The organism is Streptomyces sp. NPDC037242 (assembly GCF_055604165.1).
Genome location: NZ_JBVJUY010000023.1, coordinates 93,101 through 136,758, shown reverse-complemented (window position 1 = coordinate 136,758; position 43,658 = coordinate 93,101). Strand labels below are relative to the sequence as shown.

Annotated in this window: 44 protein-coding genes and 5 pseudogenes; 24 read left to right on the top strand and 25 right to left on the bottom strand. The window is 67.9% G+C overall.

Annotated elements, in window-relative coordinates; genetic code table 11:
* Nucleotides 1-111 precede the first annotated feature (111 nt).
* Nucleotides 112-285, bottom strand: a complete 174-nt coding sequence (locus ACZ7GJ_RS25845; RefSeq protein WP_470755126.1) for a hypothetical protein — start codon at nt 283-285, stop codon at nt 112-114.
* A gap of 427 nt (nt 286-712) precedes the next feature.
* Between ACZ7GJ_RS25845 and ACZ7GJ_RS25840 the strand changes: the two genes are divergently transcribed.
* Together ACZ7GJ_RS25840 and ACZ7GJ_RS25835 are read left to right on the top strand one after the other, a co-directional pair.
* Nucleotides 713-2,158, top strand: coding sequence for a hypothetical protein (locus ACZ7GJ_RS25840; protein WP_470755125.1), 1,446 nt, complete (start codon nt 713-715; stop codon nt 2,156-2,158).
* A 142-nt stretch (nt 2,159-2,300) separates the two neighbouring features.
* Nucleotides 2,301-2,990, top strand: coding sequence for a response regulator (locus ACZ7GJ_RS25835; RefSeq protein WP_470755124.1), 690 nt, complete (start codon nt 2,301-2,303; stop codon nt 2,988-2,990).
* Nucleotides 2,991-3,293: 303 nt separating this feature from the next.
* Here the strand turns inward: ACZ7GJ_RS25835 and ACZ7GJ_RS25830 are convergent, their stop codons facing one another.
* From ACZ7GJ_RS25830 to ACZ7GJ_RS25815, 4 genes and pseudogenes are all read right to left on the bottom strand, one after another.
* Nucleotides 3,294-3,554, bottom strand: coding sequence for a hypothetical protein (locus tag ACZ7GJ_RS25830; protein WP_470755123.1), 261 nt, complete (start codon nt 3,552-3,554; stop codon nt 3,294-3,296).
* A complete protein-coding gene (locus ACZ7GJ_RS25825) occupies nt 3,551-4,060 on the bottom strand; it encodes a recombinase family protein (RefSeq protein WP_470755131.1) in 510 nt (169 codons plus the stop codon). Before ACZ7GJ_RS25825 ends, ACZ7GJ_RS25830 begins: the two co-directional genes overlap by 4 nt.
* A 13-nt stretch (nt 4,061-4,073) precedes the next feature.
* Nucleotides 4,074-4,960, bottom strand: a pseudogene (locus ACZ7GJ_RS25820) (IS630 family transposase); the annotation flags it as partial.
* Between the two features lie 69 nt (nt 4,961-5,029).
* On the bottom strand, nt 5,030-5,506 hold the full coding sequence (locus ACZ7GJ_RS25815) for a hypothetical protein (RefSeq protein WP_470755122.1): 477 nt from the start codon (nt 5,504-5,506) through the stop codon (nt 5,030-5,032).
* A 1,029-nt stretch (nt 5,507-6,535) separates the two neighbouring features.
* On the opposite strand from ACZ7GJ_RS25815, the gene ACZ7GJ_RS25810 reads away from it, so the two are divergent.
* Nucleotides 6,536-8,176: a hypothetical protein gene (locus tag ACZ7GJ_RS25810; protein WP_470755121.1), complete on the top strand. Its 1,641-nt coding sequence runs from the start codon at nt 6,536-6,538 to the stop codon at nt 8,174-8,176.
* Nucleotides 8,170-8,850 carry a response regulator transcription factor gene (locus tag ACZ7GJ_RS25805; protein WP_470755119.1) on the top strand — a complete coding sequence of 227 codons (681 nt, stop codon included), beginning with the start codon at nt 8,170-8,172 and terminating at the stop codon, nt 8,848-8,850. The genes ACZ7GJ_RS25810 and ACZ7GJ_RS25805 overlap by 7 nt, the downstream gene beginning before the upstream one ends.
* Here ACZ7GJ_RS25805 and ACZ7GJ_RS25800 read toward each other — a convergent pair.
* The 3 genes from ACZ7GJ_RS25800 to ACZ7GJ_RS25790 form a co-directional block, all read right to left on the bottom strand.
* The gene (locus ACZ7GJ_RS25800; RefSeq protein ID WP_470755117.1) at nt 8,775-9,362 is read right to left on the bottom strand and encodes a hypothetical protein; all 588 of its coding nucleotides are present in this window, start codon (nt 9,360-9,362) and stop codon (nt 8,775-8,777) included. The genes ACZ7GJ_RS25805 and ACZ7GJ_RS25800 overlap by 76 nt on opposite strands.
* Before the next feature lie 712 nt (nt 9,363-10,074).
* Complete coding sequence (locus ACZ7GJ_RS25795; protein WP_470755115.1) at nt 10,075-10,512, bottom strand: NUDIX hydrolase; 438 nt, start codon at nt 10,510-10,512, stop codon at nt 10,075-10,077.
* Entirely contained in the window at nt 10,475-10,828 is a 354-nt protein-coding gene (locus tag ACZ7GJ_RS25790) for an SDR family oxidoreductase (RefSeq protein WP_470755113.1), read from the bottom strand. Before ACZ7GJ_RS25790 ends, ACZ7GJ_RS25795 begins: the two co-directional genes overlap by 38 nt.
* Before the next feature lie 100 nt (nt 10,829-10,928).
* Between ACZ7GJ_RS25790 and ACZ7GJ_RS25785 the strand changes: the two genes are divergently transcribed.
* Nucleotides 10,929-11,153, top strand: coding sequence for a hypothetical protein (locus ACZ7GJ_RS25785; protein WP_470755111.1), 225 nt, complete (start codon nt 10,929-10,931; stop codon nt 11,151-11,153).
* 100 nt (nt 11,154-11,253) lie between these two features.
* Here the strand turns inward: ACZ7GJ_RS25785 and ACZ7GJ_RS25780 are convergent, their stop codons facing one another.
* Nucleotides 11,254-11,691 (bottom strand): hypothetical protein, encoded by a 438-nt coding sequence (locus ACZ7GJ_RS25780; RefSeq protein ID WP_470755108.1) that lies wholly within the window; start codon nt 11,689-11,691, stop codon nt 11,254-11,256.
* Between the two features lie 174 nt (nt 11,692-11,865).
* Here ACZ7GJ_RS25780 and ACZ7GJ_RS25775 point away from each other — a divergent pair.
* A pseudogene (locus ACZ7GJ_RS25775) lies at nt 11,866-12,072 on the top strand (hypothetical protein); the annotation flags it as partial.
* 5 nt (nt 12,073-12,077) lie between these two features.
* Here the strand turns inward: ACZ7GJ_RS25775 and ACZ7GJ_RS25770 are convergent.
* The 3 genes and pseudogenes from ACZ7GJ_RS25770 to ACZ7GJ_RS25760 all read right to left on the bottom strand — a co-directional run.
* A pseudogene (locus ACZ7GJ_RS25770) lies at nt 12,078-12,217 on the bottom strand (UDP-N-acetylglucosamine--N-acetylmuramyl-(pentapeptide) pyrophosphoryl-undecaprenol N-acetylglucosamine transferase); the annotation flags it as partial.
* 125 nt (nt 12,218-12,342) lie between these two features.
* Nucleotides 12,343-12,879, bottom strand: a complete 537-nt coding sequence (locus ACZ7GJ_RS25765) for a hypothetical protein (protein WP_470755106.1) — start codon at nt 12,877-12,879, stop codon at nt 12,343-12,345.
* A gap of 401 nt (nt 12,880-13,280) precedes the next feature.
* Nucleotides 13,281-13,412 (bottom strand): annotated as a pseudogene (locus ACZ7GJ_RS25760) (IS256 family transposase); the annotation flags it as partial.
* 571 nt (nt 13,413-13,983) lie between these two features.
* Between ACZ7GJ_RS25760 and ACZ7GJ_RS25755 the strand changes: the two are divergent.
* Complete coding sequence (locus tag ACZ7GJ_RS25755) at nt 13,984-14,298, top strand: hypothetical protein (RefSeq protein ID WP_470755103.1); 315 nt, start codon at nt 13,984-13,986, stop codon at nt 14,296-14,298.
* Between the two features lie 9 nt (nt 14,299-14,307).
* On the opposite strand, the gene ACZ7GJ_RS25750 is transcribed toward ACZ7GJ_RS25755, so the two are convergent.
* Nucleotides 14,308-14,796 carry a DUF6009 family protein gene (locus ACZ7GJ_RS25750; RefSeq protein ID WP_470755101.1) on the bottom strand — a complete coding sequence of 163 codons (489 nt, stop codon included), beginning with the start codon at nt 14,794-14,796 and terminating at the stop codon, nt 14,308-14,310.
* A 182-nt stretch (nt 14,797-14,978) separates the two neighbouring features.
* Between ACZ7GJ_RS25750 and ACZ7GJ_RS25745 the strand changes: the two genes are divergently transcribed.
* From ACZ7GJ_RS25745 to ACZ7GJ_RS25725, 5 genes are all read left to right on the top strand, one after another.
* The gene (locus ACZ7GJ_RS25745; protein ID WP_470755098.1) at nt 14,979-15,458 is read left to right on the top strand and encodes a hypothetical protein; all 480 of its coding nucleotides are present in this window, start codon (nt 14,979-14,981) and stop codon (nt 15,456-15,458) included.
* A 337-nt stretch (nt 15,459-15,795) separates the two neighbouring features.
* Nucleotides 15,796-16,029 carry a chaplin gene (locus tag ACZ7GJ_RS25740; RefSeq protein ID WP_470755096.1) on the top strand — a complete coding sequence of 78 codons (234 nt, stop codon included), beginning with the start codon at nt 15,796-15,798 and terminating at the stop codon, nt 16,027-16,029.
* A gap of 153 nt (nt 16,030-16,182) precedes the next feature.
* Nucleotides 16,183-16,350 (top strand): hypothetical protein, encoded by a 168-nt coding sequence (locus ACZ7GJ_RS25735; protein ID WP_470755093.1) that lies wholly within the window; start codon nt 16,183-16,185, stop codon nt 16,348-16,350.
* A 147-nt stretch (nt 16,351-16,497) separates the two neighbouring features.
* Nucleotides 16,498-16,731, top strand: a complete 234-nt coding sequence (locus tag ACZ7GJ_RS25730) for a chaplin (RefSeq protein ID WP_470755091.1) — start codon at nt 16,498-16,500, stop codon at nt 16,729-16,731.
* 50 nt (nt 16,732-16,781) lie between these two features.
* Nucleotides 16,782-17,102 (top strand): hypothetical protein, encoded by a 321-nt coding sequence (locus ACZ7GJ_RS25725; RefSeq protein ID WP_470755089.1) that lies wholly within the window; start codon nt 16,782-16,784, stop codon nt 17,100-17,102.
* 148 nt (nt 17,103-17,250) lie between these two features.
* On the opposite strand, the gene ACZ7GJ_RS25720 is transcribed toward ACZ7GJ_RS25725, so the two are convergent.
* The 4 genes from ACZ7GJ_RS25720 to ACZ7GJ_RS25705 all read right to left on the bottom strand — a co-directional run bounded on the left by ACZ7GJ_RS25720 (nt 17,251) and on the right by ACZ7GJ_RS25705 (nt 21,826).
* The gene (locus tag ACZ7GJ_RS25720) at nt 17,251-18,087 is read right to left on the bottom strand and encodes a ribosome-inactivating family protein (RefSeq protein ID WP_470755086.1); all 837 of its coding nucleotides are present in this window, start codon (nt 18,085-18,087) and stop codon (nt 17,251-17,253) included.
* Between the two features lie 687 nt (nt 18,088-18,774).
* Nucleotides 18,775-20,166: a hypothetical protein gene (locus ACZ7GJ_RS25715; RefSeq protein ID WP_470755083.1), complete on the bottom strand. Its 1,392-nt coding sequence runs from the start codon at nt 20,164-20,166 to the stop codon at nt 18,775-18,777.
* Nucleotides 20,167-20,201: 35 nt separating this feature from the next.
* Nucleotides 20,202-20,402, bottom strand: coding sequence for a hypothetical protein (locus ACZ7GJ_RS25710; RefSeq protein ID WP_470755081.1), 201 nt, complete (start codon nt 20,400-20,402; stop codon nt 20,202-20,204).
* 440 nt (nt 20,403-20,842) lie between these two features.
* Entirely contained in the window at nt 20,843-21,826 is a 984-nt protein-coding gene (locus ACZ7GJ_RS25705) for an RNA polymerase sigma factor (protein ID WP_470755079.1), read from the bottom strand.
* A gap of 501 nt (nt 21,827-22,327) precedes the next feature.
* Between ACZ7GJ_RS25705 and ACZ7GJ_RS25700 the strand changes: the two genes are divergently transcribed.
* The 10 genes from ACZ7GJ_RS25700 to ACZ7GJ_RS25655 all read left to right on the top strand — a co-directional run bounded on the left by ACZ7GJ_RS25700 (nt 22,328) and on the right by ACZ7GJ_RS25655 (nt 33,461).
* Nucleotides 22,328-22,846, top strand: coding sequence for an ATP-binding protein (locus ACZ7GJ_RS25700; protein ID WP_470755077.1), 519 nt, complete (start codon nt 22,328-22,330; stop codon nt 22,844-22,846).
* Between the two features lie 214 nt (nt 22,847-23,060).
* A complete protein-coding gene (locus ACZ7GJ_RS25695) occupies nt 23,061-23,762 on the top strand; it encodes a DUF4142 domain-containing protein (protein WP_470755075.1) in 702 nt (233 codons plus the stop codon).
* A 21-nt stretch (nt 23,763-23,783) separates the two neighbouring features.
* Nucleotides 23,784-24,944 (top strand): hypothetical protein, encoded by a 1,161-nt coding sequence (locus ACZ7GJ_RS25690; protein ID WP_470755073.1) that lies wholly within the window; start codon nt 23,784-23,786, stop codon nt 24,942-24,944.
* An 83-nt stretch (nt 24,945-25,027) separates the two neighbouring features.
* Nucleotides 25,028-26,146: a trypsin-like serine peptidase gene (locus ACZ7GJ_RS25685; protein ID WP_470755071.1), complete on the top strand. Its 1,119-nt coding sequence runs from the start codon at nt 25,028-25,030 to the stop codon at nt 26,144-26,146.
* 140 nt (nt 26,147-26,286) lie between these two features.
* Nucleotides 26,287-28,062, top strand: coding sequence for an asparagine synthase-related protein (locus tag ACZ7GJ_RS25680; protein WP_470755069.1), 1,776 nt, complete (start codon nt 26,287-26,289; stop codon nt 28,060-28,062).
* A 152-nt stretch (nt 28,063-28,214) separates the two neighbouring features.
* Nucleotides 28,215-29,606: a DUF1996 domain-containing protein gene (locus ACZ7GJ_RS25675; protein ID WP_470755068.1), complete on the top strand. Its 1,392-nt coding sequence runs from the start codon at nt 28,215-28,217 to the stop codon at nt 29,604-29,606.
* 69 nt (nt 29,607-29,675) lie between these two features.
* Complete coding sequence (locus ACZ7GJ_RS25670; RefSeq protein WP_470755066.1) at nt 29,676-30,710, top strand: SCO0930 family lipoprotein; 1,035 nt, start codon at nt 29,676-29,678, stop codon at nt 30,708-30,710.
* Nucleotides 30,711-30,771: 61 nt separating this feature from the next.
* The gene (locus ACZ7GJ_RS25665) at nt 30,772-31,128 is read left to right on the top strand and encodes a hypothetical protein (protein ID WP_470755064.1); all 357 of its coding nucleotides are present in this window, start codon (nt 30,772-30,774) and stop codon (nt 31,126-31,128) included.
* Nucleotides 31,129-31,278: 150 nt separating this feature from the next.
* Nucleotides 31,279-32,019, top strand: a complete 741-nt coding sequence (locus ACZ7GJ_RS25660; protein WP_470755062.1) for a hypothetical protein — start codon at nt 31,279-31,281, stop codon at nt 32,017-32,019.
* 116 nt (nt 32,020-32,135) lie between these two features.
* Nucleotides 32,136-33,461, top strand: coding sequence for an NADH-ubiquinone oxidoreductase-F iron-sulfur binding region domain-containing protein (locus ACZ7GJ_RS25655; protein WP_470755060.1), 1,326 nt, complete (start codon nt 32,136-32,138; stop codon nt 33,459-33,461).
* A 52-nt stretch (nt 33,462-33,513) separates the two neighbouring features.
* On the opposite strand, the gene ACZ7GJ_RS25650 is transcribed toward ACZ7GJ_RS25655, so the two are convergent.
* Together ACZ7GJ_RS25650 and ACZ7GJ_RS25645 are read right to left on the bottom strand one after the other, a co-directional pair.
* The gene (locus ACZ7GJ_RS25650; protein WP_470755058.1) at nt 33,514-34,809 is read right to left on the bottom strand and encodes a hypothetical protein; all 1,296 of its coding nucleotides are present in this window, start codon (nt 34,807-34,809) and stop codon (nt 33,514-33,516) included.
* 280 nt (nt 34,810-35,089) lie between these two features.
* On the bottom strand, nt 35,090-36,217 hold the full coding sequence (locus tag ACZ7GJ_RS25645; RefSeq protein WP_470755056.1) for a helix-turn-helix domain-containing protein: 1,128 nt from the start codon (nt 36,215-36,217) through the stop codon (nt 35,090-35,092).
* A gap of 477 nt (nt 36,218-36,694) precedes the next feature.
* Here ACZ7GJ_RS25645 and ACZ7GJ_RS25640 point away from each other — a divergent pair, with 477 nt between their 5' ends.
* Nucleotides 36,695-37,270, top strand: coding sequence for a ribosome-inactivating family protein (locus ACZ7GJ_RS25640; RefSeq protein ID WP_470755129.1), 576 nt, complete (start codon nt 36,695-36,697; stop codon nt 37,268-37,270).
* Nucleotides 37,271-37,454: 184 nt separating this feature from the next.
* Here the strand turns inward: ACZ7GJ_RS25640 and ACZ7GJ_RS25635 are convergent, their stop codons facing one another.
* Nucleotides 37,455-37,850: a contact-dependent growth inhibition system immunity protein gene (locus tag ACZ7GJ_RS25635; RefSeq protein ID WP_470755127.1), complete on the bottom strand. Its 396-nt coding sequence runs from the start codon at nt 37,848-37,850 to the stop codon at nt 37,455-37,457.
* A 231-nt stretch (nt 37,851-38,081) separates the two neighbouring features.
* Here ACZ7GJ_RS25635 and ACZ7GJ_RS25630 point away from each other — a divergent pair, with 231 nt between their 5' ends.
* Nucleotides 38,082-38,558, top strand: a complete 477-nt coding sequence (locus tag ACZ7GJ_RS25630; protein WP_470755054.1) for a DUF7919 family protein — start codon at nt 38,082-38,084, stop codon at nt 38,556-38,558.
* 685 nt (nt 38,559-39,243) lie between these two features.
* Here ACZ7GJ_RS25630 and ACZ7GJ_RS25625 read toward each other — a convergent pair.
* The 5 genes and pseudogenes from ACZ7GJ_RS25625 to ACZ7GJ_RS25605 all read right to left on the bottom strand — a co-directional run.
* Complete coding sequence (locus ACZ7GJ_RS25625) at nt 39,244-39,480, bottom strand: hypothetical protein (RefSeq protein WP_470755052.1); 237 nt, start codon at nt 39,478-39,480, stop codon at nt 39,244-39,246.
* A 302-nt stretch (nt 39,481-39,782) separates the two neighbouring features.
* Nucleotides 39,783-40,505, bottom strand: coding sequence for an HNH endonuclease family protein (locus ACZ7GJ_RS25620; RefSeq protein ID WP_470755050.1), 723 nt, complete (start codon nt 40,503-40,505; stop codon nt 39,783-39,785).
* Complete coding sequence (locus ACZ7GJ_RS25615) at nt 40,502-41,842, bottom strand: AAA family ATPase (RefSeq protein WP_470755048.1); 1,341 nt, start codon at nt 41,840-41,842, stop codon at nt 40,502-40,504. The genes ACZ7GJ_RS25620 and ACZ7GJ_RS25615 overlap by 4 nt, the downstream gene beginning before the upstream one ends.
* Nucleotides 41,843-42,185: 343 nt before the next feature.
* A pseudogene (locus ACZ7GJ_RS25610) lies at nt 42,186-42,877 on the bottom strand (IS3 family transposase); the annotation flags it as partial.
* A gap of 126 nt (nt 42,878-43,003) precedes the next feature.
* Nucleotides 43,004-43,658 (bottom strand): tetratricopeptide repeat protein (locus ACZ7GJ_RS25605; RefSeq protein WP_470755046.1); only part of this gene is annotated, 655 nt, incomplete at its 5' end.

Genomic DNA, 43,658 nt, shown 5'->3' with positions numbered 1-43,658 from the left:
TGTCGTCCCTGGTGTTGGTGGGGTGGCAGGAACCCTTCGGTGGTTTTTTTTTCCTCCCCCCCCCCCCCCCCCCCCCCCCCCCCCCCCCCCCGGGACACACTGCGGGAACGGTCAGTGCTTCTTGCACTCGCGGTTGTAGATGTCGGAGTAGTTCTTCGGCGTACCGCCGCAGGAGACGACGGCGCTCGTGAAGCTCAGGGTCTTGATGTACGCGCACTGCTTGGCGTCCAGGCCCTCACCGAACGTCTCCGCGGCCTCGTTCGTGTCGAGGGAGGGGAAGTTCATGGAGCGAAGCTGGGCAAGACTCATCGGGTGATCACTTTCCTTCTACGGTTGGCTGGGCACAGGCGTCTGGCCGGAGAGGGTGGGGACGCGACGGATACCACCCCGCGCGTGAGGCTTGGACGGCCCGCACACGAAGCGGAATTGGATATTCCATCGGGCTTCATATTCGGGGTCGCACCCGGCGGCGCAACACCCTCTGCCTGGGGGGTACCAGCTCGCCGGATGGAGGAGGCGGGCCCTCGCCCCCGGCGTGCCGCCGGACTGCCGCGGGTGCATCCTGGAACGACCAGGCCTTCCAGAGCGGATGAGCCGCGCGGCGGCTCAGGCGTGTTTGCGACGCACGACGCGACGGGGTCTGGCGAAGGCGGCGTCCGACGGCCTTCGGGACGGGCACGCAGTGGCGGCACAGACGTATGGGCAGCACCCCTTGGCACGCCTGCGGTCAGCGCTGGGGCTGTCGCACGGCGGTTACGCGCAGGCCGTCGCCGATACTCACGCGTCCCTGGGTTACGGGCCGATCCTGGCCCGGCGGGAGAAGGTGTCGCGCTGGGAGTCCGGCCGTGCCGTGCCCGCGCCCACCGCACAACTGGCCATGGCCCTGATACACGGTGTGGACCAGCACGACGTGACGCGGCTGGGATGGCCGCACTGGCTGTACCTGGCCACCGACGACGCGGCTCTCCTGGAGGGATCCTGGAGTCCGGCGACGGCTGTCCGTGCCGCCCACAGCGCGGCGGCGCTCACGCACCCGCCCAGAGCCCGCGGGGCGGACCTCGTGGTGACGGGGACAGCTCTGCGAGGCCAGTTGCACTCCGCCCTCTCCGTCCTGGACAGTCCCCCCGTGCTACCGGGCCAGGACGGCCATCCCCTGCCGGAACAGGCCCTCGCCTGGACGGAGACGCGGCTGCGGACGCTGGAGGTCCAAGAGGCCGCCTCCCAGGCCACCGCTCCGGTCCTGACGTACGCGGCCCGGGCGGAGCACCAGCTGATCGCCGAGATGCTGACCACCAGCGCCTACGGACCGGCCACGGCAGCCCGCCTGTTCTACCTCGGGGCCCGTGCGGCGAGGCTGTGCGCCTGCCTGAGCACGTGCCTGGCGGAAACGGCCGACGCGGAGCGCTATGCCCTGAGTTCGCTACGCAGCGCCGCGGCCGCCGGATCAGGACGCCAGGTCGTCGCGGGCCTGGCCACCCTCGCCGGCATCCACGCCGTACTCGGGGATCCCCACGACGCGCTGCTGAGCCTCGACGCCGCGCGACAGGTACCACGCGCGGCTGCCGCGTCCGCGCACGTCCTGGACTGCTGGGAGGCGCTCGCCCGGACCCGCCTCGCTGACGCACCGGCCGGATCCCGGTCACTGCGCGCCGCCGAGCGCGCCGTGGACGGCCCCGCACCGCCGGAAGCGGAACCCGAACCGGGCCTGGACTGCGAACCCGTCCTGGACTCCGGCCCGACCCCCCTCTCCGGATCGGACCACCAGACGCCGCTCCGCCCCGACCTGGACGCGATGCGGATCGCCCTGTGTTCCGGTCTCTCCTGGCTGGAACAGGGCCGCTCCGCCCGGGCCCTGGCGGACTTCGCAGGCCTGACCGACGGCCGCCCGCACGAGGAACCACCGTCGCCCTTCGCCCCTGGCATGCTCCTCTACGTCGTGGACGCACAGCTGGCAGCCGGAGAGCTGGACACCGCGGTCCAGAGCACACACCGCGCCACTGCCCTGGCCGGCCGTCTGCCCGTAGCACTGGCCGAGGAATTCCGCCGGCTCTTCACCCCCTACCGCGACGAGCCGCGGGTGCGGGAAGCACTGGAGACACTGCCCCGCTACGACGGCCTCGCTCCCGTACCGCCAGGCCCCGCCACTCGCCGACGATGACCCCACCCCAGAGGAGCGGACCGCGCTGTGCGCGCCCCCGCCCCGATGTCACGCGGACGAAGGCACACCCGAGGCACACCCCCCTTGAGCCCCGGGCGTGATCGGCTGTTTCCTGGACAGGCCAGACACAAGAGTCCGCACGATGACATTCACGATGAAGGCAGACACCGTGGCAGTAGTGGCATGTCCCGCGTTGAGGGTGATGATCGTCGACGACGAAGAACTGCTGCGCTCGGAGCTGTCGCACATCCTCGACTCCGCTCCGGACCTGCGGGTCGTCGGCGCGTGCCATGGCCGCCAGGCAGTGGACCGGGCCCGTGAACTGCGTCCCGACGTCGTGCTGCTCGACGTACGGATGCCCGACGTGGACGGGCTGACCGTCCTGCGGGCCCTGTGTGCCCTGCCCGAACCTCCCGAAGTCGCCATGCTCACCACCTTCGACCTGAACGAGTGCCTCGGTCCGGCGATGCGCGACGGGGCGGCCGGCTTCCTCCTCAAGGACACCGAGCCCCGGGCCCTGATCCAGGCGGTGCGGGCCCTGGGAACCGGCATCGGATGCCTGTCCGCGCCCCTCATACGGCGCCTGAGCCGGACACACGACAGCGCGGTACGGGCCCTGGCCACGCTGTCGGAGCGAGAGCGCGAGGTGCTGGCGCTGCTCGTGGACGGCCTGTCCAACGCGGCGATCGCCCAGCGGCTCTACCTCGCCTCCGCGACCGTGAAGGAATACGTCAGCTCATTGCTGAAGAAACTGGGAGTCGAGAACCGGTTGCAGGCGGCCGTCCTGGCCACCCGGGCCTCCTTCCCCACCGCGGACGGGCCGTACGCATGAGACACCCCGTGCCGGGACGGAGGAGGCTGGACCGCTGGTTCGTGACACCTCCGTACGGCCACGGCACGCTGGACGGGAGACCTGGTGCTGGTGGCCGGCGCAGCTCGGCGCCGACCAGGCGTCGGGCGGTGGTGTCTTAGCGGATGCCCTTGCCCATGTGTGGTCCCGCTGTGTCGGTTGCGCCCGGCCGGGGCGAAACTGGTATCACCAGCGCCTTGCGCCACGAGCTGAGAGGGCGCCTCCCGCAGGCGGCTCACCCGTACCTCCGGTCTACGCCGCTCGCGGCCACGCTTCTCCGTGCTGTCAGTCCTCTTCTCCCGCCAGGACGCGGTCGGCCGCGTAGCGCGGGCAGGACAGGCGGTGCCACGTCATCGTGAGCCGGTCGCCGGCCGCGGAGACCGTGCGGGCCTGCCCGTCGGCCGGCCTAGCCGTGCAGTGCGGGCACACGAGGGTTTCCGTCCTCAGCTCTGCGATACCCCGGTCGCTGGCGTGAGGGGCGTCGGTGGGGTCGGGCAGGGCGCCGAGGCTAGGGGCGCCCTTGGCGCGGTGGGAGCCGTAGATCACGAGGTTATGTTCCCCTCTGTCTGCCCGGGGATGCGTCCGCCGGCGTGGAGGGTGGCGAAGTCGGCATGCGCCTGGGTGACGGCTTCGGGATACGCCCTCTGCTTCTCATGTTCGGCCAGGGCCCGATAGATGCTGGACAGGCTCGGGTTCTGCCCCTTGCGCTTGCCGGTGGGGATGAGCAGGTCGGGCTGGATCTGCTCGACGCTCTCGCCGCCCGCGCGGCGACGCAGGACGGTGTGGAGCATGTCGTCGGTGATGACCGGGGGCCGGCCGCCGTGCTTGCCCTTGCGTGCCGCGGTATCGAGCCCTTCCAGCGTCGACTCCCGGATGTTCTCCCGCTCGGTCTCCGCCATCGCCGCGAAGAACCCGAAGAGCAGGCGTCCCGGCCCGCTGGGGTCGTACATCCCCTGAAGGGGACCGGCGAGCATCTCCAGCACCAGGCCGTGGGCGGTGAGGTGGTCGGCCAAGGCTGTCAACTCCGCGGCGTCGCGCCCCAGCCTCTTCATCTCGTTCACCGTGAAGATCACCCGGCAGTGCGGGGCGTGAGCGGTGGACGCCGCGCCTGAGCTTCTTCTGGGTCAGCTCGGCGAGCCACCGCTCCACCAGGTTCAACCAGGACGCGCTCGTCGGCGTGAAGCGCAGGTGGAACCGTGGGCCAGCAGCCAACGCTTGATGTCCGGCGTCTTGTGGGTCGCATAGCTGTCCAGGATCAGGTGGACCTGCAGGTCAGCCGGGACTTCTTTGTCGAGCTTGGCGACGAACTTCTTGGACTCCGCGGCCCGGTGGCGGCGATGCAGGGAGCCGATGACCTTGCCGGTGGCGACCTCGAGAGCGGCGAAGAGGGTGGTGGTGTCGGCCCGGACGTAGTCGTGGCTGCGGCGTTCGGGAACACTGGGCATCATCGGCAGGACGGGCTGGGACCGTTCCAGGGCCTGGATCTGCGACTTCTCGTCCACGCAGAGAACCAGGGCCTTCTCCGGAGGGTCGAGATAGAGGCCGACGACGTCGCGGACCTAGTCGATGAACAGCGGATCCGTCGACAACTTGAACGTCGGCGACCGGTGCGGGGCCAGGGCGAACGCCCGCCAGATCCGCGAGACCGTCGACTGCGACATCCCCGTCGCCTCGGCCATCGACCTCGTCGACCAGTGCGTCGCGTTCTTCGGCGTCTCCTCAAGTGTCTTGACGATCACCCGCTCGACGTCAGCATCGGTGATCTTCCGCGGGACACCCAGCCGCAGTTCGTCGCCCAGCCCGTCCAGACCCCGCTCGATGAAGCGCCGCCGCCAGGTACGGACCATGTCCGGCGCGATCCGCAGCCGCCGCGACACCTCCATGATCGAGTGCCCTTCGGCGCACTCCAGCACGATCCGCGACCGCTGAGCCAAAGCCTGAGCGGGGGTTCTGACGGATGTCCGCGGCGTCCGGCACGCACCGGACGCCGCTCCTTCCCCACGGATATCCGTCAGACACCCCTAGGCGTCCTGGATGTCGCTGATCAGCAGAGTGCTGAGCTGCACGTTAAACCAGACCGTCAAGGAGTCACCGCCCCTGAACTCGTACTTCACGACGATTTTCTCGTTCTCCGTGGTGGCACTGTCGTGCGTCACCGTCCAACTCTCCGGAGTGTCCGCCCGACGGAACGGGCCGTAGGAGTAAGGGTGCTGCTCCTCCCACGTGTCGAGGGCGGCGTCGAATTCAGCGGTGAAATACTCCTTCCGCACCTCGGAGGGACTACTGTCGTCGGGGTGTTGGTTCAGGATCGCGTCCTTGTAGTCGTCGATGAATTTGTTGACCTGCGTTTCCGCCTTGGTCGACAGCCGGGCGGTAATCCCCGCCGACAGGTGGTGGCCGTGTGCCTGGGCGGGCAGTACCAGCACGCCGGGGCCTGCCAGCAGCATCGCGGCGCACGCGCCGATCATCGCTCCGCGCAGCTTCGTACGGTGGGACATGCGAGCCTCTCCGAGGTCGATCGAAAGCTAACGCGAGCACCGTTTCAACCCCCACCCGCCCGCGATATCGGCCATCCGGGGCAGGCTCACCACCGGCCCCCAGTCGGGCCGCGCCACACCCCGGACACCCCAAGAGGGGAAAGGTTTCGGCACTGACCGTCCCACCCCGCCGCTCCACGCGGCAGGAATACCCGTACAGCCGGTGGCAGACGAAGGCGCGAAAGGCTCGACCTCCGCTGCCGACGAAACGCAGTGAACTGTCACGCCTGGGGGACCCAACCCTTGCCCCCTGATCCTGGCCGGTTGGGCGAGCGGTATCGGTTCCCCCAGCAACAAGCAGGGGCTGTGACGTCGGAGCGCGCATGGTGGACATCAGAGCCACAGGTCCACGGCGTAGCGCAGGATCTCGCGGGCGATGCCGGACGAGGCTCCCTGTACGACCCACTTGCCCAGCTTCTTCACCGTCGGGGCGATCCGGCGCCAGGTGCGCGGGCTGAACGCCTCGGCGAGGCCCGTGTGTACTGCGCGAAGTGCTGGACGGCATCCCCGGGTCGGCGCCAGTCGCCGACGAAGATCTGGTGGGTGACAGAGGGAGCGTCCGGGGCCGGGGTTGCTTCGGCGCTCCGGTCGCGTCCCGTTCGGCGGCCGCTTTCCGCTGCAGCGCACACCACCAGGGGGTCCCCCGATACGGCGCTCGGTGGCGCGGGCACTGTTCTCCCGGCAGGACCGGGCCCAGGGAACCGGCGACGCACTGCACAGACTCCGCGGATTGGACGTCCACCCGAACCGGTGCGCCACGCTCCGGGAGCTGATCCCCTACGTCCCGCCCGGAAGCTTCGACGACGTCATGGTGTCCCTGCGGGAGCTGGAGCCCAAGTACCAGGATGGGGCGCTGCCCGCGCTGGGCGCCCACGCCCCCGTGGAAACCCTTGGCCGGCTGCTGGAGGAGCTCGCGGAGCATCCGTACCACCATGGGGATGCCTGGGCCGGGTCCTGGCCGCCGCGGCCCCGGGACTGCCCGACGAGCACGTGGACAGAGCGGTCGCGCTTGGCTCCAAGCTGCGGGGGCTCAGTGGCGCGCAGGCGGCCCGCGCATTCGCCGGCCGGGTCACGGTGGCGCGGGCGCGTGACCTGCTCGCCCACAACGACTACGGCCGGGTCCAGCCCGTGGTCGGCGCCCTGCTCGCGCGGCTGCCCGATCAAGAGGGGCGGGACGTGCTGTCGGCCATGCGTGCACGCCCCGGCGGCTGGGACGAGTGGAACGCCCTCCTGCCGGTCGTCGGGTTGCTGAGCGCTGACCTGCGCGAGGAACTGCTCCGCAATTTCTGCCGGCAGGTCCGCATTGCGGAGCAGTCCGGGGCGCAGCCCGGCCTCCTGAACGACCTGGTCCCCGCTCTGACGGCCGACGAAATGTTCCGAGCGGTGCGGCTGGCGGCGCCAGCCTGGACGGACGTACGGGAGCAGTGGTTCCACGCCATCGACGCGGTAGCGCCTTACCTGCCAGCAGCAGGGATGGCGCAAGCGCTCGCCCAGGCCACTGCGGTCTCACTTGAAGGCGAGTGCTTCGGCACTCTCACCACGCTGGTACGACACCTGCCGTCCGTCCGGCGCGGCACAGTGGCACAGCAGGCACTGACGCTGCTGTCCCGCGTCGACGACCACCGGCTCCGGGCCACCGCCATCGCCGCGTTCGCACCGGTGCTGCAACCCGGTCAGGCGGGCCGCGCACTGCCCATGCTGCCGACGGACGGCCCGCCGGACTGGAAGGCCGAGGCGATCGAAGCCCTCGCGCCCGCGCTGCCCGAATCCGCGCTCCCCGAGACGCTTCACCTGACGCTCGACCGGAACTCGATGCCGGACCGGGTCGCCGCGCGCGTGCCCGGCCTCCCATCCCGACTGGCGCAGGCCGGACACGGGGACCTGCTGGATGTCATGCTGGACCGGGTGCTCCCCGAGCTACGGTTCGGCCGCCAGTCCGCGGAGAACCTCAGGGCGATCGCGCCGCACCTGCCGCCGCAACAGGCCAGGGCCCTCTGGGACGCGCTTCGCCCCGACCCTGCCTCCCCCTGGCACACCGTCGAGCTGCTCGCCTGCCTCGTGCCGAGGCTCCCGGCGCACGAGCGCGACGCGGCCGTCCGGGAACTCCTCGCGATGGCGAACCGCGCGGGACCCCATTTCCGCAACCACCTGGAACAAGAAGCCCGCATCCTCGGAACGCTGCTCCCGGCCGTCGGGTCCGAAGCCGTGCATGACGCGTGCCGGGCCTTTCTTCACCAGCCGGCCGTGCGGGACTTCCCCTGTACCAGCTTCTGGCCGGACTCGGCCCGGCGATCGCCACCGTGCCGACCGACCTCGCCGAAGACCTCCTGGATCACGCCCTGGCCGAGTCCTGGGACGACTTCCGCCTCAAGGCCCTGGCCGTGGCCGCGCCCGCCTTCTCCCCCCGGGCAGGCCGCACGGGCCCTGGCCCTCGTACTCACCGAAAACAGGAGCCCCGACCGCACGCTCGCCCTTGCCGCTCTGGCCCCCAGACTCGCTCCGGCCGACCGCACGTCCGCCCGCGCGGAACCGCCGGACGCCCCCGTGCGCGAGGAGTTCTTTGCCGCCGTGGCCCCCCTCATGCCCGGCGAACAGCAAGCGGCCTTCGCCGCCGAGCTGATGCGGTGGTAGGACCTCGACCGGCTCCGTACCGTCCTGCCCATCCAGGCACGGCGCGCCGGTGTCCGGCACTTCCTGTCCGCCAACATCGGCCCGTTCGACTTGATCCACGCGCTCCGCGCCCTCGGCGCCGCCGGCGCCGGTCCGCCGCCACCGGTGACCCAAGGACGCGGGCCGTACGGCGCGCCCACGGCGGACACCGGGCCGACGTGGCGGCGCTGTCCGCCCGGAAACGCGAGGTACTCGTTCCCCTGACGGAAGGCCTCTCCAACTCCCAAATCGGTGCCCCTCTCCACATCATCCCCGCCACGGCCAAGGACCACATCAGTGCACTCCTGGCCAAGCTGCGCGTCAGCAACCGGGTCCGAGCGGCCGTCGTCGCCACTCGCGCGGGCCTGGCCGCTGCGCGGGCCACGGGCGATGGCGACGACGTGCGGCACCCGATCCGGTCCTCCAAGGCCCACGGGTGCCGGGACCCTCTCCCGGGACACCCTCCGCCCTCCACGTCGGCGGAGGCACTTGGCGCCCTTGACGTCTGCGCGGTGCCGGGCAGGCCCTGTATCTCAGCACCGGTCGAACCCTGTAAACCGACGGGATCGAGGTCGAGTAATCAAGTCGAGGAAGGCCTCTGCTCCCACGGGATCGCCGCCCCGGATTCTGGGTCCACATCGTTGACCGTGCCGTAAATAGAGCGGCTTATGCCCTTCTCGGTGGCGATCCACGATTGGTCTGGAGAGGAATTCACATGAGCGACCTGTGAGCCATCGGCGGTCATGATGATCAGGTCGACCGTGTGGGCCCCTGCCATTCCAGACAAACCGCTGGCCTTGAAATATGTCATCAGAAATCCTTGATCTGCGACATCGGCATGTTCCCCTGCAAGGATCTTGATCGAGTCCTTCTTGAACGCTTCGATCACTTCCAGAGCCAGCTCGGCTGACCGGGAGCCGATTCCCAGGGTGCCGCTGATCGCCCCGAACCCGATCTTGGTGAACTGGTACAGCTCGCCGAACGTGGATAGCGCCACGGGGAGCGTTGCGCCCGCCGTTGCGACGACCTCGGCCATCGCCAGGGCGAGCATCGCCGTATCAGTGACCACGTCTGCCACCCGCCAGCCCATGTCGGCGGTTGGCATTACATGGATTTCCTGGCGCAGATGGTTGGCGACGTAAATACGCTGGTTGCGTCCGATTGTCATTGCGTACCCCTACAGGAAGACGACCAAGAGCCGACTCAAAGTCAGCGGCTACTGTGAGTCTTCCGGCCGGAGGTGGCTCGCCACAGGTTTTTGTGCACATTGGAGTGGCGCGTTGGGCAACGTACCCGCACCTGACCCGCTTCCCAGTCGTGCGCGGACTGCCGATCTGGAGTGTCTGCGGGTGGTGGCTGGGTGCGGCAAGCAACGCGGCGGTCTGAAGATTCCTGATTCGTGGCCCCAGAGGGGGTGCACCTGTGAGCCAATATTTGATTCCTGGTCCGCGCCTTTGGCTGTGGCCGGAACCCCTGGTGCATCTTGTCAAAACCGAGCCGCTGCGAGGCTCAAGATAGAAGAGGACCGTGCTATGCACACAGCGGCCCGACATGGTTCTGCATGCGCCGCCATCGCTGCCGCCTTCGTCCTGGGTACCGCCAGCGGCGCTGCCGCCCACAGCAGCATGCCGACCGGCACGGTCCGCGCGGCTACAGCACAGGACCCCGTGCCCGGTCCGGACATGGCGCTTGCACAAGCGAGGGTTCTGGGAGACGCGGGATCTGCTGGGCGTCAGGAACAGCGGCCGGTACTCCGGCTGGTCCAGTAGCGGTCACCACCCAGCTCGGGAAGCGGGGTCGGGGCCGACAGCGCATGGGCACGCCACGAGGGGCTGGCGCATCTCAGTGCCGGCCCCAGTGATTGTTGATGTGCCGAATACTCAGAGTGTTGCCTTGCCCCCGAGGCTTCCGGTACTGATGGCGCCCCGCAGGACGGGGGCGATCTCTTCGGGCTTGAGGTCGATGCCGTCGAGCCCCTCCACGGTCAGCGGGATCTCCTCCAGCACGTACTCACCTCGGCCCTCGGCGCTGAACTCGGGACCGGTGCGGTCCTCGAAGGACCAGGTCGCGATGCGGGCGAGGTAGAAGAGCTGGCGCTCGTCGTCGGATTCCATGGTGTGGAGGAGGCGCACGATGTCGGCCTTCCCTGCGATCTCCTCGTGGATCTCCCGGTGGAGGGCGGCTTCCCTGGACTCGTCGCTGGGCTCGACGCCGCCGCCGGGGAGGACCCAGTACTGGGGAATGTCGGGCTTGGTGCGGCGGATGACCAGCATCGTGTCGTCAGCGGTGATGAGGACGGCGCGGACTCGTTCCTTCATTTCGGTCTGTCTCCTTGCTCGTTGGGGTCTCAGTGCAGCAGCCAGCCGCCGTCGACGTGGACGGATTGCCCAGTGATGAACGACGCGGAGGGGCCCCACGAGGAACGCCACCAGCGCCGCGACGTCTTCGGGCCGGCCCCGGCGAGGAACGCCCTGGAGCTTGATCTGCTCCTCCGGGCGCGCTCGGTGCTGGGCGGGGATGGCGTTTCTCGGCCTCGACCTGGATGGCGCCGGGCAGGACGGTGTTGACGCAGATCCCGTAGGGGCTCACTTCGCGGGCGAGGGAGCGGGTCAAGCCCAACAGCCCGGCCCTCACGGTGCTGTACGCGACGAGGTTCGTACGGCCGGCGCGGGCGTTGACTGCCGATGTTCACGATGCGGCCCCAGCGGCGCTCGATCATACCGGGGGTGACCGCGTGGCAGGTGCGGTAGTGGGCGGTGAGGAGGGCGTGGGCGTCGGGGTCCGGGCCGAGGTGGTTCACCGCGACGGTCGCGTCGGCAGTGGCGAGTGCGCGCCCGATCTCGGCGCCGATGCCGGTGGCTCCGCCGGTGACGAGGGCGGTGCGGCCCTGGAGCAGGCGGGCCTGGAGAGGGATCTCAAGCAGGGGGCAGGGACATTGCTGCTCCGTTCGCCGGAGTGAGGGTGGGGGCCCGGTGTGGTGGTGAAGAAGGTGTCGATGGTCGTGTGCGGGTCCTGGCTCTCGGCGAGCTTGATCAGTACGAGCAGGAGGTCGTGTCCGGTCAGCCGGGTGGGCGGGATGACGCCAAGGATGCGCATGGCGAGGAAGGCGTGGATCTCCTCCAGGCCACGGCCGTCCTCTCCCCGAAGGCCCTCCAGAGCACGTGCGATGGCCCTCTGGCGGCCGGGCCGGGGTCGGTGTCCCACGAGTACCGGACGCCGATGTGGCGGCCGCGCTCGTCCAGCTCCAGGTGCACGATGCGCGGTCGGGTCAGTGGCGGCAGGGTGAGGCCGAGGGTGCGGGTGTAGACGTCGAGCTGGTAGCGGGGGACGAGCCAGCCGCCCAGGGCCATCAGGTACCAGAGCAGGTTGGCGGCCTCGCCCACGGCGGTGTTGCGGCCGGCGAACTCGAAGTCGAGCCAGCACAGCGGATCGGCGATGTTGGGCTCCGTGGGATCGCCTTGCGACAGACCGGCCAGCCAGCGGCGGTCGGGGGCCAAGTGGTGACCTTGGCTGCCCGAGTAAGCAACACCGCCCGGCGCGAGAGCGAGGCGGGTCCGGCAGAGAAGTGGCCCGGTCGGAGCAGCGGCGAATACCCGCGAGGAAGCCGCTCAGCATTTGGTGCGGGCTTGCACCACCCTTCGAGAATGGCCGGCCGCCCCACCGGGTGGGCACTGATCGCGACGAAGCTGCTGGCCAGGGCCGAGCGCGAGACGGTCAAGGAGAAGATGAAGACGCTGCCGCGGGTGGAGCGGGCCTCGGCGAAGCTCGCGACCGCGTTCCAGGTCGTCTTCGACACCACGAGCGAGCCGGTCGACACCGACACCGGTGAGGTCACCGGCCCGGCGGTGCAGAGCTTCGACGCGATGTGGGAGCGGATCGCGCCGTCCGGCTGGAAGCCGGAGACGATCGACCGGGCCTGGGCACGCCGAGCGGCACCCGCGCCATGTCCTTCACGTTCGCGCCGGACAGCATCTTGAGCGGATTCGACGAGCGACGGATTCTCCCCGTGGCCACCGTCCTGAAGTCGGTCCGCGTCTTCGGAGCAGTGCGGCTGAGCTCCTCATCATGTGGAGCTCAGAGTGCATTCGACGAGTGCTCTGAAGCAGCCTACGGACGGTGTACCCGGAAGACGCGGGGATCACTCGAGGTCAGGCGTGCGGCCTGCCGTGCCGGCGTACCTCAGCGTCAGTGGCCCCGTCGAACAGTTGGGGCACCATGCCCCCGATGACGGGACGCAGGTCCTCGAGCGTGTAGACCGCGTCGATCACCTGGTCGACGGCCTTGAACGCCGAGCCGCCGAACAGGGAGAGCAGGAGGCTCTTGCCCGCCGCATGGAGCTGAGCCACCAGGGACGGGATCCCGGGCTGCTCCGCGATCTGTTCCGCAAAGAACGCGTCGGCACGATTCTTCTCCGCCGCTCCTGACGGCGTTTCCACGCCACCGTAGACGAACGGCCCCAGCGTGTACGCGAAGTCGTGCTGCGCCGCGGCGTTCCAGACGTAGTCGGTCTCCAGCGCATCCGCCAGCATGGTGACGCCGTTGGAGTGGAAGCTCGTCTGCAGCGCTTCGAAATGCGCGTCCACGTGGGCCCGAGGGGCCCCCAGTATGGCTTCGCGCACCTTCATGAAGAGCTCGTTTTCCGCTCGGCTGAGCCTGTCGTACAGAGCCTTGTCGACCTTGGCCACCGGATGATTGGTGGAATCTTTCCCGGGATTTGGACGATTACTTGTTCCCACGCCACCCACGCCTTCCCCTGGTTTTGTTCCCATTCCCACGGGCCGCGACCATCCGTGTGAAGGCGAGAGTCAAAGCGAGCGCGAGAACGATGAACCACGAACTGGTCACAGCATCACCCCTGCATCTACGTTCCATGGGAGAGATCCTGGTGACGTTATAGGCGACCATCCGGCCGGACTTCCCGCATCTGTCCGGTATTGACAAGCCGCGAGCCCATCTTTGCTCAGAGCGCGTGGCACCCAGGTAGGGCGCCGTTGCCGCACGGGACGGCCACACCGTCGCGCAATGGGTCCGTAGAGTCAATTGTGATTCCGGGGTTTGTCGGGTTCAGCGGGTGGGCGACTGGGGGGCGGCCGTAGAAGGTGATGTCGAAGACATTCAGGGCGTCATTCCATCGCTGGGTCCAGCGATGGCGTCCCTGGCCGGCGGGGTCGAGGCTCATGACGGCCAGGTAGACGCCCTTGATGGCGGGCTGCTCGGACGCCGCTGGCGAATTCGCTGTGTGCCGGCGCATCTCTGCAGCGGCCGCCCGCGCCTATTCAGGGTCTGGACCGGGCGGTCTTCCCGGAAGCAGTGACCTTCCGACTGGCGGCTTTCTGGCTGCTGGCGCGCAAGGCTTCCATCTGCCCGCATGCGGTCAGCGATTGCCCACCCAGCCAGCCGGCGTGAGGAGAGGTCGATGACGGTCGCGAGGTGTAGCGGCTTCGCCCCGCTGACCGGCGGCTCCTCGGCAACACCGCGAACCCCCCTCCACATCGTCGGCGTGCTTCAGCTGCACCATGCCCTGGTCCCTCCCGCTGCCAGCGACACCCCTGGGCCAACGCAGGCCCTTCCCACCTGTCCGTGCGCTGCTGATCGGGAGGGTCTGCGGTAGCTGATGGTTGTGAGCAATTTGGTGGGCGGGAACCTCCCGATCCGGGGCCCTCCAAAAGGTACTTCTGAGGGCCGGTATTCGATTGCCGGGCCGCGCCTTCGGCTGCGGCCCGAACCACTGATGCACATTGTCAGGGTCAAGCCTCACTGCGAGGCTCACGAGAGAAGAGGACCGTGCCATGCGCACAGCAGTCCGTCATTGTTTCGCATGCGCCGGCATCGCTGCCGCCATCGTCCTGGGTACCGCGAGCGGCGCTGCCGCCCACAGCAGCATGTCGGCCGGCGTGGTCGGCGCGGCTACGGCACAGGACCCCGGGCCCGATCAGCTGCTTGCACAGGGGAAGGCCCTGGGAGGCACGGAGGGTAATGTTCTTGCTCCCGTGACCGAGGTCCTCAACGATGTCTTGGAGGCCGACGAGGTCCAGCCTTCCGAGGCGGATGCGACGGCAGCGACCGATGCGATTGGTCAAGCGATCGCGAATGGCGGGTCCTGATAGCGCTCCTCAACAGCAGTCGGCAAAACCGAGTCTGCTTGGCAGACCTCGGCCACGCCGCTCCTGATTTCGCTCGGCGGCGGTGCGGGCGGCGGCTTGAGCCACGCGCGTGCAGGCGTGAAGCCTCTGCCCGCAAGCCGCGTATGCGGCTGCTTCCCAGTCTGGGCCGGGGCTGGGAAAGTCATGCTGGCTGCTCTGCGCCGTTGCGGCAGATACCGCCGAGCCGGATCCGCCTTGCGAACGGGGGGCTGCCGTTGCCCCGGCCCGGCTCCTTCCGGCTAGAGCCCTTCGGGGTTGGGTGTCGCGGTCGCAAGGGGGCAGGAAGAGGATGCGGCGGAGCTGGAGGCCGCGATCGAAGGCTGCCACAGGCTCTTCGCGAGTCCGGTGTTGGCCCGACCACGCGGCCGTCCTGGGTGTAGCGGGCCCGCCTCGGCGGCGGGCTGTCTTGTCGAGTACCTGGCGGACGTAGCGGAAGTGTTCGAGCAATCGGGAAATCACTCCGGCCTCGCCCTGATCCAGTGTCAGGGAAGACGGTACCGGGGCTCTGCCGGGGGGCGTTGGCAGAGCCAGACGGAGTCTCTTACGGCGCGGCCTTCCGTATAAGCGTGCGAACGTGGAACTGGTGTGTTTCGTTGAGCGTGCCAGGTCACACCGGGTGGCTTGCGCTGATCGGAGCGTTCATGTCTCGTCACAGCCGTCTATCCCGCTCGATTCCCGCTCTCCTGCTGTCGGTGGCCACGACTTTGTCCGTTGGCCTGTTCGGCGCTGCTGCTGTTCATGCCGCTCCCGTCAACACCTGCGGTGGCGCCCTCTCCGACTACAGTGGCGCCCTTCTCCTCGACGGGCCCTTCACGGGCACGGCCGTGGTGGCCGGCGGAGACGACTACACGATGGTCGTGACTCCGGTTGTACTCAACAGCGACCTGGTCAACGTCGAGGTCACGGACGGCCCGGAAACGCGCACGGCGGTTTCCCGCATCACGCTGCGTGTCGGCCCGCTTGGGCGCGGCAACATCATGTTCGCGGGACCGCGAGGAGTCGCATCCACAAACACCGTCGCCTGCTCCACAGTCCTCCCCGGATCTACTCGCGTGCTCAAAATGTCCGGGACCATTTCCATCGGCAAGGACGTCTACCCCTTCAACCTGAGCCGTAACTGAGCGCCCGCGCCGCACCAGCCCCGGACCGAGAATGGAGTTGCTCGCGCCAGGGGCTCAGGCGCCGTCCCAGGACTGGCAGTCGGCAGGACCGCTTCGCTGATGGGTGTGCCGGCCTGTCTTGCCGCTGCCAGCCTGGGGTTCCCGTACCACAGCCACGACATCGAACAGTTCGTCCTGGGCAGGGTATGAGGGACTGGTGACGTAGCCCGGCTGTACGGGATCTGCCGCAGCGGCGCCCAAGGCATCCTCCGTATTCGGGTGCACAAAAGTGTGCGCAGGCAGTGAATGTGGCAGCCATGCGCAGAAGTACGACCTTGCGAACGATTAGGAGATTTCCGTGCGCGCACGACTTATCGCCGCCGCTTGCATTGCCACCCTGGCCATCCTGAACAACAGCGGGAACGCCACCGCAGACGATGGGGCAGAAGCGTTCGCAGTTCACGATCCTGGCGTCTTGTCCGGCAACGTTGTACAGGTTCCGGTGCACATCCCCGTCAACGTGTGCGGCAACACTGTCAACGTCATCGCCCTGTTGAACCCGGCGTTCGGGAGTGAGTGCGTCAATGATTGACCTGTGGGCGGGTGCGCCCGACGGATCTGTGGGGTGAGAAGCCATATCTCAACCGGACGCCGTCGCTTGATTCCTGCTGGTCGGGCACGGTCTCGGTCGGGGTTAGGGAGACCTCCGGCGTTCTGCTTCTGCTTGTTCGCCAAAGGGTGCGCGATGGCGTCGGTGCTGGGATTGCTGGAGGCGCGGGAAGTGTCTGCCCGTGAGCGGGTGGAGGCGCTGCGGGAGGAGGCGGCCGCGACCAGCGAGGCGGTGATCCAGTGGTCGATGATCACGCGGATGAGCCGCTGCATTGCGAGGCCACGAGCCTGCGACCGGCACTGAACGCGCCCGACGTTCACTTGTACGTCGACATCTGCCGCAGCGGCGCCCAAGGCATCCTCCGCAATCGGGTGCACAAAGGTGTGCACAGGCAGTGAATGCGGCAGATATCGCAAAAAGTACGACTTCGCGAACGATTGGGAGCTTTCCGTGCGTGCACGACTTATCGCCGCCGCTTGTCTTGCCACCCTGGCCATCCTGAACACCAACGGGAACGCCACCGCAGACGATGACGTACACGGAACCGCTGCTCACAGCCCTGGCGTCTTGTCCGGCAACGTTGCACAGGTTCCGGTACACGTCCCCGTCAATGTGTGCGGCAACACCGTCAACGTCATCGGTCTGTTGAATCCTGCGTTCGAGAATGAATGCGCCAACGATTGACCTGTAGGCGGTGCGCCAGACGGATCTGTGGGGTCAGAATCCGGTGCGCGATGGCGTCGGTGCTGGGATTGCTGGAGGCGCGGGAAGTGTCTGCCCGTGAGCGGGTGGAGGCGCTGCGGGAGGAGGCGGCCCGTGTGGCTGCGGCCTTGGAGACCAGGGACACCGGCGGCCCTCGGGATCTAGGCGACGGCGAGGGTCGAGGGAGTGCGGTCGAAGGCGAAACGCCTTGGCGAGCGGAGCTGGTTGCTGCAAGAGGTGTACGGCGTGTTCAGCGCCGGCCGCAGGCTCGTGGCTTCGCCAGGCAGCGGCTCATCCGCGTGATCATCGACCACTGGATCATCGCCTCGCTGGTGACGGTCAGGGTCTCGTAGTCCCGCGCAGACGCTGCGAGTGCATCAACCAGCTCGTTGGATCGGCCGCGCGGCGAGGTGTCTGCCGAGGCAGACCCTTTTCTGCGCGGCCTCCCGCCGAACTGCCGACGTGCGAACCGGCCCCGCCCTTTTCGCGTACACCCTGAAGTCATCCCGACCCGCGACCCACCAGGAGCAGAGCTGCGACTTGAGCTACCGATCGGTAAGTATCCGGCCCAATTACCAGCGGTTCCAGCAGCGGGGCCTCCTGGTTCGAAGAATTACGGACCACAGAGGACATCCTGCCCCAGGCATTCTCTAAGTCGAGCATGCTGTCCGAGGGGACGACGTCCCTCTGGCGGACGAATGTTTCCATCATTTCTTCCCGCACGCCAGCAAACCGGGCGGCCTCGGCGATCATTTGCGCCAGAACCAACCAGCTCCTGCACACTTCCGTCCGATTTATATTCATGTCCCGCTGGGCTAAGGTCACCACCGCGTTTTCCAAAGCGTACGGCCCCAATGGAATTACCCTGCGATGCTGGCCGGCGATCCGTTCCAGATCAGAATATTGCGAAGTGTACGGCAGGGGCGCATTCACAGTGGCGCCGGGGAATTCGCTGACCGAATCCGAGAAGTACCAGTATTCCCTGCGCCCGTTACCTTCGCGGTAAACTCCGATGATATACGCATCCGACGCCCGCATCTGTAGGGTTATTGAGAAGTGTGCTACCCGAAGGCGGATGTGGAGAACGGATGTTGAGGCCCCGTCGGTGAACCATGTGGTTACGACCTGCCTGCCGTGGAGTCCGCGCCGTATGGCGTCAACCATGCCGGCGTAGGCTCGCCTTGAAGCCGTCGCGCCGGTCCCGCGCTGCTCCCTGACCGTGAGTTCAATAGAGTAGTCCTCCCTTTTGCTTCGGCGGTGAGGCAGGGGGACACTCTCCTGGGCCTGCCAGTCCGACTCGTCGATTTCATCACTCGTACCGGAATCCCAGCTGCTCATTTTCGCAACTCCTGCCTGATCGCGTTTTGTCCGTTGCTGGCCGCGGCCATTCGGTGCTCTAGGCGGCTTCGAGATCTTGAGTCAAAACTTTCCGTAAGCGCCCTGGCCTGCTGCCCCCGTTATAGGTTGAGCCGGGCCGTTGTATTGCGGATTTGATTCTTAATGACAAGGTTCGCGAAATTCCTTTGCGAACTGTCAGGAAGTGGCGCGTGGGAGGAGGCTTCTTCCAGCGCCGTGACCGGCCCACGGCTGCGAGCGTGAGCGGGCGGGGCCGCGGCCTCCCTCGAAGCGCGCTCCTCCTGCGGGAGTGGGGCTCATGCCGCGGTCGTGCGGGTGGTGGAGAACACGCTGCTCTCACCAGGGCCTTGTCCAGTCGTGGGCCTCACCCACTGCGGCCCGTCCCGACCCTCTGTAGGCGGGACACCCTCCACGAAGGCGTCACTGTCCTTGAGACTTCTCGTGCCCAACGACGCGAATGCACCCGCAGCCTTGGTGAGAAGGACATCCGGTGGGGGAAGGTCGCTACGAACGCAGCCGGGCCATCCAACCCAGCAAGCCTTCCCGGTTGCGAGGCTAACGATCAAAAGGTTCGTCGGGCGTCCTCCTCGGTCCGGGCCCAGTCCGTGAACGGCGCCCGGTTGAGGCTTCCCGGCGTACTCGGCCCCATGAACCTGCCTGCTCACAGCATTAGAGCGGGGCGCCTTGCGCCGGTTCCTCGGCTCCGGTCTGCCGCGCGGCGGCAACAGCCGCCCCTCGCGCGGCCTCCCGCTTGGCGACCTCGACCGCCACCCGGCACCGACCGCACAGGCCGAGGGTGGCCACTGGGCGCCCGCACGGGGCGTCGTGGCCCGGGCAGGTGCCGTCCTGGGCGGCCTGCGCGAGGATGCCCGCGTGTTCGGCTGCCTGGACGCAGTGCGGGCAGATGCCGCCGTGTTCCAGGTGGCGGCCGCAGGCGGTCGTGCAAGGAGGCCAGCCCGCGCACGCCCCGCACACATCGTGCCCCGGAGCCGGCAGTCGTCCGCACTGGGTGCACTCGGAGCGATCCCGGTGGTCCAGGCCCGCGGTCACGGCCCCGCCCGCCCCCGGGGTGCCAGCGCCGTCGACGGGGTTATGTGCCGTGCCGCGTTGCGAGGCTGTGGCCTCCCACGACGCGGTCGGGCTCGGAATCGGGCCTGTCGCCGCCTGTCGCAGCCGTGCTGAGATGATCGCGCCAACTGTGTGTGTCATCGGGGATGGGAGCGGTCTGCCGGTGATCACCTGCTTGATGCTCGCGGCCTTCCAACCGGTGGACAGCATCCCTGTGATGATCAGGCCCTGGTCGGCCAGCGTCTGCCCGGTGACCAGGAACTCCGGGTGCCATGCTCCGATCTCGGCCAGCAGCAGCACTCCCGGCGTGGGCGCCACCGGCTCGCACCCAGTCGGCCCGCTGGCCCGTGGGCCAGACGTCTTACCCGTCTCCTCCGGCGCTGCTGCTGGGCCGCAGCAGTTCTCCGACGCAGCAGCGGCGACTTCCCCGGCTGGCGGCCGACGCTGCCAGGCCTCGATGCCTGCGCCCGCGACCTCGTCTGTCCCTCCGTCAGGGATGGAGCCGACCGCAACGCGCACGCCCGCGTCACCTACGGACGGAAGGACGGAGGAGGTGGTCTTTTGATGGTTGGTCTTCTTGATCTTGGTCTTCTTTGTGGTGCGAACACCCTGCACAGGACCATCCAGCGCAGGGTATTCGGACTTAGGCTCTGACCTGGATGTTTTCGACCTCTGCGGTAGCTCGGGCGCATCCTCGCCGAACAGCTCGAACAGGTGGGCCGGCATGTCCGTAATCGAGTACACGGCGGCGCCGAGGGTGCCGTCGGGGTTCCGCTCGCGGTCGCGGGTCAGGTATCCGAACCGTTCCAGCTCCTTCACCCCGCTCGTGACCGCGCTCCTGCCGTCTGTGCCGGCCCGCACAAGGTCGGCGACGGTAACCCGCCAGCCGTCCCGGTGTGTCGAAATCAACCCGAAGATCCCCTTTGCCTTGTAGCTCATGCGCGAGTCGCGGAACAGTGCGTTCGAGATCTGTGTGAACTTGTCGGCCGCCATTTGGCCGCGTTGGATGCCAGCGCCGTACGGCCCGCTCACTCGGCCACCTCCGCAAGGCCGAGACGTGCCAGCCCGGTCAGCGAGGCGTGGATAGATGCGGGGCTGCCCGGGGTGCCGGCTGCGGGCGGCTCTGCGCTGACTTCTGCGTCGGCGGGCAGCAGGGCCAGCAGGCCGTGCACACCCTTGGCGGTCGCGGACAGCCAGGCGTCGCGGTAGCCCTCGGCGTCAATGACCATCAGTCAGAGCCGCCCGCGGGGGAACGGTAGACGGCTATGGGCGGCTCCGTCCGGTGGCAGACGTGCCGGCCGCCTGGTGGAGTTCGCAGCGACTGCGCACCGCGCGTTTCGTTGCTGAGCCCAACCAGGTTGCAGCACCAAGGAACCAGGTGGGCGAGCTGTGGGAGCCTGCAGCGTCTCGCGGGTTTCACTTCTCTAAGGCGCGTCACGTGTGGGGGTCCTCGCTCGGATGTGCGGGCGGAGGGATGGGGCAAGCGCGAAGCCGCCCCGGCCGGGTGCGGAAGTGGGTGTCGGCGGGATTGGTCGGGTCCGGGAGGCGTCCGAGAAGCCCCGGCGGTGGGCGTCCGGAGTCCGGTCATACCGCTCTTGGCCGAGGTACCCGAATCCCCGGACGGCGGCTCAGCCAGGAGAGTTCGCGACGGAGTCTCGCGGCGTTGCGACTACAGGCTCGGCATCGCCATCATCCAGTTGGCGATCGCTCCGAGCCCGGCACCGACCGCGAAGGTCCCAGCGGCCATCAGGGGACGCGGGGCTAGAGCGGCGACCCGGCCCAGGGACCAACCGTCCGGAACGTCCGCCAGTGCACGTGCCTGCCTGACCGCCCGGTCCAGGAACGGCGGGTCGGTCAGTGGCACGGGGATGGCCGCCTTGAGGTTGAGATATTCGAGGACGGGCCACCACCCCAGGAGCGCCAGCGGCAGTTGCGCCTCCAGGCGACGCTCGAGGTGCACCAGGTCCTGGTACACCTCGAAACAGTTGGCGCAGGCGTAGCAGTGCTGCAGGGCTGACGGGTCCTCAGGCTGAGTCAGGAGGCGCTCGATCGTCTCCCGGCACTGGGTAGTCAGCTGCATCTGAGCCAGATGCAGCGTGGCCCTGCCGTACCTCACGGCGGCCAGGGCACCGATACGGGCTGTGACCATTCGGGCTTCGGGAATCCCTGTCAGCCGGGAAACGCTCACCGGCTCGTCGCGCTCGACCAGCACATGCCACAGCAGACACCGCGCCTCGTGGGGCGCGTTCTTCCAGGCGTTGACGAGATGCCCCACGTCGTCCATGGACCAGCAGGCCCCGCTGGCGACCCATTGTCTGAACTGTGGGGAGAAGCCCTCTCCGTCCCGCACGCACTTCTGGATCGCCACGCCGCGCACGAGCTCGAGGAGCCGTAGCCGCATGGCACCGTTGAGACTGTCGGCTTGGAGATCTCCGCTGATCAGCCCCTGCAACACCTGAGTGAAGGCCTGGCTGGTCAGTTCGAAGGCGTCCAGTGGCGTTCGGGTACAGGTCAGGGCGTAGCTGTGGACCGCTGGGTAGTGCCTTCGGTAGATGAGGCGGAAGCTGTCGGCGCGGCCACGCCGGACCTGCGCCGACAGCGCGGTGTCCGAGATGGCTGGCGAGCTGCGAGTGTGATGGGTCGGCGAACGCATCAGGGCTTCCTTGATAGATCCGGGTGGAGTGCATGCCTACGGCTCACGCGGCCCGCCCAGCAGGATCAGTGCCCGTCGCCGCAGTCGGAAGACGACAAGGCGGGCCGAAACGGTGAGACGGGGACCTGGCCGTGGGTGGTGGAGGCATCCGTACGGGGTTTCGACGTGGCTCCTGGCTCCGGGCCCGAAGGAACGTTTCATGTGCGGGCGGCCGGATAGGGCGGGCAGAACGGACCGGGAATCTCTGCAGGCGGCGGCACGGCTGGCTCCGACGGGGAATGGGCGCGTCTCGTGGAGGCGCGCGTGTGGGGGCCCGGGCGGGGTGAGCTAGTTCGCGTGGGCGGGAACGGGCTGGGTGACGCGATTCTTACAGGGGCCAGCCGTACGGCGCCAGGTCAACAGGGGTGCCCTGCCGTGCCTTGTGCTTCGAACGATTACGCATACTCAAATGAGTTACAAAAAGCTTTACATGCCCTCCCTGAAGGGGTGAGAGTCGAGGCGTTGGTCGCGGTACCCACCGGACTTCGCGAGTTCAGTGCGTCAGAGAAGCGATTCGAGAGGCACGTGCTGATGACGCAACGAGAATTTGAAGACTATTCCTTTGCACTCCGAGTGCAGGCCAGCGAGAAGGAGGTGAGCCGTAGCAGGAGGCGAGTTGTCCAAATCGTTCGCGCCAAAGGCTATCCCCTCGACGAGGAGTCGATCTCATGGCTGGGTCTCCTGGCGGGGGAAGTGATCGCACCAGCCGTCCTGCGCACCGGCACGCCATGCATCGTGACGATTCGCTGGACCGGAAAGCGGGTCCGCGTGGAGGTCAGCGACAGCGACCCCCTGTCCGACGCACTGACACCCCCGGAAGGACCGGAGGCAGAGGCAGGCCGCAGCCTGATGCTGTTGAACGCCCTGGCCACGGCATGGGGCAGGCGCCCCGACCAGTTGGGCAGGGTCACTTGGTTCGAGATCAGCCCCCGCCGTGCCGGCCGGGGTTACGGAGGCGCCACCTCCGAATTGGCTTGCTGACTTCTCCCAGCCCTGGGGAGAGGCGGCTGTGGGGTCCGGAGGCCAGCTACCGAATCGGCCACAGCGGCACGTCGAGCATCCCTGCCTCCCCCTGGCGGGTCCATGCCGCGCGCCGTGGTGCGCCCCGAGGCAGGGCGAGAAACGAAGGGGCGCACCATCCGCACATCGCACCACCTGCATATCCCCACTCGCCACACCGCATGAGGAGGAACCGGTGGCGTTCTTAGGCCGCAGAGGCGGACCCCGCAGAACGACAGCCAGGGGACCAGGCGAGCCGATCACCAACGGCCGCGAGCAGGCACTGGCCCGACCGCTCGTGACCGCGGGCGTGCTTCTGGGCCTGGCGGCGACCGTTGGCGCCCTGGTCTATCCCGTCGTGCCGTTTGCCGAGGCCCGCGAGGGCTTCGGCGTCGTGTCCGAGCCCGCCGACGACGGACGCGGTGTCGTCAACACGGCCTCCGGGCCGCTCACTCCGGCTGACCGGGACTTCATGGTGAAGGTCCGGCTGGCGGGATTGTGGGAGCTGCCCTCGGGGACCATGACGCAGACGAAGAGCCGCAACGCCTCTGTACGGGAGGCTGGGATGCACCTCATTGATGGGCACTCGGTGCTCGATCGCGACGTCATCCAGGTGGCCCAGGCTCTCCGGGTGCCGCTGCCCAACGAGCCCAACGAGCAGCAGAAGGGCTGGCTCGCACAGATGAAGTCGGCCCAGGGCGAAAAATTCGACCAGGCTTTTACCGACCTGCTCCGCAGCGCGCACGGCAAGGTATTCCCGCTGGTTGCCGAGACCCGGAGCAAGACGCAGAACAAACTCGTCCGTGCGCTAGCGGACCGGGCGAATGCCATCGTGCTCGACCACATGCAAATTCTCGAGAAGACGGGGAAGGTGAATTTTGATGCCCTCGCCCGATGAACCGGACGGAAGCCCCGGGTCATGCATGGCGAGCTGCCTCCTCCCAGCATCAATGAATCGACCGGCCTTTCCGCGGCTGACCTCATTCGCGGCAGCTCGGAACCAGAGCTGGCCCGGCGGCTTCCCTCTCCCGCGTCCGTGCGGAGGGCGCCCGGGGGCGCGGGTATCGGGAGCGGGCCCCGGATCTCCGACTCCCTGTACTGGCTCTACCACGTCAAGCAACTCGTCCATCTCGCCGAGAGCCTGCAGGAATGTGTCGCGCGCGCCATCGACGACCGCCATGCGATCGCGTTCCCCCTCTTCCAATCATGCGGGGCGGGGGTGCGCCACGGCGCCAACCTCCTCGCCGAAACCATCCAGAACGCAGCCCCGTCCCCCAGCGCCGGTATCCGGCCGTACCCTCAGTCGGCCTGCATCGACGTGGTCGCATGGGCACATGCCGCGTGCTGTGTCCGGGCGGAAGCCGCGGTCTGTGTCGAACGGGCTGCCGCAGCCGCGCCGCGGATGCCCTCGCTGGCCGGCCACCTCACCGAGCTGGCCGCCCGCTGTGACCACGTGTTCCGTCAGATGGCCGCGACCGAGTCCTTCGCCGTCTGGTACGCCACGGTGGATCCGCTGTACGCCGCCTGGTTGACCGGCAGCCTTGCGCGGGCATCGGCACCGCCTCCCTACTTCCCTGATCGAGCCTCCTTGTACCGGGCCCGCCCTGCCCTCGCGGCCAATTGGGATCCGGAGGACGACTGGAGCCAGCCGGCCGACGGGCTGCCGGTCGGCAGCCTCGAACGGTACGTGTCGGACGCCCGCGGTGAGTCGTGGGCCATCGTCCTCGCGGCTCCCGGGCGGGTGGAGGACCCGCGCGACTGGCCCGAGCCGAACGGTGCAGTGATCGCCGCGAACAGTGCCGCTGCCACGGGGACGCGTTGCTACCTCCTTGCCGAGGGCATGGCCCCGCGCCGAGCGCTCGAACTCATCAGCCGGCCGGAGGGGGGAAACCAGTTGGAACATGTCGCCGCCTCGGTGGCCGGCCGGAGCCAACCGGTGGACCGGACGCCCGCCGCTGGCCCGGGGCCCGGTGCACTTGCCCCGGCCCTGCCAGCCGGTCTTCCCCCGGATCGGCGAACGCCCGGAGCCAACCCCGTAGCACGGGGCTACCCGGCGCCTTGGGGGCGGCAACCCGGATAGATCCCTGCCCGCGTCCCCCTGCCCCACCGGGTCCCTGCCGCGCCGAGAGAACCAGATATCACCGACCCGAAGGAGCCCCGCCCATGCCATCCGTCCGCAGACGACCGTTGGCCGCCGTCCTCCTCGTGGTTCTCGCACTGATCGGCACCGGCTGCGGCCGCTCGGACCCCTCGGAGGGGAGGTCAGATGTGGCGGCGGGGACCTCGGAGGCCGACCTGGAGCGCTGGAAGGCCGGCGGGTGGTCGGACTGGGACCCGGGCCGGTGGCTCCGGGAAGCGGCCGACTTCGTCAACCCCGTGATCGACGGGCTCTGGGACGCGGGGCGCATGCTCCAGGCCACGGGCGTACGCAGGAGCGTGCCCCTTGGCATCGAGGACCAGGGCATATCCGACCCCGAACCCGCTCCCGTCAACGCTGTGCCCGAGCGCACTCCGTACCGTCAGAACGCCGCCTCCTCGGGGAAGATCTTCTTCGACAGCCCGCAGGGACCGTCTGTCTGTTCGGGAACTGTCGTACGCGATCCCGGTCGCCCCGGCCGCTCGAATCTCGTCTGGACCGCAGGGCACTGCGTGCACGCAGGCGCCAAGGGCGGCTGGTTCAGGAATATCGTTTTCGTTCCCGACTTCAACGACCTCGGCGCCCCAGTGCGCACCTTCGACTTCACCACGCCGCAAGCGGCCTCCAGGACGCTTCCCTTCGGCACGTGGTGGGCAGACTGGGCACAGACCTCGCAGCAGTGGATCCAGACCGGGGCATCGGAGGGCGGCGCAGGGGCGCCGTTCGACTTTGCGGTCCTGCACGTCAAGCCGGGACCAGGCCAGTCGCGGTCGCTGGAGGAAGCCGTGGGCTCGGCGCTGCCCGTCGACTTCGATGCCCCGCTCGCCAACGCCATCGGCACCCTCGGAGCATGGGGCTACCCGGCGGCCAAGCCCTTCGACGGCAACCGAATGTTCCGCTGCCTCGACCGGGCCGGGCGCCTTTCCATCGAGCCGACCCAGCCGACGATGTACCGCATCGGCTGCACCATGACCGGCGGCTCGTCGGGGGGCGGCTGGGTGTATCGCAACGCGACGGGCGAGGTCGCGCTGGTCTCCAACACCTCAATCGGACCGGACCCGTCCACGTGGCTGGCGGGACCGCGCCTTGGGCCCGAAGCCGAAGCAGTCTACGAGACGGTCAGCCGCCGCTTCGCGGCACGGTAGCGGCATAGACCGACCGATCCCCATGCCCAGCGCCCCATACCTCCGCACCGCCCTGACCTCAGGGACCAAGAATGGAGCCCTCGTGCCCGACCGGAACAGCTTCTTGGCGGGACATCAGCACGCACAGTGGCGGCGCCATCGTGCTGCCCGGTGACTGGTTTGCCGTGCTTCCCCGTAGCCCGGAGGCTGCGCAGCGGACCACCGCACAAGCCAAGGCCCTGGACCCGCAGGCGCAAGTCCTCGCCTATCACGACGGTCTGCCCTGGGTCATCGGCCGGGCGGCAGGCGCCGTGACCTTCCTGCACCGCCCCGGCATGACGGCCGCCGTCATCGGAACCCAGGCCGTCTCGGAAGAAGATCTGAAAGAGACGATGGCGTCGGCGCAGCCCTCGATCGTCGCAATGATGAACTTCCCGGGCAGTTACTACGCGCTCCTCGCGCACGGCGCGGACACCTGGGTAAGCGGAGACGTCACCGGGCTGCGACCGGTCTATACCCGACAGGCTCGCGGCGGCGCGCTCGCCGCGAGCCACGCCCGGCTGCTGGCCCACCTCTTCGGAGGGGTCCAACCCGACCCGGCCCACCTCGCGCTCCGGCTCCTCGGTCCCGCACCGCCCATGGCTCTGGCCGAAGGCGGTACGACTCCCTACGCAGGGGTGAGCGCCGTGCCCCCTGGCAGTTTCGTGCGTATCCGGGACGAGCGGGCCACGACGACCTCATGGTGGGAAGTACCCGACGACGAGAGGCCGCTGGCCGATGCCGCTCCCGTGATGCGGGATGCGCTGCGCAGCGCCGTCTTCCTGCGGATGGGGCGCGAGCGCGTCGTTGGCTGCGAGTCCCCCGACCGGACCACGGCCGCAGCGCTGGCAGCTTTGGCCCGCGAGTACGCGGAGCACGTGCACGTAGTGCCCCTGACTCAGACGCTGGACACCAGCCCCGGGCACGAACCATGGACGCGGGGTGCACCGCGCGCAGCGGCGCACCCCTTCACGACGACCCATCCTCCGATCCTCATCAGCCCCGACTTGCCCCAGGTGCTCGACTGTCCCGCCCCGACGCTGCTTCATGCGGGATGGTCCCTCTACTGGTGGCGGCAGGCTGTGTCGGATGGTGTGCGGCTGGTCCTCTCAGACGGGGGCAGCCACGAGGCTGCCTCAGCTCCCCTTTCCTATCTGCTCCAAGCACGGCGCCGGGACCGCGTCACCGCCCGGCGTCACGTCACGGGCTGGGCAGCTCTGGCCAGCATCCCGCGGACCCGGATCCTCGCCCAGGCGGACACCGCGGGCTCGTACAGCAGCTGGCTGGCCCACTGTCTGACAGCCGGCCGCAAGGGAGGCTGGGAGGCAGGTCCGTACATCCCGGCGTGGCTGAGCGACACCGCGCGGGACATCCTCGCCGACGCGGTCCACCGAGCCGCGTCCACTGGCGCTCCCGCGCATGAGAGGCCACATCAGCACGGCGCCCTGGCAAGCCTGCGAGCGGCGGCCCACACGATGAGAGCGCATGCCGAGGCCGCTGCGCTGGCCGGCCTGCAGATTGAGTATCCGTATGCCGACCGGCACGTGGTGGAGGCTGCCCTGGCTACCCGCGCCGAGGAGCGGATCAGCCCCTTCCGAGGCACACCACTGCTGGCCGCCGCCATGCAGGACGTCGCGCCCATCGCCGCCGCTTCACCTGGCACGGATGCTTCCGGGCGCCGAGTTCGTACGCCTTCGACCCGTTACATCAACCGGCTCGTGGACGGCGACACGCGCCTGGCCGCCATGGGCCTGGTGGACCGCGGCCGGCTGGCCACCGTGGCACGCGACACGGACGGTCCGCAAAGGCTCTCAGGACTCCTGCTGCCTCTCACCTTGGCCTGCGAGATCTGGGTACGCACGCTCGTCGACCCACCCCCGTCATACCGAGCCGAATAAAAGCGCGGATTCACCTTGTCCGGATGAAACAAATTCACACCCGCGACAGGACGCCCGTTCTACCCTCCCGATGGCGGGTGAAAAATTCCTTGAGTCTCTGAATTGTTTTTCTGGAGTGAAAGCAGCACAGGGCACCAGGTGAGGAGAAGAGAATGAGGCGTCGACGCCGCACAGGTTTTCAGCCAGGAAGGGGAGTGATCCTCTCCTCTGCCCTGGCACTCGCGGCCACCGGAGCCGTCGTGTCGCTCTCCCTGTTCGCAGGGAGCTCCGACTCATCGGCGAAGGCCGCGACCTCCACTACGATCGCCTGCCCCTCCCTGACGGACACTCTGAGCACGGTCCCCGCGACAGCACAGCGCGCGGTCGACGAAAACACCGCGCTGATCGACGTACAGCAGGACAGCGCATTCAAAAAGCTCCAAAGGATGCAAGACACGTCGTCGAATCCTGAGGACGCCACCGCCGTACTCGCCGATCTAGAGCAGCAGCGCCGACAGAGTCTCGCCCGTATGGAGGAGGCGATCAGGCAGGTCGCACCCACCGCTCCCGAGCTCCAAAGCCTGGCGGCCTGCACGTTGAAGGTCTTCAAGGCGGATCAAGATGTCGTCGCACTAGCTCAGCAAGGCAACCGGCAAGGGGGCGCCAGCGACCGGCAGGGGAAGGGGCTGTCCCGGAGTGATTTCGCAGACATCACCCAAGTGGCCCCGGAAAACGATCAGCCGCAGCCCCAGCGCGACGCCTCAACGGGAGTCTTCACCGTGAACTGCGGGCGCAATGAGAACGGTCACTTCAACCCAGACAACGTCATCGTCGCTCCAGGAGTCAAGAACGGAGCCCACCACATGCACGACTACGTGGGCAACCTGTCGACCGATGCCCAGTCCGTGAACTCCAGCCTCCAGGCCGCCGGCACCACCTGCCAGAACGGCGACAAGTCCACGCACTACTGGCCTGTCCTGCGCCTCTTGGACGGGTCACGTGAACGCGACGCGAACGCGCCCGGCGGCGGCCAGGATCTGAACATCGGCCGGATCCTCACCCCCTCCGCCGTGACACTGACCTACGAGGGAAACCCCGCCGGAAAGGTCACCGGCATGCCGCGCTTCCTGCGCATGCTCACAGGCGACGCCAAGGCCTTCGCCGGAAACGCCAAAGACGCTAACGCCTCGTGGAGTTGCACGGGTTTCGAAAATCGTCAGCTGGAGAAAAAATACCCCAGCTGTCCCGCGGGTTCCGATGTGGTCCGGTCACTGCAATTCCCCAGCTGCTGGGACGGGAACAACACGGACAGCGCCAATCATCGCAGCCACGTCGCCTTCCCTGACGCTGCAGGCAATTGCCGGAATGGCTTCAAAGCCATCCCGAAGCTGACGCAGCGCATCACCTACGCTCTTCCGCCCAACAGCTTCTTCGCAATCGACAGCTTTCCCGAGCAGCTGCACCAGCCGGTCACGGACCATGGCGACTTCATCAACGTGATGTCGGCGAACCAGATGAGCCAGGCGGTCAACTGCATCAACACCGGCCGCGGCTGCCCCCGCTGATCCGCCCGGACGATCGATCACCCAGATACGCGCTTCCCCTTCCGCTCAGATCGAAGGAGCCAGTCGCCCATGCCCACACGTCACCATCGTCTCAAGACGATCCTGCCCGCACTGTCAGCATCCCTGCTCCTCCTGGTCACAGGGTGCGGCAGCGAGGACGGGCCGCCGCAGACTCCCCTCGCCGCGAACGACAGCACCGGAGGCAACCTGCCCGCCTTACCTCCTGCCATTCCGCCGGCTCCGGGAGCTTCTCCTGCAGCCGGCGGACCGGAGACACTCCTCGTGCGGCAGGACGCGGCGCTCGGGCCCGTTGTCACGGGCTCGGGAGGACTTACCCTCTACCGGTTCGAGAAGGATGACCCGAAGGGCCCCAAGTCGAACTGCGACGGCCCCTGCGCACAGACCTGGCCGCCGGTTCCGGCAGGATCCCAGGCACCGGCCGGTATCGAGGCCAAGGCCCTGGGCGAAGTGACGCGCACGGACGGATCGAAACAGCTGACCATCGGCGGCTGGCCCGTCTACCGCTACTCGCTGGACACGTCCCCCGGTGAGACCAAAGGGCAGACGGTGCCCAATTGGGGCGCGATAGCCCCCGACGGCAAGCGGGCCAGCCTTGCCGGAGGTGGCGGTCAGGGCCCTGCCGCGGGCGGGAGCGGCAAAGAAGGGGGCAGCCATCAGCAGGAGAGGCAGAACGAGCGGAGCGGAGAGAGGTCAGGGCGCGACGGTCAGAGCAGGGAGCAGGACCGGGATCAGGACACGGAGGTGAGGGTCATCGTCCAACCCGTGATCGGGCAGATCGTCGTGGACTCTCGCGGACGCACGCTCTACAGCAATGGCGGCGGACGCGACCAGACGAAGTGCCGCGGTGAATGCCTGAGGGGGTGGAGCCCGGCGCGCGTCCGGGGACTGGTGCCGTCGTTCGCCGGCATCGACAGCCGTCTGGTCAACACGCGGCGTCTCGAGGACGAGACGTTGCAGCTCGTCATCAACGGTGAGCCCCTCTTCCTCTTTGAGGGCGACTCCAGCTCCGGTTCCATCGCGGGCCAGGGACGTGACGGCTGCTGGTGGGCCGTGCGGCCCGACGGTGGCATGGCCCGTACATAGGGCTGTCGTGCGACGCCTACCGCATGCGTTGCTGTGTTCGCTGGCACTTGTCCTGCCGCTCGTGGTCCTGCCCGGCGGGTCGGCCGACGCACCCGATGATCCCGGCGACTTTCTGGCCGCCGCACTCGGCTGCCGGCCGACCACGGTCACGCAGGACACCGAGATCCGCGAACAGGCGTGCACCGAAGAACACCACCACTACCGCGTCATGAGCTTCCCCGACGATGACGGAAAGGCGGCATGGCTGGAGGCTGCCCAGGCCTACGGAGGTACGTATGTCGTGGGCAAGCGGTGGGTGGTAGTGGTCTCGCATCCGGACGCGGATCTTCAGGCACTGGCCAGCAGACTCAGGGGGCGGGTCGAGGACGGTGCCGCCCATGACTCACCCCATACGCCTCACCCCACGGGCGCCAGCTGAACGGCCAGCCTTCCCACGACACTATGACGAACGGCGGACCCCATGCCCCCTGCCCAGCGCAAGCCGCGCCGCAGAGAGACCACCCGGCGCACGGCACCGGCGGAGGAAAACCTCGCCTCCCCCTATCGAGGCACGGCGCGCAAGGTATCGATGAGGATCCTCGCAGGCCTCGTACTGGCGGCGGCTGCCGCCACCGCGATCTTGGCGGTGCCCCCGCTGCAGGGGTTCCTCGACTTCGGTGCAGGGGTACTTGCGCTGCTGTCCCTCACCGGTGCAGTGATGTGGGGCCTGACCGCCACGGACCGCAAGCTCCTGTACCCCGAGCACCGGTTGTGGACCCAGCGGGTACACCGGGTCCTGGCCGTCGCCGGTCTAGGCTTCCTCGTGCTGCACATCTGGATCAAGGTCGCCCGTAGCAGTGTGCTGCCGTCCGCGGCCGTCGTGCCTTTCACGGACGCCTCCCAGCCCGTCTTGATCGGCCTCGGCACACTCGCCGGCTACGGCTTTCTGGGCGTCGCGATCACCGGAGCGGCCCGCAGCCGCTTCACCTCCACCACAGGCTCGCGCACGTGGCGAGGCCTGCACATGTCGGCCTATCTCGCCTGGGGTGCGGCTCTGCTGCACGGCCTGAAATCCGGGCGGGAAGCGTCGGAGGTCATCACACTCGCCTATGTGGGCGCAGTGGCCGCGGTCGCCGTCACCCTGCTCGTGAAGATCCGTGAGAGGAACGCTCTTGACAGCCAGAGTCAGGCGCGCCCCCGTACCACGACGCCCCCGCCGGCAGCCGGCCGTGCACCTTCCCAGGCCACCCCTCCCGCCCAGTCCGCAGAGCCGACGGCCTCAGAACGCCAAGCCGTCGCTCGCCTGACCTTCGAGAGGCCGTCAACGTGAGCCAAGTAAGGCCTGACGTCACGTCATTCGGGCCCGCGACGCTGTTGGCCGGCCTGGAAAACGCGGAACGCCTGGACCGTGACCGGCATCTCGCCGTTCACGGGCCGCTGCGGCTCATGCGGGCCAACGAGCTCATCGACCTCGCGGACGCCATCTCGCTACGCGGCCGCGGTGGAGCCGGGTTCCCCTTCGCCCGCAAACTCCAGGCCGTGGTGAAAGGCAGCGCCGGCAGTGACGGCGGGACCGCAGTCATCGTCAACGGGAGTGAGGGCGAACCGAGCTGTCTCAAGGACACCGCGCTGCTGCTGCGCACCCCGCACCTCGTCCTGGACGGGGCGGAACTGGCGGCGGCCGCAATCGGAGCGGAGGAGGTCGTGATAGGCGTCACCCGCGCCGACGTCGAGGAATCCGTGCAACAGGCCCTCGCCGAGCGGGGCCCATCGACGACTGAACTGCGGGTGGAGCGGCTGCCCGAGCGGTTCGTGACCGGCGAGAGCACCGCCATGACCCGCGGTCTCAGCAACGGCCCCACGCTGCCGCTCGGGCGCAAGGTGCGTACGAGCGAACGGGGCCTGTACGGCATGCCGACTCTGTTCTCCAATACCGAGACGTTCACCCAGCTGGCCGTGGCCGCGCGGCTGGGGGCTGACGTATATCGCAAGACTGGCCTGCCCAAGGAGCCGGGCACGGTCCTGCTCACCATCTCTGGCGCCCTGGTGGTGGAGGTCCCGACGGGAGCCCCGCTCAACTACATCCTGGAGATGTGCGGGATGTCGATCGGCCAGGGTGTCCTGGTCGGCGGCTACCACGGCATGTGGCTCAGTCCACAGGCCGCGCAGAACGCCCTCATCTCGCGCGACTCCCTGGCGGCGCTGGGCGCCACCCTGGGGGCAGGAGCAGTGCTGCCGATCCCGGCGGACACCTGCCCCCTCGGTGAGGCGGCGCGGGTGGCCCGGTGGATGGCCGAGGAGTCTGCCCAGCAGTGCGGGCCGTGTGTATGGGGCCTGGCGGGGCTGGCGGATGAACTCGAATCCCTGGCCGCGGGCGGCGGGCAAGCCGCGTACGACGCAGCATACGCACACGTCAAAGGAGTGAGGGGCCGGGGCGCGTGCAGTCACCCCGACGGCACCTCCAAGTTCGTGGCCTCAGCATTCTCCACCTTCCCGGAGGACGTGGCGGAGCACATCCTCCGAGGCGGCTGCGGCCGCGAAACCCTCGGAGTCCTTCCCTTGACGACAGAGGAGGAGAGCCAGAGCCTCCTCGTTGACTGGACCCTGTGCCGGGCCCACGGCCTGTGCGTCGACGTCCTGCCCGGCGTGGTGCAGCTCGGTCCGGACGGCTACCCCCTCTCAGCCAGGATGCCGCTGCGCCCAAAAGCCGTCCCGGACGCGCTCAAGGCGGTCCGGCGCTGCCCCGCTCTGGCGCTGCGCATAGAGGGATGAATGCCGTGCTCGGCATAGGATCCCCTTTCTGACGCCAGCCGCGGCGGCGCCCTCAAGTCGGCGCGTGGCTCGAGACCAGCGCGAGCAGGTCCCGGACCTCCGGGTGGGGCAAATACTTGGCGAAGCGGCCCCTCACCCGGTGCACGTAGCCCCGCGGCAGCGTCCCGTTGATCTCCGCCGCCCGGCGAACGGCCGAAACAGCGCCCTCGATGTCACCGACAGCCAACAGGGCATCGGCCGCCTCCAGCAATTCGAGCCCTGTTGTGGGATGCGTACGACGACGCCACGATGGCCCCTGGGCCAGCAGCGCTGAAAAGTGCTCGACGGCGGCCTCAGCCTGACCCAGCCTCAGCAGCACCATGCCGGCCCGGATGGTCAGCCACTCCTCGTCCACATCGCTCAGCCAACTGTCCAGCGCCGGATCTTCGCTCTCGTCCGGGCTCGCAAACAGCGTGCCCGTCGCGTCGTCGAGGGCGAGCCGGCTCGCGCGGCCGTCGCCGAGCCGGGCCTGGATGAGGGCCTCCCGTAGGTACAGCAGCCTCTGGTGACGCTGCGTGGGCCGTATGGCCACCGCCTTGGCAGCCTGGATAAATCGCAGGGCGTCGCGGGGATCGCCGTATTCGGCGTGGAACAAGGCCAGGCCACTCATGCTGGCAGACGCCCAGTTGGCGGCCTTCGCCGCGGTGGCGTTGCGGACCGCGGCGATGATGTACATCTCCGCCTGCGCGGTCTCCGCCAGGACGAAGCTGAGGTTCGCGCACAGGTCCGCTGCCCGCGCCGCCAAGTGGAACAGTCTCATGGCCGTTGCACTGTCATCACTAGCCGAACCTAAAAGCACGGTCACCAGCCGTAATTCGCCGCGGGCCGCTGGGAGGACGAGCGACGGGGCGATCTTTAGGGCCCCCTCTTCAAGCCCTTCCAGCCGTGCCTCGATCCAGGTGGTTTCCCGGGACAGTGCGCTATTGGATGTGCCCAGAGGCGCCCTCGGCCCTCGGCCGACCGCATCGCTGGCCGCCAGCCACCCTGTGGTCAGATCGGTGGAGTATCTGCCAGTGGCCACCAACGCGGAGGGAGAGCGCGGCGGTCCTTGGGAATCGGCAACGCGCAGTGCGCTGACAGCGGTTGCCTCCGTCCACGGCTGCGTGGCCTGAGCCGGGCTCCCGACGGCTACGTTGAGCCAGTTGGGCCAGCCCAGCCTGCGGATCGCGTCCTCGGGGACTTGGTGTATGTGTGCCATGGCCAGCTGCGCGGTGAGCTCCGGCGTGGCCCGTCCCGATTCCCACCGCGAGATCTTCTCCCGGCGCGCGGCCATGTGGCCGTAGCCCAGGACGGCATGAGTCTTGGCCACGAGCCGCGCGTACGCCGGGTGAGAGAGCCCTTCTGAGGCTCGTAAAGCCGCGAGGGGGTGCAGCGCTTCCATTGTCACGCCTGTCTGTCCGGATGGTGGTTACCCGCAAGTAGTCGACCTCGAAGGGTAGTTGAACACTGGAATGCGTCTCATGCCAAACGCGTCGATACGCGGCTGAGATCGCGCCTTCCATTCCGTCAGCAAGTCCAAAAGAAAGCAGCCAAAAGCAGCACCTGACTCGGCAATCGGACGTCCGTCCGTTCGGTCGGCCCTGCCCGGCTCAGACGCCGTTGACCCGCGCGTTCACATCGCGATCACTCGCAAGACGGGCGGTAGGGGTCCAAACCGAGACACGGCCCTCCCCCGACCGCTCGACCAGTTCCTGATATCGCAGGGCCAGCTCCAGCTCCAACCGTGAGCGCCCGTCGTGCAGGACATTCCCAAAGACGTTCTCGGCCTGCCGCATGCGGTACCGCACGGTCTGCGGATGTACGTTGAGCACCTTTGCCGCCTGCCGGGCGCTGCCGTGCTGCAGCCACGCGAGTAACGTTGCGCTCAGCCGCTCCCGGCGCTGCGGCGTCATGCCTTCCAGTGGCTGAAGCCAACGCTGCGTCAGAGCGCGGGACAACTGCTTGTCCTGGACCAGTAGCAGCGCCGCCAGATGGTCGTCGACGCAGACCACCCCGGCCCTACGCCCGCCACTCTCCAGCGACAGATCCAGCAGGCTGCGCGTCCAGCGCATGGCGGCACCGGCGCTCTCCAGCGGTACCACTGGCCCGATGGCGGCGCACTGCCCGCGCAGCGAAGTGAGCAAGGCGCTCTGGGCTCGCGGGGACGGGTCCAGCACCAGCCCGCACCCCTCACGGCCGGGGGCCGAGCCCCACAGCGCGTTCAGCGGCAGACCGCGCAGAGACAGCTGCGCCGACGCCAGCGCTACCGGCTGGACGCGCCGCGGCAACGACGCCCAGCCTGCCCGTCGGCTGAGGGCGTCGAGCTCGACCTCGGACGCCCGCTGCTCGTTGAGAATCGCTTCGAGCAGGCGCTGCGCGATCCCTCCAGTCCCGTCATCACCACCCGCCCGCCCCTCGAGCCCGCTGAGAGGTGCAGCCTCGCCTGCCCGGCGGAGCGACCCTGCCACGGCACCAAGAGCCATGGCGAGCGACCGCTCCACCGCCTGCCTCTTCTGCTCTCCCCGCTGCTGCGCGAGCCCTGCCGGCTTATCGCTCTGACGCTCGGCCAGTATCCCGATGATCTGGTCAACGAGAGACGGGATCGCGTCTAGGAGATCCTCGGCCCGTGGAATGGGGATTTTCGGTAGCTCACCGTTGTGGGGGTTCACTGTGTGCACCTCTTGGTGGGGATTCCTGGTGATGAACGCGCGGTCCAGCCGAGTCGGCGTGTCACGCACGGCTGGTCCTGCCTCTTCCTTTTCCTTCCTACGGCGCCCGAGGCCCTCAGTCGGCACCAAGGGCGGGAACGGCAACTCAGGGGCGTCGACCAGGGTCGCCGGCCGGGCCCTGCGACTCGGAGGAGGACTCCGCACCCCCGCGTATGGCATCTCAGGCGGCCACTGAGGGCCCGGGGAGCACGGCGGTGGCAGGGATAGTCGCAAGCTCCTCCGTAGTAGAAGCCACGAGATGCGGCGGGGTGGAGGTGCCTCCTCGTGCCTCCGCCAGGCACCGCACACCCCGGTCCGAGCCTAGACGACGGCGTCTTATCAAAGTTGCCGTCATGTCATATTCGAACAATACGCAGGAGAGTGTTTGGCATTACAGAACAACCGCCCGCCAGCACACAAACGGTCGGCTATACATAGTGCCCAAGGAGATCAAGCTCGACATTCACAGGCGGAGGGAACGTCGTGTACGTCAACTCCTGCCTCTTGATGTGCACGACGCTGGAACCCGTTACCTTCGACGCGAAAAAAGCCTCATCCGAAGCGTACCGGCGCCTGATATCGACAATCCGCGCTAGGTTCATCGAAGCACGTAACGCGAACCATTGCGGGGCCGAATGTTGCGGAGAGTCGGAAAAATATCTTCCCCTCCGACTCCACGCAGGTGGCCTATTTGTGGAATTTCTCATGCGGGGTTCGGATTTTCAGATAGTCGGCTTCCGGAACGCTTTCCCGGACTGGCGGACACCGCCAGAAGCCCACTATCGACACGTGGAAGGCGCGGCAGTTCCGAGGGGTATTCGGAATGCCGTCAGTCTGTCATTTGGCGGCGAGGCTGCCGACCTTGAAAACGCGTCACGAACTCGACGGTCAAATTTAATCCTGGGTCGGCGATCCACATGTCAGGCGATTCTCCAGGTCCATCAAAATCGAAACCGCGCACGAACTGCATGCGGAATGCTCGCCATCAATCAGATGGTCTGCGAAGCAGCACGTTTCCCGGCGGTGGCTGAGGAGATAGAAAATTCTTGGCTGGTCGGATGGGTGGCCCCTGAAGCTTCGTGAGCCGATAGAAGAATCATTCCCACATCGGAGGTAAAACAATGAGGAACTCGCATCTGGGCAGCACGTCCAGGAGCTGCCCAACTGGTGCTGGGTTGCCTCCGGTCTGACATCGTGTTTGACATCTGCCCTGTCTCGTTGTTCAGGGGTGTTCGTTGAGCTCAGCGTGAGCGGTGTTCGGGGTGGGCTACGCGCCTCGGCCGACGCCCCCTCGTGCGGCGATCCTCGTAGACAGCCTGCCCCGGCCCCAAGCCGGCGGAGGCCATTGGCGGCGAGCTACAGAGCCAGGAACCCATCGACCGCAGGTTTGAGAACGGGCGGCAGGTTGTCCAGCTCCGAGACGATCAGGCGGCTCCCGCTCGAGTTCGGGTGACTCACTCCAGACAACGGGACTCCTGGTGAGCACGGCGGCCAGCAGATCACCCTCGTACATGTCGCCTTCAGTCAGTGGGTCGACCCGAAGCACCTCCACCGCCAGGGGCAGGAGATGGGCGAGGCCCATGTCCTGGCTGATCAGCAGCCGCATGTCTTCGACCGACAGGCCACCGATCGGCTTGCGCCGAAGCTCACGCACAGTTGCCATCAGCCGGGTTTCGCTGCCCGACCGGGCAGGCCATCGGTCGCGCTCAAGTTCCTCAAGGCAGCGGTCACGGTTCACGAGTCGAGTCACCGGCCGATCGTCCCATGTCAGATCTCAAACGCCGTCTGGGATGACCGACAGGCCGTGAGATGGCTGACGGCCTAGTTGTCGGCAGGTGGCCGGCGAGAGCGACAGTTGTGGTATCCGAGTATGTGCTTCGAGGAACGGTGGGCGATGTTCTACGAAGATCTCACTGAGTATGACTACCTGAGCGACGACTCGTTCTATGACCGGCCGTCAGGCGGATGGGGTCTCAGTTTCCGTCCTACGTATAGGCGTCTCAACATTGGTTGGCTGGAGGTGGACCGGCCGTATCCAGTTGGTCCGGTCCCCGTGTCCTTCACCGAGAAGTTGAGGGTTCTCCAAAATATTCAGCGCGTCAACGTCTACCCAGGGGTGTACGAGTGCGGCATGTGTCCGCCGGAAGCCTCCCAGAGAGGCAACGGAGAGATTCGCGTCCCGGGTTCACCTGGAGTTGCCTACGCTGCCCCGTTCCTGGTCGGCCACTACAGCGAGGCACATAGGTATAAGCCGCCGCAGGCGTTCATCGATGCAGTCCTTGCCATCGATGTCGAGTTGTGGGCTGCCGTGCGATGGCCTGACGTGCCTTTCCCCTGGGTTCCCCGGAATGTGAATCGCGTGCAGGCTTAACTGATCGTTTCAGAAGGATCTACGGAGGCGTCGGAGGGCAGATGATGCTGCAGGTGAGTTCGAGCAGGCCCTGATGGAGGTCGGGCCGGCGTTCGTAGCGGATTCGGAGTCTCTTGAACTGGTGCAGCCAGGCGGTTGGGTCGGCCGCGCTATGTGGTGTGCCGCCTCGTCCACCTCACCGGAGCGCGCAAGTGCACTGGGAAGGCCGGCCCGGTGGAGTACCGCGTTGCGGGCGTGGTGGTCTCCTGCCATACCAGGGAGCGGCGCAGCCACGTCACGGCCGCGCGGTGACGCCCGGCTGCAGCGAACCGCTCGGCCTGCGCTCTGGCCAGCTCCGCGGGCTCACGGAACAGGGGTGGCGTATGGCGCCATCCGATCCGCTACGTGTGCCTGCGCCTGGACGCGGCCGTCGAGGACGCGCCCCGGTTCGATGGAACCGGGCTGCAGCCGTAGAGGTGATCGCACTGGCCGACGCGCGGGGTCCTGCGGAGTGTCGGCCGACCCGTAGCGGGGGCGGGAGACTTCCGGGCCTGGATGTGGAGTCGGTGGCGGTGGGGTTGTACGGGCTGCGACCTTCTGAGTTCACCGCGGCCCGGGACGAGTACGTGACCAAAGGCCGGAGTGGGCTCGCAGCTGTCAGATGGATTCGCGTGGCCTCCGCTCAGGGCGGTAGTACGGGCCGCCCTCAAGCGGTCGTTCCCCACTGGCCGGCCCGTGCGTGGCGGAGCAGGTCGACGCGCATCGCGGATGAGATACCGGGCTGCGCCCAGTACGGGTGGGCGGCGATTTTGCAGGCGAGCGCGATCAGGCGGCGGCGGTGGGCCGTGGTGCTGGCGCCGATGGGCAGCCGGGCCAGGGCGGTGTAGGTGCGGTGCCAGGCGGCCTGGGTTTCGATCAGGTCGGCGGGGAGGGATCGGGCCATGGCCCAATCTCACCACGTGTTCGAATAAATGTGCGAACCTGGCGCGCCGCGACGGGGGTTCATCCCCGCGGACGCGGACAGCAGGCCCGATGCAGCGGGGGGGGCATCCCCGCCGGCGCGGGGAGCAGACGCCGGCCGCGGCAATCAGGGAGATCCCCGAGGGGTCATCCCCGCAGGCGCGGGGAGCAGAGTCAATGACCAGGCACTCTATGGGTGCGGCAGGTGTCTCCGAAGCACTTCCGTCGACTCCGGCGCAGACCGACTGGAAGCATCACATGTCGCGGCCCCCCCCGACCGACCCTTCAATGCGCCGCGTACCGGCGCCATTCGTCGACCGCGGGGAGGATACCGGCGCCCATGACCGCCAGCGCCGCAGGACCGGGCAACGTCACGATGGCGCGGACCACTCCTGAGAACGGCGACTCGGCTATGGCCTCGACGATCTCTCGTGCCTGCTCACTGCGCCCTGCCCGCCGGTGCTCGTACCAGCTGGAGAGGAGGTTCTTCGCAGTGATGAAGGCCGCCTTCCGGCCTCTGACCAGTGGCTGGCGGTTGAGTCCGAACACTTCGATCGACTCCCGTCCCTTCGGCGTCAGCGCCTGGTATTCCCCTGACGCGAGGAAGAGGACCAGGTGGGATGCAGGGTCCTCGGAGGTCGGGTCGACGAGCAGGCACGCGCCGGAAGTATCACGCGGGTACTTGTGGCCCTTGGAGTTGCTGTTGCAGTGCGCGCAGGCGAGCAGGTGGTTCGGCCAGTCGAAGGTGCGCAGCGGGTCGTCGGCGATGGGCTGGAAGTGGTCGATGTCCGTGCCCAGGCTGTCCTCGCAGTACATGCACCGCTCGATCCCGGACGCCATCTCCTTGAGCAGCCCCCTGACGTGCCTCTTCGGCGCGTCGGCATCGCGCCACTGGGCGACCGCGGTGGCGTACCGCTCCGTCTCCGGCGCCGCAGTGATCGTCGTCGTCCGCTTCGCGAGGAGCTGTTGGGTCTTCGTCGGAGCGGGTGTGCGGTGGATGGGGATCACTGCTCGCCGCCCAGACGGGCCGCCACCTCGGCTACGCGGGTTTCGAGGGAACTGGTGAGAAGCTCAGTCAGCTGCTGGTAGTCGCGGACTTGCCTCTCATCTGCCTTTCCTGCGTAGATGAGCCGCTCGAGTACGACGAGCTGCTTCCGCTTCTCCTCGGCACGGTCCGAGTACGGCGTCTCCAAGCCGAACAGCTCGGAGAGCACGGCGTCCTCGCCGCTGCCGTAGACGATGCGCCGGTACAGGTCCTCGTCCACCACCTCTGCCGGGCCGTCCTCGTTCGGCCCGGGCAATCTGATCAGGCCGCCTTCGTCGGCGGCCTGGCAGATGTACGGGCTGTGGCTGGAGACGATGAACTGGATGTTGGGGAAATGCTCCCGCAACCAGGTGCCGATCTTGCGCTGCCAAGTCACGTGCAGGTGGGCGTCCACCTCGTCGATCAGCACCACGCCAGGCGCCGTCACCGCAACCCCGCCGCCCTCGCGCGGCTCGACCTCGACGGCTCCGTAGACGGCGTGAATCTGTCGGACGATGTCCAGCACCAGCGCGGCGACCGTCCGGTAGCCATCGCTCATCTCGCGGAGTGGATAGTCCGGGCCTTTGCGGCCACGACTCGTGACCCATACTCCGTCCGACGTGACCCGCTTGATCTGGAACCCGTCGGGCAGGAGTCCGTCGCCGAGCAGCTTGAGAACGGATCTCAGCAGGTCCCCTGCACCGGGCTGTTTCTCAAGCTGCCGTAGGCGGAGGTCGATCAGCCAGGAAACGCCTTCAGCCAGAGAGGCGTCCTCATGGAACAAGGTGGCCATGCGGCTGGCAGGGCCTTGGGCGAGCATCACCCGCTGTGCTTCGCCGGAACCGCCCACCAGCCGTCTGAACGGACCGTAGCCGGCGCAGAGCCAACCACGCGTGTTGTCTGCCCAGGGCCCGCGCGAGGCACGCTCGTTGTCGGGAGTCGACAGGATCGGTCGCGGTTCTCCTACCTGACGGAGATGAGCCGGATCAGGACGTGTCCAGTCCATACGCAGCGCCAGGGCACCGGCCGGTCTACGGCCCGGCCTGACGAATGCGTCGGCTGCCGAATCGTGTGCCACGTGCACCTCGACCGAACCCGATTGGGCGCGCGCCGACACCCAGCCACCAAAGTCCGCGACCAGACCGCGGGCAACCGAAGGCCCGCCCAATGCCAAGGCGATGGCCTGCAGCAGCGTCGACTTCCCGGAACTGTTGCGTCCTGCGACAACGGTCCAGCCGCCCTGGCCGGGCAGCGTCAGGTCCACTGAGCGCCGCCTGCCGAAGCCCTTGATATTGGTCAGCTGGACCCTCGTGAGGTACACCGCGCCCGTCTTCCCTCCAGTCGGTGCGCGCCTGCTGAGGCTGACTCAAGCAAGTACGCGTCTGACGTGCTCACTCTCTCACGGCCGTCCCCGCGACCGCGGGTGCCCTGCAGCCCTGGTCCCTACCTACCCGTGCCCATGGGGCGGGCGCGGCTTGGCGACACTTGTCCGTCCCTGGTCCTCGGTGACTTCCTGTGCGTCGGGTTTCCCGAAGCCGGCCAGGAGGGTGCGTGGGCAGTGGACTATGAGGATCTGGAAATTCTGGGCGGGAACCACGCGCATCTGTGCAGCTGGCCGGGCTGGGAACGGACGGGGCTGATGCAGGTTCGGGTGACAGGTTCGGTCACGCGGCCTGAAGGGCCTGTGTCGTCATGACGGTCTCGAGTTCGACGGGGGTCAGCCTGCCGAGCGAGGCTTGCCTGCGGCGTCGGTGATAGGTCCTCTCGATCCAGGTGACGATCGCGATCCGCAGTTCCTGACGGGTGGCCCACGTCCGGCGGTCGAGGACGTTCTTCTGCAGCAGGCTGAAGAAGGACTCCCATGGCTGCGTTGTCACCGGCAGCCCCGACCCTGCCTATCGATCTGGCCATCCGGTGCCGGTCGAGCGCCCGGAGGAATTTCCGGGACCGGTTGAATCCGCCCTGCGATCCGCGGTCGCTGTGCAGGATGCATCCGGCGACGTGCTCACGCCGGGGCACGGCGTTGTCCAGGGCCGCGACGGCCAGGCGGGACTTCATGCGCGTGTCGATGGAGTAGCCCACGATCCGCTTGCTGAAGACGTCCTTGATCGCGCAGAGATACGGCTTCCCCCTCGCCGGTGGTGTGTTCGGTGATGTCGGTGAGCCACAGCCGGTTCGGGCCGGTCACGGTGAAGTCGCGGCGAACGAGATCGTCGTGCACCGGTGGGCCGGCCTTCTTGCTCCTGCCACGCTTCTTGCCGAACACGCTCCACCAGCGGTTGTCCCGGCAGATCCGCCACGCGGTCCGGTCGGCCATGGCGGATCCCGCGCTGCGGGCCTCGTCGGCCAGGAAGCGGGGTGCGGGACGTCGACGCAGTCGAACGCGCGGCCGAAGGTGCCTGAGTCGACCGCGCCTCGACCTCTCCCTCGCCGCGTGACCGAATGGGCCAGCAGAATCGACACCAGCCGCAAACAGCATTGATCAGTCCATAGGCTCGGCAGGTCGGGGCAGGTCGGACGTGCTGGCCGTCCAGTCGGTCGATTCCTCGGCACTCGTGGGGCGACCGACGTCGTCGGCCTCCAAGGCGCTGAGATTCGCGGCGGCTGACTTCGCCTCAGCCGCGCCGATGCGCCGGAAAATGCCGACTGCTTGGCGGAGCGCGGTCAACGCAGCCTGGGAGTCGCCGCTCCGGACGAGGCAGTGGGCCGCGCCATCGAGCGCCCGTGCCTCATCCAGCGGACTCTGAACTTCACGCGCCAGCTTCAGTGCCCGCCGGTACGAGGCGAGCGCCACCTGCGGTCCGGCGGTGCTGGCCAGAAGCGCACCCATGCTGTTCAGTACCTCGGCCTGCCCCCGCCGATCGCCGAGGCGATCGAAGATGGCCAGGGCCCGTTCGTGGAGTCCGGCAGCCTGCTCGTACTCCCCAGTCGCCAGCCGCACGCATCCCAGCTCATGGAGCGCATTTGCCTCTCCGAGCGGGGTGCCGAGGTCCTCATATAGCGCCAGGGCCCGCTGCTGGTAGCCGTCAGCCTGCTCGTACTCCCCAGTCGCCAGCCGCACGCATCCCAGCTCGTGGAGCGCGTTCGCCCGTCCGAGCCGGTCACCGAGACCCTCGTAGAGCGCCAGCGCCCGCTGC

Excerpts from the sequence above, each read along its gene's own strand:
- ACZ7GJ_RS25795 (WP_470755115.1), bottom strand. The coding sequence starts at position 10,512 with ATGAAGGAACGAGTCCGCGCCGTCCTCATCACCGCTGACGACACGATG.
- ACZ7GJ_RS25670 (WP_470755066.1), top strand. The coding sequence starts at position 29,676 with ATGCCCACACGTCACCATCGTCTCAAGACGATCCTGCCCGCACTGTCA.
- ACZ7GJ_RS25635 (WP_470755127.1), bottom strand. The coding sequence starts at position 37,850 with ATGGCAACTGTGCGTGAGCTTCGGCGCAAGCCGATCGGTGGCCTGTCG.
- ACZ7GJ_RS25660 (WP_470755062.1), top strand. The coding sequence starts at position 31,279 with ATGAGGATCCTCGCAGGCCTCGTACTGGCGGCGGCTGCCGCCACCGCG.
- ACZ7GJ_RS25755 (WP_470755103.1), top strand. The coding sequence starts at position 13,984 with ATGCGCACAGCAGTCCGTCATTGTTTCGCATGCGCCGGCATCGCTGCC.
- ACZ7GJ_RS25705 (WP_470755079.1), bottom strand. The coding sequence starts at position 21,826 with ATGCGTTCGCCGACCCATCACACTCGCAGCTCGCCAGCCATCTCGGAC.
- ACZ7GJ_RS25710 (WP_470755081.1), bottom strand. The coding sequence starts at position 20,402 with ATGGTCATTGACGCCGAGGGCTACCGCGACGCCTGGCTGTCCGCGACC.
- ACZ7GJ_RS25640 (WP_470755129.1), top strand. The coding sequence starts at position 36,695 with ATGTGCACGACGCTGGAACCCGTTACCTTCGACGCGAAAAAAGCCTCA.
- ACZ7GJ_RS25735 (WP_470755093.1), top strand. The coding sequence starts at position 16,183 with ATGGCGTCGGTGCTGGGATTGCTGGAGGCGCGGGAAGTGTCTGCCCGT.
- ACZ7GJ_RS25715 (WP_470755083.1), bottom strand. The coding sequence starts at position 20,166 with ATGGCGGCCGACAAGTTCACACAGATCTCGAACGCACTGTTCCGCGAC.
- ACZ7GJ_RS25630 (WP_470755054.1), top strand. The coding sequence starts at position 38,082 with ATGTTCTACGAAGATCTCACTGAGTATGACTACCTGAGCGACGACTCG.
- ACZ7GJ_RS25835 (WP_470755124.1), top strand. The coding sequence starts at position 2,301 with ATGACATTCACGATGAAGGCAGACACCGTGGCAGTAGTGGCATGTCCC.
- ACZ7GJ_RS25625 (WP_470755052.1), bottom strand. The coding sequence starts at position 39,480 with ATGGCCCGATCCCTCCCCGCCGACCTGATCGAAACCCAGGCCGCCTGG.
- ACZ7GJ_RS25685 (WP_470755071.1), top strand. The coding sequence starts at position 25,028 with ATGCCATCCGTCCGCAGACGACCGTTGGCCGCCGTCCTCCTCGTGGTT.
- ACZ7GJ_RS25720 (WP_470755086.1), bottom strand. The coding sequence starts at position 18,087 with ATGAGCAGCTGGGATTCCGGTACGAGTGATGAAATCGACGAGTCGGAC.
- ACZ7GJ_RS25800 (WP_470755117.1), bottom strand. The coding sequence starts at position 9,362 with ATGACAATCGGACGCAACCAGCGTATTTACGTCGCCAACCATCTGCGC.
- ACZ7GJ_RS25725 (WP_470755089.1), top strand. The coding sequence starts at position 16,782 with ATGGCGTCGGTGCTGGGATTGCTGGAGGCGCGGGAAGTGTCTGCCCGT.
- ACZ7GJ_RS25845 (WP_470755126.1), bottom strand. The coding sequence starts at position 285 with ATGAACTTCCCCTCCCTCGACACGAACGAGGCCGCGGAGACGTTCGGT.
- ACZ7GJ_RS25745 (WP_470755098.1), top strand. The coding sequence starts at position 14,979 with ATGTCTCGTCACAGCCGTCTATCCCGCTCGATTCCCGCTCTCCTGCTG.
- ACZ7GJ_RS25690 (WP_470755073.1), top strand. The coding sequence starts at position 23,784 with ATGCATGGCGAGCTGCCTCCTCCCAGCATCAATGAATCGACCGGCCTT.
- ACZ7GJ_RS25655 (WP_470755060.1), top strand. The coding sequence starts at position 32,136 with ATGCGGGCCAACGAGCTCATCGACCTCGCGGACGCCATCTCGCTACGC.
- ACZ7GJ_RS25675 (WP_470755068.1), top strand. The coding sequence starts at position 28,215 with ATGAGGCGTCGACGCCGCACAGGTTTTCAGCCAGGAAGGGGAGTGATC.
- ACZ7GJ_RS25825 (WP_470755131.1), bottom strand. The coding sequence starts at position 4,060 with ATGAAGAGGCTGGGGCGCGACGCCGCGGAGTTGACAGCCTTGGCCGAC.
- ACZ7GJ_RS25815 (WP_470755122.1), bottom strand. The coding sequence starts at position 5,506 with ATGTCCCACCGTACGAAGCTGCGCGGAGCGATGATCGGCGCGTGCGCC.